Genomic DNA, 57,671 nt, shown 5'->3' with positions numbered 1-57,671 from the left:
AAATCAGCAGTTGTGGAAAACCCATCCACATAAGTACTTCACCAATTTCCATCGCGTTGTATTGTTGTATCTGGGTGAGATACAAAGGCAGTACGTAGATGGATCCTAAGAGCGCCATACCCAAAATTAGATAGGCGATACAAGATAGCGCGAATTGACTATCCTTGAGCAAGCGTAAGTTGACTAATGGCTTCTTATGTTGCAATTCGTTGATGATGAAATAGACCAAACTGACTGCAGATATAATGGCGAGCGTGACGATAAAGCTTGAGCTGAACCACTCTTCGCGATTGCCTTCCTCTAGCACGACTTCTAAGCAGCCAAGTCCCAGTGCCATGGTCGCAATACCAAACCAATCCGCCTTTTTCAGAGAGGCTAAATCAAGCTTTTCATCATCAAGTCCATAACGAATCATGGTGATCACCAGCAGTGCTGGCGGGATGTTGATGTAGAAAATGTAGTGCCAAGACAGGTTTTCCGTTAACCAGCCGCCAAATGTAGGGCCAATCGACGGTGCGAATGTTGCGGTCACCCCAAACAGCGCCATACCAACTGCTCGTTTGTTGAGAGGTAGCAGCTGGATAACCAATGAGAATGCGAGTGGGATTAACGCGCCTCCACTGAAGCCTTGCATCGCGCGGAATACGATCATTGAGGTCATATTCCATGAGAATGAGCAGAGCAACGATGAAAGCGTAAAAATAGCGGTTGTCCAAGTGAGGTAACGGCGTTTACCGAGCGCTTTAGATAACCAACCACTTAATGGTATCGCAATCATCTCTGCAACTAAATATGAGGTAGAGATCCATGAACTCTCATCGAGTGTGGCTGAGAGTGCACCTTGAATGTCTTTGAGTGAAGAGTTGGTGATCTGGATATCTAAGATCGCCATAAACGCACCGATTAGCCCTCCAAAGAGTGCGATCCAGTGACGAGTTGGTACCTCACTATTCGTTTGTTCAGAGAGTGCCGAGTTATTAATAACTTCACTCATCGATTTAGCCTCGAGTATCGATTGTCGCGACAACAGACAATCCAGGTAACAGGCGACCTTTAAGTTCTTTCTGATCGGGTATGGTGATCTTCACAGGAACGCGTTGAACAATCTTTGTGAAGTTACCAGTCGCATTTTCAGGTGGGAGTAGCGCAAATTTCGCCCCGGTCGCCGGTGAAAAACTATCCACAGTGCCTTCCAATGGGTGGCCGGGGAACGCATCGAGTTCAATTTCAACGCTCTGTCCTTGGTGAATGCCATTGAGTTGAGTCTCTTTGAAGTTCGCTTCAATCCAGATGTCTCCGTTTGGTACTAAGCTCATCAACGGAGTCCCAGCTTGCACTAATAGACCTTCACGAACGCTTCGTTTACCAATCACACCTGAAGTAGGTGCGTATACTTTGGTGTAATCAAGGTTGAGCTGTGCTTGATCACGTTGAGCGATCGCTTCTGTCACCGAAGCTTTTGCTTGTTCAATCTCACTGTCTATAACAGTTAACTGGTCATGGCTTGCTACAAGGTTCGCCTTCGCTTCTTCAAGCGCAGCTAGAGCCACTTTTTGTTGAGCCAACATACTGTCGACTTCATCTTGAGAGGCATAGTTGCGAGTGAGCAAACTGCGTGAGCGTTGCGTCTGTTGCAGTGAACGCTCGTATTCTGCTTTGGCCGAGTCAACGCGACTTGCGGCCTGTAGAATTTGACTGTTTTGCAGTTCTTTTTGAGCCAATAGGTTGGATACACTTGTTTCAACAACCGCTAAGTGAGCATTGGCTTGAGATAGCGCGGTTTGATAGTCTCGATCGTCAATTTCAACCAATAGGTCACCCTTATTGACGACTTGGTTATCATGCACATATGAGGTGGTAATGTAGCCCGATACTTTTGGACTAATGTTAGTAATGTCACCCTGCAAATAGGCATTATCTGTTGATTCAAAATATTGGCCATAGCCGTACCAGTAACCACCTCCACTGAGGCCGAGCGCTAACATAATTGCAGTTGCAATCAGTGGTGCCTTGTTGCGTTTCTTGTTTTTAGTTTGAGCTGTTGGCTTTGAATCGGTCATTTTTGTTTGATCTCGTTCTTATAGATGTAACGAATTGTAAATGAAATCGATTGGTTGATAATATAGGAAAAATAAGAAGTACTGTTGCACAAATATTACTAATCAAAGCACAGAGGGTAACTATGGATCTCAATGCTGTGTCCGTTTTCGTACAAGTGGTGGAGTGTGGAAGTTTCACTCATGCAGCCGAAGTTTTGGATATGACAAAATCCACGGTCAGTCGTAAGTTGGCCGAGTTAGAGCTGCATTTAGGCGTGAGACTGGTCACGCGCTCTACGCGAAGTTTGGTATTAACTCCAGAAGGTGAGCGGTTTTATACATCGAGCCTGCAAATGCTTGAAATCATGAGCCAAGCAGAGTTGGAAGTGACAGCTAATCAAGATTTGATACGTGGACCACTGCGTGTTGTGTTTCCTGTTGAGCTAGGCCAACAAGTATTGGCCCCTTACATTCATCAATTCCTACATGAGTACCCAAATGTGACGATGAATTTAGAGTTAACTAACCGTGAAGTTGACATTGTAGGTGAGGGGATCGATGTGTACGCGCAGATCGGGGATCTTGTTGATTCGAGTTTGATATCGCGATATTTGGCAACTTCGGCCAGAGTCATTGTCGCCAGCCCGCAGTATTTAAAGAACTTTGGGAGCATTGATTCACATAAAGATCTCGTCTCCCCACACAAGATGATTCAAGTATCGAACAAAGCCGTGAGGGTACCAAAACTGACCATAACTCCAACTGATGGAGAGCCGATTCCAATTGAACTGCCTTCTCAACTAAGAGTCAATACAGTGACTGCATGTCTGAGTGCATGTATTGACGGGCTAGGTATCGCGGTCTTACCAGAGTTCATCTGTCGTGAGCACTTTGAGCCGGGTAAATTGGTTCAATTACTGCCTGACTATAAGATGCCTGATGTCACAGTGAGTTTAGTGTATGCCGAGAGGCAATTGATGCCTAAACGAAAGAAAGCGTTTATCGACTATCTTTTAAATTCCGTGAATAAGGGAGAAAGTCGTACGAAATGAATCTCTATTTTTAACTCCGATTCAACTGCATATTATTTTAAAAAAGAGCACTTAAGATAACTATTACTTATTTATTGGATTTCTTTTATAAGTAAGTAATATGCTATGTTTGAAAATACACTTCCTCAATGGGTAAATGGATTCAATATCACATCTCCTCTATTTTTTTGTTTGAGCGTATATGGTTGATCTTCATAACTTTTGTTGTCTTTTGATACAAAGGTACACAATGTTGATTTGTGTTTAAGTTATTGATTTAATTTTGTTATTGTCCGTTCTTGTTGAGTTAAAGTTTGTTTCATATGTAAATTTGTGACTTTAATTCCTTTCAAAACAAATTTGTCTTTAATTGTTGTTTTTAATAACTATTATTTTCTTGGTTTTCGTAATGAAAATAGTTCAACGTGATTAAAGCAGTGGTGCTTTTTAAATCAGTGGTGCTTTTTAAATTATCACGTAATTGAAATGTAAAATAATAAATGTAGAGAGTTAAAAGTGACTGCAAATAAAAGTATGTTAAAGCTAGCGGTAAGTATGGCCTTGTTATCAGGCATGTCTACCACTGCTCACGCTCACGGTTGGTCTGAGTTTCCAAGTGCTCGTCAAAACATCTGTTATGAACAAGGTGGTATTTGGTCAGGTAATCCGCCTAATGCAGCTTGTGCGAACGCTAAAGATATCTCTGGTACTTACCCTTTTGTTCAACGCAACGAATACGCAAAAAACATTACTGACTTCAACAACATCAATGCTGTCCGAACTGCTATCCCTGATGGCACACTTTGTTATGCAAATGACCCGCAGAAACAAGGTATGGGCGCACCTCATACAGGTTGGACTCGTACTGAAGTGAAAGCCGGCACATTTGAGTTTGTATTTAACGCGACGGCACCACACAATCCATCATTCTGGGAGTTTTACCTAACCAAGCCCAACGCTGATTTAAGTAAGGCACTGGCTTGGGGTGATTTAGACCTCATTCAGACTGAAGGTAATGTGCCAGTTAATGGCGGTAAGTACCGCATGGATGTAACTATTCCGTCTGATCGCTCTGGTGACGCTATCTTATTCGTACGATGGCAACGTAATGATGCAGCAGGAGAGGGTTTCTACAACTGTTCTGATATCACAATTGTTAATGGCGAAACGCCTCCACCAGAGCCAGGACCAGAACCTGATCTTATCCGTGGCGATCTTTACATTCCAACCGATTTCGAGGCACCTGAAACAGGCGATACTGTTCAGTACGACATTATCAATAAGTATGGTGACGTAGCACGTAGTTTCGACATTAAGATCGATTTATCAAACATTAATGACTGGGAACGACTGCTTGCATCAGAAATTAATGGTTGGCATGAAAAGTTCAAAGATGGCGCTATTTTCATTGGTGATTGGCACGCGGAAATGGAACACTACATGTACTTCCAAAACGATCCTTCACGCAATTTCTTTAATTCTCGAGATAGTCGTGCTTCAGGTGAACTAAAGCTGATTAAAGATGACGATGGAAACGTAGAGCCGCTACCGGGCGACATCTATGAACTTGTGAAGAGTGATAAAGTGGTTAATGCGGGTGATAAAGTTGTAATTGCGACGGAAGAGCCAGCGAACTTCACTCAAACCTCTGGCACATCTGTAACGATTGAGAACAATGGTACGGCTTCGGTGCTGATTGATACGACGCCTGTTACGCAAAATGAAACACTGACATTCTCTGCGAATGCGATCAACAGTGAGCGTGAACAGACCTTTAGTTTTGAAGTGATTGCTGATGATGAAGTCACACCACCACCGACGCCAGAGCCTGATGCTTGGAGCGCAACTAAAACTTACCTTGGCGGTGAGATTGTGAGCTACGCTGATCAAAAGTGGAAAGCACAATGGTGGATTCAAGGTGGTGATAACCCACAAGTAACGTACGAAAAAGACCAATGGGGTGTATGGCGTCCAGCTAATTAATCGCGTTGACGATTGACCAACAAGTGGTTTTTAACCAATAACCGAAGCAGAGCCCTTAATAATGGCTCTGCTTTTTTTGATCTAACCAGTAGCTTTGTGTAGCACGCCTTGTTCACCACATTTCTTTTGCATATCATCAACTTCCATAAAAACAATATAAAGGTAGATGCGAATATGAAGTTTCTCTGGTTAAAAATCTTGATTACAGTTTTGGTGTTCGCGGGCTTGTTTGGCTTGGTGTATTACAAGGTAATGAGTGGAATCTCATAACGTTCAAGACGCACTCAACTCACGTGAATAATATATGCGTCTTCACTGTGGAACATAAAGATAAGGAAAAACGATGCAGAAAGTAGTAATTGTCACTGGCGGAGGGCGCGGTATTGGTGCATCAACGGCCATTTTGCTAGCGAGTAAAGGCTACCGTGTTTGTGTTAACTACCGCAAAGATCACAGAGCAGCCGAATTGGTGGTTGCTGAGATTGTTGCAAAGGGTGGCAGCGCGATGGCTTTTCAAGCGGATGTGTCTATCGAATCCGAAGTGGAGGCTCTGTTTTCTGCCGTAAACCAAGAGTTTGGGCAGGTAACGCATCTGGTGAACAATGCTGGTGTTCTTTTTACTCAATCTCGTTTGGCGGACATTGACTATGCACGTTTTAACAAAGTAATGGCAGTGAACATCGGAAGTTGTTTTCTGTGTTGTAAGGCATTCATTAATCAAATCGATGGACCCGGTTCTATCGTCAATGTCTCGTCGGCTGCCTCTCGAATCGGTGCACCATTTGAATATATAGATTACGCTGCTTCCAAAGGGGCAATGGACTCATTAACCAAAGGTCTTTCATTAGAACTAGCGGAGCAAGGTATTCGAGTTAATGGGGTTAGACCGGGCTTTATTCACACAGAAATGCATGCTGACGGGGGTGAGCCTAATCGCGTTGAACGCTTAGCGCCTAACATCCCACTTAAGCGAGGAGGGACACCGTTAGAGGTCGCTGAATCTATAGTATGGTTGCTGTCTGACGAAGCTTCTTATGTGACGGGTACTTTTATTGATATTGCTGGTGGACGTTGATGACTCCGCTAAATTGGAAATGATGAGTTGAAGTTGAAGTTGAAGTTGAAGTTGAAAGGCTCATCTACCATTTAGACTTAAATCTCGGTGCGTCTAGCTCCAAAAAACAGTGACCGTTATAGCGAGCCTCTAAAAACGGCTTGGAGTATGTGATTACCCAAGCCTTGAAGTTTAGAGTTAGCGTTTCTCTAACACCAATGAAAAGTTCACTGGTACATTGGGTGAAAGTGCAATATCACCGACGGTATTTGACACACTGTCTAGGCTCTCTTTTGGTATACCAAAGTCAAAGCCTGAAATAACCGTTGGCTTAGCAGTAGATACCATCAAATGACCTCCCGATTTGACGATGTTTACTGTAAAGATTAGCTCTTTTGACTGACCATAGAGCTCAACAGTCGCCGGGAGCATTTTCTGAATGGCGAGGTCTTCATCACTCATTAATTGCTCAGGCACGGTTGCCGTAACTTTAACCGATGGAAATTTCTTCTCATCAAAGAACATCGCTCTCAATCTTTCGTTACGTATAGATACGCCCGTGTCTAGCGTATTGAGTGGGACAGTGATCTCTAGGCGTCCTTTCTCGTCGATTTTACCACTTACGCCTGATATGACCGCAGGTTCAACGATATATTGCTTTTTGATCGAAGCGAAGTTAACCGTTGATAGATGTTCGTTTACCTGAAAATGTCCCGATGCCAGTAATGGAAAACTGCAAGCTATTAATCCTAGTGTGAGCAATCTATTCATGTTTGTTTCCTATGAGTGAGATTATGCATGTATCTAAATAGTATTGTTCAAAAAACAATCTTTGCATTCCATAGGTAAATCAAAGTTGTAGATTTGATTTATATCTAGAATGTCTGGTGGATATTTAATGCTTAATAATTTCCCAATTTCAGTGGTTGTTGTTTATTTTTGTTTTAATTACAGGTTATTAATTCACTATAAGTGAAAAATTAGGTTGAAGTTACTGGCGCTTTTATTGATAATTCATGCATCTTTTTTGAATAATAATTTTCTATGTCTCAAGCATCTTCTATCTCTTCTCTAGAGAAATCTAAATCATGGCAATTGCCAGATACTTTGATCCTGATTTTCATAATCGGTATTTTCGCTGCAGCAGCGACTTATTTCATTCCTGCTGGTACTTTTGAAAGCCAAGACGTCTCTTTCATTGTTGATGGTGCAGAAAAAACGCGCACCGTGATCGACCCTGCTTCTTTTAGTTACGCAACCGATGAAAACGGTGAGCTTGTCTACAACACGGTTGGCTTTTTTGCGTCTGGTGGCGGTATTGGCCTAATGAACTTCCCATTCGAAGGTCTGGTATCAGGCTCGAAGTGGGGCAGCGCAATTGGCGTAATCATGTTCATGTTGATCATTGGTGGTTCATTTGGCGTGGTTATTCGCACCGGTACTATTGATAACGGTATCCTACACCTGATCAACAAAACCAAAGGCAGCGAAGCGCTGTTTATCCCAGTACTATTTCTACTGTTTTCTTTGGGTGGTGCAGTCTTCGGTATGGGTGAAGAAGCAGTCGCATTTGCGATTATCATTGCTCCACTGATGGTTCGACTTGGCTACGACAGTATTACTACCGTGATGGTCACTTACGTTGCGACTCAAATTGGATTTGCAACGTCTTGGATGAACCCATTCTCAGTAGCAATCGCGCAAGGTATCGCTGGTATTCCTGTGCTGTCTGGCATGACTTTCCGTATGGTGATGTGGGCGTGCTTTACCGTTGTGGGTATTGGTTTCACCATGTTGTATGCATCACGCATTAAAGCGAACCCAGAATCATCATTTACCTTTGCAACTGACAAACATTTCCGTAAGCAAGAACAAGATGACCAACCTGTAGCGAGATGGTCTTTCGCAGATACACTCGTCATGCTAACTGTTGTGGGTACTACTGGTTGGGTAATTTATGGCGTAGTCGTTCATGCTTGGTACATCCCAGAAATTGCTTCTCAGTTCTTCACTATGGGCTTTATTGTGGCAATCATCGGCGCTATTTTCCGTTTGAACGGCATGTCTCTTAATGATGCAGCAGATGCGTTTAAAGAGGGGGCGGGAATGATGTTAGCGCCCGCGCTTCTGGTCGGTTGTGCGAAAGGTGTCCTTCTAATTTTAGGTGGTGGTTCTGGTAGCGAAGCGAGCGTACTAAACTCGATTCTAAACAGCGCAGGCGCTTTCATTAGTGGTCTTCCAGACGTGATGGCAGCTTGGCTGATGTTTGTCTTCCAATCTGTATTTAACTTCTTCGTGACGTCAGGTTCTGGTCAAGCAGCACTAACCATGCCTCTTCTTTCTCCGTTGGCAGATATCGCGGGCGTAACACGTCAAGTTGCAGTACTGGCTTTCCAACTGGGTGATGGCTTTACGAACATCATCGTACCGACGTCTGCTTCTCTAATGGCGACTCTGGGCGTGTGTCGTATCGATTGGGGAGTATGGGTTAAATTCTGTGGTCGCTTTATCGGTCTGCTGTTTGCACTAGCGAGTGTGGTCGTTATTGCAGCACACCTTATGGGTTTTGCTTAATCGTTGAAAACTAACTCGCGATCCCGAATTCATTGACGGGCTTATATTACACTACGACCAAAGGCGAGCTGAGACTCGCCTTTGTTGTTTATTAAATCTATTGGGAATCGATATGTCAGAAATGACGACACATAGTCAAACACAAGTTCTTGAATACCTTCACTCGTTAAATGTGGATGATCTCTCGCCGGGTGATCATACCTTGAGCTTTGCTGTCGCAACCAATGCTATCGGGCAATGGCAGCAGTTACCTGTTCGAGTGTTTAAAGGTCGTGATCAGGGCAAGAAAGTTGTGATTACTGCTGGTGTTCATGGTGATGAACAGAACGGTATCATGACAGCAATGAAAGTTGCACAACGTCTTGTTGATCAAAATATCGCGGGTTGCGTCACTATTGTCCCAACGATTAACTTGAGCGGTATATTAAATCACAGTCGCAATTTCTTCCCGGTCGATCCTGATACATCGCCGTCAAACCTCAACCGTTTCTTCCCTGGTAATGTTGAAGGCAATGAAGTTGAGCGGTATCTAGGAACGTTATGGAACAACCTATTGTTGCCAAATGCCGATATCGCGATTGACCTGCACACGCAAACTTCGGGCACATGCTATCCGCTGTATGTTTTCGCAGACTATAGAGTCGAAAAAGCAAAACAGATGGCAACTCTGATGAACGCGGATGTGGTATTGAACGATCCGGGTGAGAAAGGAGTGTTGGAAACGGCGTGGAATACACACGGTGTGCCGAGTATTACAGTGGAAGTGGGAGCAGGTCGTTACTTTGAACGTGAACTGGTTGAACGCGCGACTCAAGGGGTGATCAACATCCTCACAGCGGAAGGTGTGATTGAAGGAGAGGTCTCTGAGCTGAACTCCCCATTAGAAGGTGACAAGATCATCAGTATCAAAGCAAAACAGGGCGGTTTTGTAGAACCACAGGTTTCGTTGATGCAGAAAGTCGAGCAGGGCGATCTACTGGCAATCCAGTTCGATTCACTTGGCAAGGAGTTGCTGAGATATACTGCGCCTGAATCTGGAACAGTTATCAGCTATAACCTTGAAACACTTCGCGCTCCAGGCTCATTGGTAGTTCGTCTAATCAAATAAAGCAAAGTGAATCATATGGGCAAAGAGGATCTTTGCCCAACGCAACAGGTTCCGAGAGCTTCTCATTTCAAAGACTACGGTCAAATTGCGATTGACGACAGATGTCTTTCTCAGCACTGACAGTGTATATTTTTAGAATATTCATTCAGGTTTTTATTGAATTTGTTGTTATTGGTGAGAGCGTTATGAAGAAAAATGGATTTACTCTCATAGAGTTGATTGTCGTTGTGATTATACTCGGCATCCTCGCTGTCACAGCGGCACCTCGGTTTTTGGGAATCCAAGAGTCAGCGCGAGAAGCTGTGTTAGAAGGCGTTGCTAGTGCAATGGACAGTGTGAACGCTCAAGTTGTATCGAAAGCCATTATTGAAGGGCTTGACCCTAGCGCAAAGAACCCAGATGATCAAAGTAACTACGTGATTGATTTTGGTATCGGTAGTGTTGAAGTCGACTGGGGTACCTTATGTCCAGAAAGTCGAGGTGAGTCGGGCGATAAGCTCAACATGCTCGATTTTTTAACTTTGTCTGACGACGCGAGCTTAACATCTGAATTTGGTAATCGACACACAGTCATCGGTTATAACTATTCGTTTAGTTCTGCCGACCTTGAAAAAACAATATTACTGACGAAAACCTTCCTTCTGGCTGTTATGTTATTTATGACTCGTTTGGTCGAGTCGATAATGGTGTGTGTCCAGCAGAGGGCTGTGAATGTACAGTTCGTGTTGTCAATGATGAATGCTAGGTAGAATTTCTTTTTGAATGATGCGAACTAGAATCCTTGAGCTGTACAATCAGTGATTGATTATCTGTGTCAATGAGTGGGTCGATGTTTAATCTTTACTCAATAGTAAACTCCGTGTTAGCTTCAAAGCTCTTCTAGCGTATATCTAAGGAAGGAGTAGAGGATGTCATTTGAAAGCGCAGTTACATTTTTTATAGCCATGTTTGTGTTCGGTATTACACCAGGGCCGGGCGTGTTTGCAATATTGGCGCGCGGTATGGTTCACGGTTGGAAAAAATGCATCACACTTTCGTTAGGAATGACATGCAGTGACATGATTTATCTCGTGCTTGCCTGTTTTGGTTTAGCAACGGTTGCAGAAAATTGGTCATTCGCCTTCGAAGTGATTCGTTACGTTGGTGCTGCTTACTTGATTTACCTTGGGTACAAGATGTTCAGAAGCCTACCTGAAGTGCAGGGTTCGGCAGAGCAAGTTGCCAAGCAAAGCCAAAAGTCAGCACTGGCAAGTTTTGCGCAAGGCTTTTTAATTTCTGCGTCAAACCCGAAAGTGATTCTGTTTTACATTTCGTTCTTGCCAACGTTCATCGATCTTACTGTGCTTCGTTCACAAGATATCGTACTCGTTGCGGTGTTAGCGTTTGTCGCTTTAATGACTGGCTTGTTGCTGATTGCGATGGGGGCGGGTCGAATGGTGACTTTGTTGAAAACACCTCGTGCGCACAAAAGGTTAAACCAGAGCGCGGGTGGCATCATGATCGCCGCAGGTTCCTACTTAGCGATCAACCGTTAACTAACTTCACTCATAGAATAGGCGGTCTTTGGCTCGCCTATTTTGCTATCTGTTTTTTATGATCTGATGTTCTTGTCGATTTGGCTAAGGGAAAGCATTAATGAAAGTACTGATATCAGGTTCTAACGGTTATGTCGGTCGACATGTGACGAGTTTGTTCAAGGAAAGTGGAGCTAAGGTGTATCTCTATGGTAGAGAGCGAAGCGCAATAATCTGTCCTGAAGGCATTTATGAGGAATGTTCGAAATTTGAAGGTGACTTTGATGTAGTAATCAATTGCGCGAGACCTCATTGGTCAGAATATTCGCCAGCTGAAATTGCCAATATTGAGTCCAAATTACTATTAAAGTTAGATAGCTTCGCAAAAGCAGGGGCGACAAAAATCCACACATCAGGCGTTTGGCTCTTTGGGAAAGCAAACTACGATGAGTTAAGAGGGTTTAAACTCAAACCACTTTCTGTTGTTGAGCCGGATGTAACAACGATTGAGCGAGCGCTAAGGCGTAAATGGCATGTCGTTTATTGTCCGAGTTTGGTTTATGGTGGTGATAATTGTCAGTTGAGGAGGATTGTTGAAACGTTAAATGGGTCTCTATCAGTGGCGACGCCAACACAAGGGCATAATCAATATATCCATGTTGAAGATATCGCTCGCTTTTATCTATGTTTAGTACAAAACCAAACGGATACCAAACAACACTTTATTGCAGAGAAAGAAGGCTTCACCCCTGAAAATTTTGCCCGTTTACTTTTGAATGTTGGATGGATTAAAAAGATCAAAAATATGAACTGGGAGGAATTTGAAGCCCAGTTTGGTTCGTCTGCGACAGAGATTGAGAGATTAAACCTCGATCTACCCGTGAGCTCATTGTTTAAACCAACCTCAACTCTACGCCACTACATTCAACCCTCCCTTTCTAATCAGCCGTAGCGAGCATTACGATAGAACTTTTCACATTGGCAAACACTTTGTCATTTAAGCGGATGAATTTTAAAAATGCTCCATCATCTAGTGACTAAATGAAAATTATTGTCATCTAATTTACTTTTAAGTTACTCTGTGTGAAATTTTACTACATATTTATATGTGTGTGATTGCACTTCTAGATTGCATTTAACCATAGATAAAGTCAGGTTATACGTTTGCTTTGGTCCATTCGCAATCGATTATACCTCTTTTGTTCTACCCCTTTCGGGTAGTTCATTTTCGTAATTGATTTACATCATATTTTCATTTTCTTTCATAATTCATTATTCGCTCAGTTAAGAAAATTATAACCTTTCAGGAATTCTTATGAGCAAGATGAAGCTAGTCGTAATCGGTAACGGGATGGTAGGCCATCGCTATATCGAAGATTTAGTCGAGAAGACAGACGTAGCCAACATGGACATTACGGTGTTCTGTGAAGAGCCGCGTGTTGCGTATGACCGCGTACACCTTTCTTCTTACTTTTCACACCACACAGCAGACGAACTTTCTTTAGTTAAAGAGGGCTTCTACGAGAAACATGGTATCAACATGTTGATCGGCGAACGCGCTATCACAGTAAACCGTGAGAAGAAGATTGTTTACTCAAGCTCTGGTCGTGAAATCCAATACGACAAGCTGATCATGGCGACAGGCTCTTTCCCATTCGTTCCACCTATTAAAGGCCGCGAGAGCAAAGACTGTTTTGTGTACCGTACTATCGAAGATCTTAAAGCGATCGAAGCGTGTGCGAAAAAGAGCAAAGTCGGTGTTGTCATCGGTGGTGGTCTTTTAGGACTTGAAGCAGCTGGTGCTCTAAAAGCACTGGGTGTAGAGACTCATGTAGTTGAGTTTGCGCCTAAGCTAATGGCTGAGCAGCTGGACCAAGCGGGTGGTAACCAACTTCGTCAAAAAATCGAAAGTATGGGTGTGAAAGTTCACACTAGCAAAAACACGCTTGAAATTGCTCCTGAAGGTAAAGAAGCACGTAACGTTATGCGCTTTGCAGACGGTACAGAGCTCGAAACTGACTTCATCGTATTCTCTGCGGGTATTCGCCCTCAAGATAAACTTGCTCGTGACATGAAGCTAGACGTTGCTCCACGCGGCGGTATCGCTATCAATGATTTCTGTCAGACTTCTGATGACAGCATCTACGCTATCGGTGAATGTGCGTCTTGGAACGAAACTTTCTACGGTCTAGTTGCGCCAGGTTACAAGATGGCGACGGTAGCGGTTGACCATATCGTTGGTAACGACAGCAAGTTTGAAGGTGCTGACATGTCTGCGAAGCTTAAGCTTTTAGGCGTGAAAGTAGGTTCAATTGGTGACGCTAACGGCCGTACTCCTAGCTGTAAGAGCTACGTTTACCAAAACGAAGAGCAAGAAGTTTACAAACGTCTAATCGTTTCTGAAGACAACAAGAAACTGCTTGGTGCAGTAATGGTGGGTGATACGTCTGACTACGGCGATCTTCTACAACTTATGTTGAACGAAATCGACCTACCAGAGCACCCAGATGCGCTAATCCTACCTGCTCACGCTGGTGCAGAAAAGCCAACGCTAGGCGCTGACGCACTACCTGAGTCTGCCGTTATCTGTTCTTGTTTTGATGTTACAAAAGGCAAGATTGCAGAAGCGGTTGCTCAAGGTCACCACACTATTGGTGATATTAAAGCAGTAACTGGTGCAGGTACGGGTTGTGGTGGTTGTATACCTCTAGTAACTTCTGTTCTAAATGCTGAGCTTGAAAAAGCAGGTGTTGAAGTGAAAGACGACGTATGTGAGCACTTCGCTTACTCTCGTCAGGAGCTATTCCACTTAGTACGCATCGGTGAAATCAAGTCGTTTGAAGAGCTACTTGAGAAGCACGGTACGGGTTACGGTTGTGAAGTATGTAAGCCACTTGCTGGTTCTATCCTTGCTTCAAACTGGGGTGACCACATCCTTAAGCCGTCTCTAGTTAAGCTGCACGATACCAACGATAACTTCCTAGGTAACATCCAAAAAGATGGTACTTACTCTGTTATCCCACGTATGGCGGGTGGTGAAGTAACGCCAGCAGCTCTAGCAGCATTGGCTAACGTAGCAGCAGAGTACAACCTATACACGAAAGTGACAGGTGCTCAACGTATCGGTCTGTTCGGCGCTCAAAAAGATGATCTTCCAACAATCTGGAAGAAACTAATCGAAGCGGGTTACGAGACTGGTCAAGCTTACGGTAAGTCGCTGCGTATGGCTAAGACATGTGTCGGTTCAACTTGGTGTCGTTACGGTGTTCAAGATTCTGTTGGTCTTGGTGTAATGATTGAGAACCGTTACAAAGGCATCCGTACTCCTCATAAGATGAAGTTCGGTGTGTCTGGCTGTACTCGTGAGTGTGCGGAAGCGCAAGGTAAAGACCTTGGTATTATCGCGACAGATGCAGGTTGGAACATGTACGTGTGTGGTAACGGCGGTATGAAACCTCGCCACGCAACACTACTAGCAGGCGACCTAGACCAAGAGACACTGATCAAGTACATCGACCGTTTCATGATGTTCTACATCCGCACTGCTGCACCACTACAACGCACTTCAGTATGGTTTGAGAACCTAGAGGGTGGCATCGACTACCTTCGTGAAGTCATCATGGAAGACAAACTAGGCATCAATGATCAATTAGAAGCTGACATCGCTAGCCTAGTAGAGAACTTCAGCTGTGAGTGGACTGACACTATCAACGACGAGACACAATTGAAGCGTTTCTCTCATTTCATCAACTCTGATGAGCGAGATGACAATGTAGTGTTTGTCACTGATGGTCGTGAGCAACACCGTCCAGCGACATTTACTGAAAAACACCCAGAAGCGAAGGGCGACATCCTTCACGTAGCGGCAGAGTAATAGGGGAACGACATCATGGCATTTACAAAAGTTTGTAAAATTGAAGACATCATCCCAGGTACTGGTGTTGTTGCACTATTGAACGGCGAGCAGGTAGCAATCTTCCGCCCACGTGCAACAGAAGAAGTGTTCGCAATTAATAATATGGACCCATTTTTCCAATCAAACGTGCTTTCTCGCGGCCTTATCTGTGAGCACAAAGACGAATTATGGGTAGCAAGCCCACTTAAGAAGCAGCGCTTCAATCTAGCGACTGGTCTATGTATGGAAGATGAGCGTATGAGCGTGAAATCTTACAAAGCGCGTGTTGTGAAAGGCGCGGTAGAAGTCGCAGCGTAATCGTCAAGATTTGATAGTTCAAGGGCTCTAGTGAGTGATGATTGTCATGATGACAACTAGAGCCTTTTCCTATCCAATTTTTATTTTTTAAATTTAACTTTTTAAGGACAATTTATGTCTTCTGATTTTAAACCTGTAGAATTTGTTCAAACTATGATCGATGTGGGTGAAGCGAAAACGAAAACAAGTACTCGCGATCTCCTAATTCGCAGCACAATGGCAGGGGTGATTCTTTCTCTTGCGGTTGTTGTAGCGATTACAGCAATGGTTCAAACGGGCATCGGTCTTGTTGGCGCACTTGTTTTCCCAGTGGGTTTTGTCATCTTAAGTGTGATGGGTTATGACCTAGTGACAGGTGTATTCGGTCTAGCTCCATTGGCAAAGTTTGACAACCGCCCGGGTGTGACTTGGGGTCGTATCCTGCGTTGTTGGGGGCTTGTCGGCCTAGGTAACCTTATTGGTTCTCTGCTTGTCGCATTCTTAGTTGCAGTGTCTCTAACTGGTAACTTCTCTCTAGATCCAAACGCAGTTGCTCAAAAATTTATTGCGGTATCAACTGCGCGTAGCTTAGGTTTTGAAAACATGGGTATGGACGGATGGATCACATGTTTCGTTCGCGGTATCTTCTGTAACCTTATGGTATGTCTCGGTGTTATTGGTAACATGACAGCTCGTTCAGTGTCTGGCCGTGTAGCGATGATGTGGTTCCCAATCTTCATCTTCTTCGCACTTGTGTTTGAACACACAGTAGTAAACATGTTCCTATTCCCACTAGGTATGATTCTTGGTGCTGACTTCGGTATCGCGACTTGGTTGAACTTCAACCTTATCCCAACAATCCTAGGTAACATCATTGGTGGTCTAGTAATGACATGTATCCCACTTTACCTGACTCACGCTAAAACAGCGCCAGCGATTAAATAATCCTGACCTGAGCGATTAAACGGATGAGTTAACGGAAAGGCCCTGCAGTGTACTGTGGGGCCTTTTTTGGCTTCTTTGGTGTGAACATCAATATTCACTATGCTTTTAATAGAATGATAAACAGTGATACAGAATTGCAACGAGAATAACCCCAAACGTTAATTCAATTAGTTATGAAATATGCAAAAACTGTGATCGACGAGTTGTTTTCTTGTTGATACAGTGAATTACAGCAAAATAATTAAAATAGGCGTAAGCAATGAGTGAGCAGCAAGCAGTAAAACAAGGTTTCGTTTCTTTGGTGGGTGCCGGTCCGGGTGATCCTGATTTATTAACCGTTAAAGCCGCACGAGTGATTCAACAGGCTGACGTTGTGGTTTATGACCGTCTTGTATCTAAGGCAATCTTAGCGATGGCTAATCTAGATGCAGAGATGCTTTATGTCGGTAAAAAGCTTGATCATCACTGCGTACCACAAGATCAAATCAATCAACTACTTGTGACTAAAGCTCAAGAAAATAAACGCGTTGTACGTTTAAAAGGTGGTGATTCGTTCATTTTCGGGCGCGGTGGGGAAGAGTGTGAAACCCTTGCTGAGAATAGTGTCGCTTTTGAGGTGGTTCCAGGGATTACCGCCGCAGCTGGCGCGACAGCTTATGCAGGCATCCCTCTGACGCATCGCGATCACGCTCAAAGCGTACAGTTCATCACTGGTCACCTCAAGAAAGATGGTGAAGACATTGACTGGAAATCACTCGCTCAACATAACCACACCATTGTTTTCTACATGGGATTGAAAGAGAGTCCAAACATCCAGAAAAACCTGACTGATAACGGTATGCGTCAAGATATGCCTGTGGCTATCATCGAAAATGGCACGCGTCAGGAACAGAAAGTCTTCAGAGGTGGTTTAAGCGATTTGGCTGAGCTCGCCGGGCAAGCTAAAAGCCCAGCTCTGATTGTTGTTGGTAGCGTCGCTCAACTTCATGAAAAGTTAGCTTGGTTTAATCAGTAGTATACCGCTCCATTTGCGCCCTTAGATGCTGCAGCGGCTCGATTGTCGCTGCATCTCTTGTTGACGCATCGGCATTTGGTCGATGAAGTTAGCCAAGAACGCCCAATCTGTTGTGCCACTCCATCGATGTTTCTCTTTACCATCCTTGCCAATCAAAATCCCTGTGTGCTCACCCTTGGGGATCTCATAGATCTTCTTAACTGCCTCTAAATTGAACTCTTCTTTTAACCAGCCGGGCATAGTGTAACCGTTCTCGGCGATTACCATGACCACAATGTCGCGTTCGTCAATCTGACAGTTATTGATTAAAACACTGTTCATAAACTCTTCCACCTTGGTGTCTTGATCAGGTGCGAACAAGATGACACTGCGATGAGGCAAGTTGTGTGATTGTTCATAGGCCGGATAAGCGAGAGCAGTGTGAGAGCAAGCAATGATGCCTGCAATAGAGAGTATTCTTCCTAGCATCCTATGACTCCTTTCAACCAATGCGTGTGTTTCTATCAGTAAACCGCTTTAATGACTATTTTTGAAAGCGTGAGCAGTCAACTCTGCACAATAATCAAGCGATGAATAAATGCTGATACGTAAAGCATAGTAGATAGGTTCAAATCAACGATAAGCGACTCGCATTTACCTAGCAGATCGAATAGGGTAAAGGCTCATTTTTTAGCTATAAATAACGGCATAGAGCCGCAGGCACCATACATGGAAAATATTGCAATTCTGGTTGATGTTCAAAACGTGTATTACACAACCAGAGATAAATATCGAAGTAATTTTGACTACAACCAATTTTGGTATGTGGCAACCACCGGTAGAAACGTTGTATCAGCTCATGCTTACGCTATTTCTAGTCAAGATCCCAAACAGCGTCAGTTCCACCACATCCTCCGTGGAGTGGGCTTTGACGTAAAGCTAAAACCTTTTATTCAACGGCGAGATGGTAGTGCTAAAGGTGATTGGGATGTCGGTATCGCGTTAGATGCAATCGAGTTGGCGGAGGCTGTCGATACCATTATTCTTGTTTCTGGTGATGGTGACTTCGAGATCTTAGTTGAACGTATAAAATCGCGCTTCAATACCAACGTGGAAGTTTACGGCGTGCCGGGACTAACCGCTCAAAACCTCATCGACTCTGCAACAAAATTTGTTCCAATCGAGAAAGATCTCTTAATGTAGCCAAATAGTGCAATTTTATAATTGAAATCAATTTTATGATAATTAAAATGTAAACCATTATTATTTAATTGGTGGTGGTGATGTCTCGCATTCTAGTTGTTGACGATGATATTCAGTTATGTGAATTGCTCTGTGAAGTGTTAGAAACAGAGGGTTATCATGTTGATAAGGTCCATTGTGGTGAGAGCGCTTTGGAATTTATTCAACAGAATCCGGTAGATTTGGTTCTACTGGATGTGATGCTGCCAAACCTCAACGGGTTACAGGTCGCAAGACGCATTTGTCAGCGCTTTGCCACTCCGATTCTTATGTTAACAGCGCTCAATGATGACGCATCCATGTTAGATGGCTATCAAGCGGGGGCTGACCAGTATATTGCTAAGCCATTTAATGTGCCTGAGCTTTTGACTCGCATTAAAGTGATTCTCCGTCGCGTCGGATTTGAGCGTCAGCGCCAGTCTGTTGCGAGCACGAACGAGGGCTTGTGTGAACAGTTGGCTCGTATTCCTCTGACTGGGACAGAAAAAGACCTGCTTGATTATTTGATTAAGCATAACGGTATTGTTGTTTCGAAATCTGACCTTCAAGTCCATGTGCTCAAGAGGGAGCTGTGTCCGTTTGATCGTAATCTAGATATGCATATCAGCAATATTCGTCGCAAGTTAGTACAAGCGGGTATTTCTAAGCAACACATTAAAACGGTTCGCGGCAAAGGTTACAGCTACTTAGAGTCCGTAAGTGCATGAGTCTAAAATATTTTCGCTGTCCTTCTTTCATTGAGAAACGTAAGGACGGTTTGACGTTTCAGCTGTTTGCCTACCTAACGATCATTATTGTCAGCATTTTCATCTTTCAGGGTATTGCGGAAAAGGCATTGATGAGAGCTTTGCTCAAGGTTCCGGAGTCTGTGAAGTCAGATATGTTAGATCTGGCTTATCAAGCCGATATCCTAATTGAAGAGGGGGATATGGATGAATTGGCAGATTGGGCGAATGCACAAGATTATTATCTGTTTGTACTCGATAAAGATAAACATCCAATCACCCATCGCCATATGCACCCGCACTTTGAGTTTAAGCTGAGGTTTTTAAGGGATTTAGATCATCAGCTTGATGCGCAAGTGAATCAACCCATTCTTGGTATTCCTTTAAAACACGGCAAACTATTAGTGGTTCAGTTTCCAAGATACTTTCACCCAGCCCATACCTTTTCGACGTACTCTTCATTAATGAAGGTGTTTATTGCTTTTGTCATTTTGCTTTTGTTCTCTCAGATCCTTTCAAGGCGTCTCCAGCAGCCGCTTGACCGGTTACGAGAAGCGAGCCGTCGATTGGCGCAAGGTGATTTCTCGGTCGAGGTTGTCTCAGAGCTGAAATCGAACACTAGAGAGTTCAATGAATTGGCGAACGACTTTGACCACATGACGCAAGAGATTAAGTCATTGGGCGAGAAGCAGCGCCGTCTAATTCGCGATGTTTCTCATGAGCTAAGAACGCCACTAGCGAGACAGAATCTAGTGCTGCATCTGCTGCGCAATAGTGTTGAAGACAAATCGGCGCGCCTGATTGATAGACTTGAGAATGAAACCAAGGAGATGAATGACCTCGTTGGTGAAATACTTGAATACAGCCGTGTAGAGAATGCACGCTATGATGCTAACGTGACATTGATGAATGTCGAACATTACTGCTCTATGCTTGTTTCTGAAATGCAACACGACCTTAGAGGCGAGCAAACGCTGGTGGCTCACTTGTCGAACCAGACACCAAGTGTCGCTCTTGATGAAAGGCTTATTCTTCGTGTGGTGAGAAATATTGTGGGGAATGCCATAAAATACGCGGGCTCGAAAGCAGACATTGTATTGACCACGTATTACTGCGAAGAGACTTCAGTTAAGCGTTACACTGTCATTTCTATAGAAGACAATGGACCTGGTATTCCTGATGAACAACTTTCGAGTGTGTTTAGCCCGTTTACACGCCTAGAATCAGCGCGTGATAAAAAGTCTGGCGGGTATGGTTTGGGGCTAGCTATCGTTAAAGAGTCGATGGCGGTGATGAATGGCCATGTAAAAGCCGAGAACAAATTAGAAGGCGGATTGAGGATAAGCCTTATGTTCCCAATTCAACCTGAAACTCAGTTGTAAAACAAAAACGCCGCTTTATAAGGAAGCGGCGTTGAGTTATGTTGTGAAAAAGAGACTATGCTTGGCGAGCTAAGCTTACTTGCTCTTCTTTTTCACCCGCTGCAGGGTCGTTGAAGCGTGTTTCATCGAACGCACCTTCAGACTTAGCAACAATAATCGAGACTGCGCTATCACCTGTAATGTTAACCGCGGTACGGATCATATCCAGCAGGCGGTCAACACCCATGATAAGTGCAATACCTTCTAGCGGTAGACCAACTTGGTTAAGAACCATTGCTAACATAACTAGGCCCACACCAGGAACACCTGCCGTGCCCACAGAAGCCAATGTCGCCGTCATGATCACCATTAGGTAGTCGGTCATAGACAGGTCGATGTTGTACGCTTGCGCAATGAACGCCGTTGCCACACCTTGCATGATCGCAGTACCGTCCATGTTTACTGTCGCACCCAAAGGAACAGTAAACGAAGCTACTTTGTTATCAACACCCATGCGGTTCTTCGCTGTTTCCATAGTTACTGGAATTGTCGCGTTTGAAGAAGCCGTAGAGAATGCGAACATGATAGCGTCCTCCATCTTACGTAGGAACGTAATTGGATTTAGGCCAGTAAAGCCTTTTAACATCAAGCTGTATGTCACTAGACCGTGAAGTATCAGAGTACCCGCAAGAACTAGGAAGTATTCAGCAAGATTCCAAATCGCACCCAAGCCGAGACCTGAGAACAGTTTCGCCATCAAGAAGAACACACCATAAGGTGCTAGGTTCATGAGTAGGGCAACAAGCTTCATGATCACTTCGTTCAGATCTTGGAATATTGCCGCAATACGCTCACCCGGTTTACCCGCGGCACTGATTGCAATGCCGAATAATACTGCAAATACGATCACTTGAAGTGTTTTACCTTCAGCCATCGCTTGGATAGGGTTGGTTGGGAACATGTCGATGATGACTTGGCCTAGAGAAGGCGCATCAGCCGATTTGAATGAGCTCGCTGCGGTTAGGTCAGCACCAGCACCCGGTTGGAAGAAATTACCGATGGTTAGAGCAAGAGTAATTGCAACCGCTGTGGTACCAATGTAAAGAGCCAGTGTTTTACCGCCCATACGACCCAGCGTGGATAGGTCTTTCAATGAACTAGTACCGCATACTAGAGAGACAAAGACCAAAGGAACAACAAGCATTTTTAAGCTAGCGACAAAGATTTTACCGCCAACTTCAAATAGTCCGTTAACAATGTATGTATTAACAAAGCCACTTTCTGCAAACAGGGATTGAATGGCAAATCCCACTAAGATACCTGCGACCATACCGAGAATAACGCGGCCAGTCAGAGACATAGGTTTCTTGGTATTCATTTAGAACACTCCTTTTAATTATAACTTTGAGACCTTTCAAAGTGAGCGGCAGATTAGCAGTCGCGAGAATAAATAAAAAAATAAAAATGTTGGGCAAAATTATAGATGTGATCAAAGTCACCTGATTATTGTCGAGAAATACAAAACAAAAACAAAGTTAGATCATTTAAATTAACATTTGTTACTGATTTTTAATGACTTCCTCTTTAATCAGTGAAGCGGATCGAGTTACATATGAAAGGGTAATTTGATGTCTACATAACGGGTTTTCAACGAATGATTGAGACACAAATCACGCTGACCGGGCAACCAATCAAACATCACAAGAAGTCAGAATCGGTAACTGAACCGATAAAATAACTAAGCTGGTATCTTCTGTAACGCCTTTACATAACTTTACAAATGCAAAGAATGTAAATTTAATGCAAATGGTAATGGTTATCACTTATATTCGTCTCCGAAATATTCAGTGGTACCGGAAACGGTAGATCAAACAAAGCACCGAAAGGGCAGTTGTTTGAATAATAAAAAAGTCGGAGAAAAGGACATGTTTTCAAAAAGCCCATTGGCTTTGGTGATTGGCGCAGTATTGGCGTCACCAGCTGTATTAGCAGAAACAGCAAAAACAGATGAGCATATGGTTGTTGAAGGTCGTGACTACGGTTACAAGGCAGACACCAACACAACAGCAATGCGCATGGAGGCAACTCAACTAGAGACTCCAGGACAAGTTTCAATCATTGATGAGCAAATCATCGATGAGCAACGTGCAAGTACTTTAGGTGAAGTTCTGAAAAACGACGCTTCTATTTCTGCTGGTTCAAAATCCACTAACCGTGAACGTTTTAATCTACGTGGTTTCGCGCTAGACAGTGGCAATGGTTATTTGCGTGATGGGGTACAGCACTGGTCTCACTACCGCCAACCTGTTGAACTATTGGAGCGTGTAGAGGTATTAAAAGGTCCTGCTGGTCTTCTTTATGGTGAGTCTGCACCGGGCGGTCTTGTCAATATGGTTGCTAAAAAGCCTACTTACGAGACTCAAGTGAACGTGAGTCAAGATATCGGCTCTGACAATTACACTCGCACTGTTGCTGACGTGAGTGGTTCTCTTAACGATGATCAAACACTTCGCGCTCGCGTTATTGTTTCTCAAGAAAACCAAGACTCATACCGCACTCGCTTTGATGGCACTGACGTAGAAACAGAACGTTTTGTTGGTGGTCTATTTGTTGATTACGACATTAATGAAGACGTAATGCTGTCTCTACACTATGACCGTACTCAAGAGCTAGGTGATTTAGACAATGGTTCTAAGATCGACACAACTACAGGCAAAGTCATTAACCCTGATATCGTAAACGACCAACGCTTTGCTCAGACAGACAACGACGTAGCAAACTACGGCGTGACTGTTGCTGCGAATATCAATGAAACTTGGTCTGTAAAGACAGGTATCTCTCGTCAGTTTTATGAACGTCGTCGTACAGAATCAGATAACGTGTTAGATGGCACGGGTTACAAAGTTTCTGATCGTCACGATGAATGGACGTTTGACACTGCGTATGTTGATTTTACCGGTGACTTTGATGCGTTTGGCGTAAACCATCGTCTGCTAATTGGTGCGAATGGGTTGCACTATGATTACAAACAGCTGTACTACGCAGGACTAGCTTGTCAATCCAATCCAACGGCATGTGAGAATGGCTTTGATATGCCTGCTGACATTCATTACAACATGGATACATCGGGCTTATCGCATTCAGAAAGTCAGCATTATGGCGTCTACGTTCAAGATTTAGTGACACTTAATGAACAGTGGCAAGTACTTGCAGGTGCTCGCCTTGCATATGATAAAACTAAGAGCAGCAAAGGGGTCGAGAAAAGTTACAACAATGTCCTTCCTAAAGCTGGCCTGATCTATTCGCCTGCAGAGAACGGCTCTATTTACGCTGTTTACTCTGAGAGCTTTGAACCCGTAGCCGACATTTCTAACGAAAAAGATGTTAACTTTGGAAAAGAGCAAGACGCGAAGAAAGGTACGCTTTACGAAGTAGGTACGAAGTGGGAACTGTTTGATGAACGCTTGTTTGTTTCTGGTGCACTGTTCCAGATCACTCAGTCAAACATGCAAGTGACAGAAGATCTGGCTACACCAATCGGCACGGTTGACCAGATTACCACTCAAGTTGGTGAACAGGTTCACACCGGTGCAGAGCTTGCAGCAACAGGTTATCTAACAGAAGCATTCTCTCTAAGCGCTTCTACAATGTTCCTAGATGCGGAATATAAGAATGATCCTAAACTAGAGGGCAAAACACCAGCGGACGTGCCTGAGTTCACGGCAAGTATTTGGTCTACATATGCATTCAAGAACGGTACAGACGTAAATCTGGGTGTTTACCACGTAGGTGACCGATACACTGAAAGTGCTAATACCTTTAAGAAAGATGCTTATACTCGCGTAGACATGGGTGTTGCACACACGTTCAAGTATGACGAGAATCTAGATTTTGTCGCTCGTATCAACGTAGAAAACCTATTTGATACAGACTACCTAGAGGGTGGTAGCACGCGAGGTGTAGTGGTTGGCGAAGGCCGTAACTACATGGCAACACTACAAGTTAAGTACTAATTTGTTACTAAACAGTAAGTGTTGAGTTAATGAATAGGGGGGAGGCTTCGGCTTTCCCCTTAGTTCGTTGTTTTTTTCAAATATCCCTAGCCAAGCGAGTGACTTTTAATGATAATGAGAGTGTTTATCAATAAAGTTCATTTGAATTTCTTCTAAAATAATTAACGGCAACTATGAATCTTCTAAAAACCAGTCTTGCCCTAGCAATCAGCATGATGGCAACGTCTTCAATAGCAAGTAGCTTAGATCAAGCTCAAGCTATCCAAAATAAGACCAATAACGCTTCGGCTGCAAGCCAAAAAGTTATTGATAAAAGCTCTGAAACAAGTTTAGCCCTCAAAGCGGAAATTGAGCGCTTACAGGAAGAAGTGAAAAATTTAGAAATTTATCACGATCACCTAGCAGCCTTAGTTGAAAGCCAGAATAAAGAAGCTGACAGCATTAATGCCCAAATTGATGAAATCAAATATACGCGTCAGGGGGTTGTACCGCTGATGTATCAAATGATTGATGGTCTTCAAGCCTTGGTGGAAAAAGATGTTCCAATCAAGAAAGAACAGCGCCTTCAACGAGTTGAGAAACTAAAAGCAATGATGACACGCGCAGACGTCAGCGATGCTGAAAAGTACCGCCGTATTCTTGAAGCGTATCAAATTGAAATGGATTACGGCATTAAGTTGGGTGTTTACCAAGGCCGAATCGCGTTGAGTGAAAATAAAGTGATTGAAGCAGACGTACTTCATTTAGGTCGCGCTTCTCTAGTAGCTCGTAACCTCAATGGTACTCAGTACTGGTCTTGGAACCAAGTGGCAAATCAATGGCAAGTTCAAGATCCTTCAATGAAATCTGAGCTAGACAAGGCTTTTGATATCGCAAGCCAGCAGGCGGCACCGAGCCTGATCACTCTTCCAGTATCTCTTAATGTTGCGGAGGCTAAATAATGAAACTTAAACCTTTAGCAACCTTACTTTGTCTTTCTACGCTCACTTTTTCTGGTTTCTCAAATGCAAATACCAATGAACTTGTTGGTAAAGCAGCGATGGAAAACAAAGCGCAAGCAGCACATAACGTTGCCCGTGAATCTGGTTTCAAACAGACAGAAAAAGAGCTGAAAGCGTTGCGTGCGCAGCTCGAAGCGAAACGCAAACAAATTCAAGAACAGACAGATATTCTTACCAAAACGTTTAGCGACAATGAAGATACTCTGGCGCGCCTAGAAGAGAAACTACGTCTAGAGACGGGCAGCCTTGGGGAACTGTTTGGTGTGGTTCGCCAAAATGCCAAAGAGCTTGAAGTTGAGCTTCACAACACGGTAAACAGTGTTGACCGCGCAGAATACACTTCAACCGTTGACGAAATCATCGACGCGAAATCTCTTCCTTCTATGCCTCAACTTACTGCACTTTGGCTAAGCATGTCAGAGCAGATTCAAGCGAGTAGCGAACTAACGAAGAACAAGATCTCATTCATCGACGGCGAAGGTGCTACGAAACAAGTAGACGCATACCGAATTGGTTCAATAGGTTTAGTGACAGAGCAAGGCTACGTTAACTGGAACACACAGCGTAACGACGCTATCGCTTACTTTAAGCAACCGGATAACGGCCCAACGTTGACTTCACTGAGCACGCTTGCATCGGGTACTCCGTCGAACATCATTGTTGACCCTTCTCGCGGTTTCATGCTAGAGCAGCTAGCTCTGACACCAACACTACAAGATCGTTTAGAAGCGGGTGGTGTTGTGGGCAAAGTGATCCTCGGCCTACTTGCAATCGGTTTAGTGATTGCTCTGGTTCGCGGTATCGCACTCGCTGTTGCTCGCCAGAAAATCCGTTCTCAGCTTAAGAAGCCAGAACAACCAGGTAACAACCCTCTAGGTCGTATTTTATCGGTATACAATAAAGAGCAAAAGCAAACTGTAGAAGCGTTAGAACTGCGTCTGCTTGAAGCGGTAGTCGATGAGCAAACGCATTTAGAGAAAGGCTTGTCGATGCTTAAGCTGCTTGCAGCACTGGCTCCAATGCTTGGTCTATTGGGTACTGTGACAGGTATGATCGAGACCTTCCAAGTGATTACTCAATTTGGTAACGGCGATCCTAAAGTAATGGCTGGTGGTATCTCAATGGCACTAGTAACGACAGTACTTGGTCTTGTTGCTGCAATGCCGTTGCTACTGGCTCATAACCTATTGAGCACTCAAGCGGAGAACATTCGTAACATCCTTGAGAAGCAGGGCATTGGTTTGGTAGCGGAGCAAGCCGAAAAAGCGACGCAACCAGAAGCGGATGTTGAGCCAATGGGGACAGCGGCATAATGGATATCTTGTTGTCTAGTTCACTATTTTCCAGTGACTGGCTGCTATCCTTGTCTGATTTCATGGATCAGGGCGGTTTCGTTCTGTGGTGGTTGGCTGCTGTTGTACTCGTCTATTGGGTACTGGTGGTCGAGCGCGTTCTATACTTGGCGTTTTATTTTCCAAAACAGCGTAAAGCCTGGGTTGAACAATGGAATGAGAGACATGACCAGTCTTCGTGGCACGCGAAAGCGATCCGAGAAGGTTGGTTGGGTCAAGCAAGCCTATTACTAAATCAGAACCTAAACTTAATCAAACTCTTAGTTGCGATTTGTCCTATGCTGGGTCTGCTTGGCACGGTAACGGGAATGATCTCGGTGTTTGATGTAATGGCGACACAAGGCAGTAGTGATCCTAAGTTAATGGCTTCGGGGATCTCTCTTGCCACGTTACCAACAATGGCGGGTATGGTCGCTGCGTTGGCGGGCATGTTTGTTCATGCACGTTTGGCGAAGGTGTGCAGTCGTTTAGAAATAAAATTAGAAAAATCATTAAGGAGTCAACGATGAGACTCGGAAGACGTCATTCCAAAAACGAAGAGGCTCAAATCGACCTGACTTCGATGCTTGATATTGTATTTATCATGCTTATTTTCTTTATCGTGACGAGCTCGTTTGTACGCGAATCAGGTGTGGAAGTGAATCGCCCTCAAGCATCTAACGTCGTCAGCCAAAAAGATGCAGGCATTTTCGTGGCGATTACATCTGCGAACGACATATACATCGATAAACGTTTGATTGATGTCGAGCGTGTACAAGCGACACTCGAACATCTATTGCTTGAGCAACCCGAAGCATCACTTGTAATTCAAGCAGATGAACATGCTTACAACGGCACCGTTGTTAAGGTGATGGATGCTGCGAAAGGTGCCGGCGTTAAAAACATAGCGCTTGCCGCTGAACAGCGATAGTGTAAGGGAGTTTGCCGATGATTCGCTTATTTCTCGCTCTCCCTATTGCCGGTGCTTTGGGCTTGGTTCTATTCTCTTTTATGGCTTGGATGGTGGACAATGGTCACCAACGAGCACCAGAGAAGAGTGAGAGCTTAACCTTCAACATGGTAATGATGGAGCAGGAGCAAGAAGTTCAGAGAAGGCAACGTGCTGTCCCAGAGCAGCCGGAGATGCCAGAGCCACCACCAGAAGCTCAGGCGTCAACCTCTCAGGCCAGCGTGACGCCTTTAAATACTATGTCTTCGCTACCAGCCTTGGACTTAAATACATCGATTGATGGTCTTGCGATTAACGCTCCGACATTTTCGGATTTTGGTACTAATCAACAAGCTATGCCTCTGTATCGTGTTGAGCCTCGCTACCCTGCAAAGGCTCTGAAACGTGGTGCTGAAGGTTATGTTGTAATGAGTTTCACTATTGATGAAACAGGGCGACCGATCGATATCCAAGTGACCGAAGCTAACCCTCGCCGCATGTTTGAGCGTGAAGCGATGCGCGCTCTTAAAAAGTGGAAGTATCAACCTAAGGTGATTGATGGCAAAGCGATAGCCCAAATAGGGCAAACCGTGAGGCTTGAATTCAAATTGGCTAAATGATGAAAAAAGTATGGATATTAGTTGGGCTAATATTAATGCCCTTCATGTTGCAAGCGAAAGAGCTTAGTCAGTACACAGCTATACGTGTACAGAAAGCACACCAACTCTCACAAGAAGAGAAGGTAAAAGAGGCGATTGAAACACTGGCATCGATAGAGTCTTCGCGAGCTTACGACAAAGCCTATGTTGCACGTATGCTCGGTATGTTTTACTGGCAAGATGGTAAGCCTTCAGCAGCAATAAAACAGTTAGCTTATGCCGTGGATACTGGCCTTCTGTTAGATGAACAAGCTTGGATCACGCAGCGAATGTTGGCCGATCTTCTGTTGAATGAACAAGAGTTTAAAAAAGCTTTACCTCATTACTACGAGTTGGTTAAAACAGCCCCAGAAGCAGAAAAGAAAGATCAGCTTTGGTTGCGTATAGCTCAAGCCGAGTATCAACTACAGAACTGGAAAAAAGTCTTGCCAGCAATTGCTCAGTACGACAAGTTTAACAAAACACCAGACTTAGCCCCTTTGTCACTGAAGCTTGGTGCACAATTGCAGCTCAAACAGTGGAAGCAGTCTATTCCAACGCTTGAAAGCTTAATTGAATTGCAACCTGATAAAACCAACTGGTGGCGTCAATTGGTTGGTATTCAAATGAGGCTAGATCGTAACCGTGCAGCATTGAATACACTCGCATTGGCTGAATTACAAGGTGTCGAGATCAGCGACTCTGATCGTCGTTTAATGGCACAACTGTATGCTAAACGTGGTATTCCAGAACGCGCCGCAAAAGAGATCAGTAAGCTGAGTAATGCATCAAGCGACGCTCAGCTACTGGCAGAGCAAGCAACGTACTGGCAATTGGCGCGTGAATGGGATCAAGCTATTGAAATCTGGACTCTTGCAGCGAAGCAGAAACCCAAATATCACTGGAACGTTGCTCAACTGATGGTGCAGCAGGGTTACTACAGCAAAGCACTGGTTGAACTAGATAAGGTTAAAGAGAAGGATAAGCAAGCGGATGTGGCGCTGGCGAAAGTTCGCTCTTGGTATAAATTAAAGGACCTCGACAAAGCGCTGATTCACGCAAAGAAAGCAGAGAACTTAGAGTCCTCTAAAACAGCTCAGGGTTGGATCAAATACCTATCTCAGCTCAGAAGAGTGAGCAGTAACGATGCTGCCTAGCGGCTAAAGTTACAGGAGCTGATCCTAACGCCTATAGAAAAGCGCCATTGACTCAAGTCGATGGCGTTTTTTTGTAAATCTCACCCCAAAATTCAATCAATTACCTCTCAAAAATCCTATACCAATCGTAGTAAATAATTGCTCACCCTAGCTTGTTAAAACGCTCGATAACTGCGTTAAAATTTTTGATTGTAGAATAACTACTATTCAAAAAATTCTGCCTTGTTCTCAAGCCTTTTTCCTGCGCTATTTTTGATCACTTACTTACTGTGATTGGTATTACAAACGTAAACAATGTAAATTGAATGCCAATAAGAATGATTATCAACTAAATTGTCGCCCATAAATATTATAGGTACGTTTGGTATGTGGTTAAAAAGTAGGGCGGTTCAAATGTGGGCTCGCCGCCTTCATGTGTATATCTCAATGGCACTTCTGTTCGTGGTGCTGTTCTTTTCAGTGACGGGTGTCACTCTAAATAGGCCAGAGCTGTTCGAGGCTTCAAAGCCAACCATTCAAAGTCAAACATTGGCCTTACCTAGCGATCTATTCGTTGTTCAAAATGAACGTTTAAAACCTAATGCGAATGCTTTTCAGCGCTTTTTAGTTGAACAAGCGAACGTATCTGGTACGCCTTCAGGACTGGATATTTACACAGAAATCGAAGATGGCGAGTTATTGATTGGCGAAGTATCTATGGACTTTAAAGGCCCAGGTTACAACGCGTCAGTATTTGCAGATGTGGTGATGCAGACCGTTGAGGTTGAGACGACAGATTACGGCGTCATTGCCTTGCTTAATGACTTACATAAGGGGCGAAACAGCGGTGAAGTCTGGAAGTGGTTCATCGACATCACGGCGCTTCTGATGCTCTTCTTTGTGATCACTGGTGTGTGTTTATTACTTCCCAAAAAGAAAACGCTTAATACATCGATTAAGTGGACGCTGTTTGGATCTGCCCTGTCTTGGTTTATCTATTTTGTCGCTGTTCCGTAGTACTAATGAGTAGTTGCACAAACAAGTGAAACGGACTTTTTAAGGTTAAATAATGAAAAAAATCACCTGGAGTAAAGCTCTGATTGCGCTTTCCCTTCTTCCGACGTTCAGTATGGCTGAATCGCTACCTGAATCGGCAAAGTTAGACGTTCAGTTCGAGTTGCCAAAAATTGATACCACGATGTACGCAAGACCTTATGTTGCGGTATGGGTGGAAGATAGTTCACGTAAATCGGTTAAGACCATCGAACTGTGGGTGGGCAAAGATGAATGGCTGAAAGATTTGCGTAGTTGGTGGCGAAAAGTAGGCCGTTACGATCGCGAATTGGTTGATGCGGTAACGTCTGCAACGCGTCCTGCAGGCCAATACCGTTTCGTATGGGATGGCAAAAATGATAGCGGTGAAAAGTTAGAACAAGGGGAATACACGATTCATATCGAAGTGGTTCGCGAGCACGGTGGTCGTAACTACTTGCGCCAAAAAGTGACATTGGGTAGCGAAAACGTCAGCTATCAATTAAAGCCTACCGAAGAGACCGGTGAAATTACTCTAGATTACCTAGTTAATTAATCGCCCAACTAAATGCAAAGCACATAAGCAGCTTTAAAACTCTAATAATCGATTTATACAGAAAGAATGGACTTATTCATGATGAAACAAACAAAGATGAAAGCGTTAGCTCTAGCTGGCGTTATGGCATTCGGTCTTGCAGCGACCACAACGGCTCAAGCACACCCACGCTGGATTCTTCCTTCTCATTTTACAGTTTCTAAAGAAGGTGGCGATTGGCTGACTTTTGATGTGACTGCATCTCACGGAACATTTGTTTTTGATAAACCTGCTGGTAGCGAGAGCGCACAAATCATCATGCCAGATGGCCGCAAAGAGCGCCCTAATTTTGTTATTCGTGGTAAACGCCGTTCAAGCTTTGACTTCTATTTTGAAGAAGAAGGCACGCACAAGGTAGCGGTAAATAACGTTCCGTCATACTACACGCAGTATAAAGCGGGCCGTCGTGACACCGTAAAATGGATGCGAGCGAATAAAGCTGAGCGTGATGCGTTACTTCCTGAAAAGGCACGTGATGTTGTAACTCAAATCAGTTACACCCGAGCGGAAAGCTACATCACTGTGGGTAAGCCGACTGAGAAAGCGTTTGAGATTGAAGGCAAGTTGCTGGAGATGAAACCTATTACTCACCCTGCAGATATCATTGAAGGTGAACCGGTTACTTTCCAATTCTTCTACAACGGTGAGGTTCAGAAAGGGGTAACTGCTGAAATTACTCGTGAAGGTACGCTTTATCGCAACCACCAAGAGCAAATCGATGTGGTGAGTGACGAAAATGGCCAAATCACATTCACTCCAGATGTCGCGGGTCGTTACGTAATGAAGGCGAACTACAAAGGTGAATTGAAGGACAACCCACTAGCGGACAAAGCAAGTTCAAATGTTCACCTAACATTTGAAGCGCTTCTTCAATAATCGCGTCTAAAGAGACGGTTTTATATCTGGGGCTCATTTGAGCCCTTTGTTGCTCAGTCAAGACACTGAGTTTCCCCTTTGCTAGGTAAAGAATTATGAAAATAAAAACAAAATTAATCGGTTTAGTTAAACCATGTTTGGCTTTGGGTCTTGGAGCGATCGCATTACCAGCACAAGCACACTTCCCATTAATGAACTGCTGGTTTGAGAGCGAAATTGTTGCTTGTGAAGCGGGTTACTCTGATGGCAGTAAGGCAATTGACTACTCAGTTGAAATGTTTGATTACGAAGACAATTTAATTGCCAAAGTGATGACGGATAAACGCTCGATAGCCGAATTTAAAAGACCAGACGCAGATTTTTACATCGTGTTTGATTCTGGACATGAGTTTCCTGTTGAAGTCGATGTCATTGAGATCAGTGAGAAATGATCATTCAGTCTGTTAGAGCCGATACTGGCGGCAGAGAGGGCAAATGGGTAGCACTGATCATCGCTTCTATCTTAGGCTTTGCAACGCTCTCGATTCCATACCACCAAGCAGAAATTCATGTCACAACAGCATTTGAGCATCAAATTCTTGTGACCGACGTTGAACAAGAAAATCTCGCTATGCTTGCAGATTTACGATTGGCTCACGAAGAGATCAGAGATCTTTATTTCGACAATGACGAGCAATGGCCAAATATAGAGCTCCTACAGGAAGAGTGGGTTGCTCCATTTACTCATGATCAGAGTTGGAAAAGAAAAGGTGAACACGACTGGATACAGGTTGGTTCAGGCTATTACTTTGCTTCACCGCAGCTAACAGGTTTCGCCGACTCTTTTCTGATGAACGCAAACTCTATCACTCCTGAAATATGGATTAACCTCCAACGTCAGGTCAAAGCACCGATGAAATTCGATATTGAAACGTTATCAAATGCTGGTTGGAAGCAGGTGGTGACAGAATCAGAAGCGATAGAAAACCAACATCACGAAGATGATGAACATTAAAAAAATGAGAGAGCGTATGCGAATTACTACACTATTTTTCTTATTTTGGGCGTCTTTAAGCTCTATGTTTGCTCACGCTGCAGACTACAAAATTGATGAAAACAAACTCACTGTCGGCATCACACTTCAGCCTTACTATAGCTACGTTAAAGCGGTAGTCGGTGACAAAGTTAATATCCTTCCTTTGGTTGATGCAGGCTTTAACCCACATAACTACTTGCCACAACCAAACGACTTAAAACGCCTCAGCCAGATGGATGCGATTGTTGTGAATGGTATTGGTCACGATGATTTCGCACTTAAAGTCATTGCAGCGTCACAACGTAACGACTTAGTGGTGATTGAAGCGAATAAAGAAGTGCCATTACTACCCGCACTGGGGCAATCCGTAGGCCAAGGTGCGGTGAATCCTCATACTTTCGTTGGGCTTTCTACGACTATCCAAAAGGTTTACACCATCGCTAGCGAACTATCTAAGCTTGACCCTGAAAATGCGAAGTTTTACCGCAAGAATGCGCGCAAGTATGCGAAAAAGTTCCGCTACATGAAGCGTGACGCGATGCTTTCCTTAGGTGAGTTAGACACATCTGGGATGAAAGTGGCTACAACTCATAATGCGTATGGTTACATCCTACAAGATTTTGGTGTTGATGTTGTGGCAGTGATTGAACCAGCACACGGTGTAGAGCCAAGCGCAAGCCAACTTCAAGAAACCATCGAGAAGATCCGCCAATCGGGTATTGATGTGCTCTTTTACGAACTGAATATGCCCAACCGTTTTGTTGACACTATCGAAGCTGAAACCGGCGTTCAGCTATATCGCTTCTCACACATGACGCATGGTGAATATGAAGACGACAAAGTTGAAGTGGAAATGAAACAGAATTTAGAGACTTTGATTGAAGCAATGAAGTTTGCGGCTAAGAATCAATCAGAAAAAGGGAAGGCGTAATGCAAGGCCCTTCAATTTCTATTCATCGCCTTGGTCTCCAATACGACAATAATGTCATTCTTGAGGACATTTCACTTGAGCTAGGCTCTGGCGAGTGCCATGTGATCATGGGACCAAACGGTGGCGGTAAAACATCTCTGCTTCGCTCTGTTCTTGGTTTGACGCCTTTTAGTGGTGATATCGACATCCATTGGCCAGAGAAACAAAGTATTGGTTACGTACCACAGAAAGCAACTTTTGAGGCGAGTTTACCGTTAACCGTCATGGATTTCGTGCTGCTCAATCAGAGCCGTACTCCTTTGTTTTGGCGTCGTAAGTCTAAACAATTACAAATGGCTTTAGCCCAACTAGATCGCGTCGGCATGGCCACACGTAGCGACCGCCGTATGGGACAGCTATCGGGGGGTGAACAACAACGTGTTTTGTTTGCTCAAGCACTACTGGATAACCCAAGCCTTTTGGTGCTCGATGAGCCAACCACAGGCATGGATGAACAAGGTGTTAGATACCTAGAGTCGCTCATTCGTGAGTGTGTGGATGAGGGTAGAACAATCCTAGCTGTACATCACGACGTTACAGCCGTAAGACGACTTGAAGCGAATGTTCATGTTGTCAATCGCGGCTTGGTTGACAGTGGCGCGCATCAAGAAGTGTTGCACCCAAGCAAGATTGAAAGCTTATTCCAACACTATAGCAGTGGCGCCAATTACACCAAACAGTCGGAGGTTGCGTAATGGATTGGTTGCGTGAATTGGCGGTTTCTGGTGTTGAGGCTGGAATACTGTCTGAAAGTTTTATGTACGCCTTTATGGTAAACGCACTGGTGGCAGCTCTATTGTTAGGCCCACTACTTGGCGGCTTAGGGACTTTGGTTATTGCTAAGCGTTTGGCATTTTTCTCTGAGGCCGTTGGTCACGCTGCACTGACGGGTATCGCTATCGGAGTGTTACTTGGCGAGCCACCAGAGAACCCGTTTATTGGACTTTTTAGCTTCTGCATGATCTTCGCATTGTTATTGCATTTCGTCAGAAACAGAACCAACGTTCCTTACGACACTTTGGTGGGTGTATTTCTAGCATTGGCATTAGCGGTGGGCGCGGCGCTCCTTATGTACGTTGCGCGTAAGATCAATATCCACATGCTAGAGAACGTGCTGTTTGGATCGATACTAACAGTGACGGACCGCGACTTAGCGATTTTAGCAGGAACCTGCGCCTTGATTATCTTGCTGCTGATTCCAACGTTTAACCGTATTCTACTGACCTGTATTAGCCCTGATATTGCGAAAGTGCGTGGTTACAACACCAGTTTCTACGACTATCTGTTCGTAATGATGATCACCTTGGTCACCATCGCTGCGGTTAAGATTGTTGGAGCTGTGTTGGTGGGCGCACTGTTGCTTATCCCAGGCGCTACAGCTCGTTTGTTAACAAAGCGCATGGGCAGTTTTGTGCTGTTATCTGCATTGCTGGCAACCATTGCATGTCTAGTTGGAACCATATTGCCGATGGAGCTGAAACTTCCTGTCCCTTCAGGAGCCTCTATCATTATTGTGTCTGCAAGCTTTTTCCTTCTGGCGACACTATATCGAATCGTGAGAAAAGCGTAATGATTAATCGAAAGTTAAAGAAAGTAGGGTTAGCGTCCAGTTTAGCCGCTTTGAGTATCTTCTCTGCATCAAGTCATGCTGAAGATATTTTGGTCAGCACGCCTGTGACTTATGCATTGGCGACTGAACTAACAAAAGGCACAGAGCTAACAACGGAATACCTACCCCCGAAGCGATACGGTATTGAACGTTTACCGAATTGGTTTTCAACGAAAGGACAAGCGAAAGTCATGGCGTCGGGTGCGGAAGCAACGGTTGCGTTGACTCTGGGTTCAGTATGGGCTGAAGATCCAACGTTTGTACATGCGAGACAAGCCAATATTCGTTTGGTCGAGGTAGATGCCGCGCAAGCTATCACACCGAGAGCACAGGGTGTGGCAGCGTTGACGTTGTCGAATGGTCAAGTATCAAAATATGCGTGGTTGAATCCGACGAATTTAACTCGCATGGCAGCAATTGTTGCAGACGATTTTAAAAAGCTTTGGCCTACGAAAGCTGAGCAGATTGATGGTAACCTACAACGTATCATGCTGGACGTGCGCGAGTTGATTAATCAACAACAAGCTGTGCTTTTCGATAATGAAGTCGATTCAGTGGTGCTGCTTAATGAAAACCTTGAAGATTTTGCGTCAGGCAGTCAGTTGTTCGTTGAAGAGAGATTGTTCACGGCGGAATTAGAGTGGTCAGAACAAGACAAAGCAAACCTTAAAGCGTTGTTTGAAGATGATGAATCGTTGTGGCTAGTCACGTCACGAAAGCCAACTAAGCTACTTACCTCTCTAGTGCCTGAAAGTCGTATTTTGGTGGTCGACTCGTTAGATCGTTGGGGGCGTGCGGGGATTGATTCGCAGGCACCGTTAAAGCGCTGGGAGCTAAAACCACTTAAGAGCTAACTTTGACCACATCCATAACGAAAAAGCAGCCACGAAGGCTGCTTTTTGTATTTGTAATTCGAGACGGTTGATCTGTTTTATTCAGCGCTATCGCTGCTCGATTCAGAAGAAAGGTCACTTTGCTCGGTAGCGGCTTGTTGTGCTTTTTCTTCTTCTTCCATCTTTGCGCGCTCTGCTTTTGAGATGTAGCGAGGTTTGTTGCTCTTATGCAGCTTGGCGTTCGCCTTTTTCTGTTTCTTTTTTAAAATATCGTTGATCTTTTTCTTGCGATTCATGGCTGCATAACCTTGTAATTTATTAAGGCGTTGGAGGATAATCATTTTAGATAAATAACTCAATGCTTGAGTGGCGATTTAACGCAATCACATAGGGACACGGTAGGTAGGCGAATACGATTCGTCTTATACACAAAGGAGTGTGGTTTTGTCGCTCAATGGTTGGTAAGTGAGAGTTCATGTACCAAAGCAAAGATATATTAATGGGTGGGTTAGCAACGGAGTTTAAAACGGTTGTTGCTATGGTTGAGATCTATTGTAAAGACCATCATAACACCAACGGCCTGTGTCAGGAGTGTACCGCTCTGCTTGAGTATGCAGAGACGCGTTTGGACCGATGCCCATATGGTGAGGCAAAACCAACTTGTAATAAGTGTCCAATACACTGTTATAAACCTGACCCTAAAGAACAGATGCGCTTGGTCATGCGCTACTCAGGGCCGAGGATGCTACTTAAACATCCAATATTGGCGATTCGTCACCTGTTACACGAAAGGCGTGTTGTTCCAATTAAGCCTGAAGCGAACGCTTCAAATCGTCATGTAAGAATGAGTAAGAACAAATGAATGAGGGCCTGTTAGTCAGGCCCTTATCTTTGGTGTTGTCTTTGTTTTCAGCGGAGGTGTTTAGAAAAGCGTTAAGCAGCTTGCGGCTCTTCGGTACTGATCGTCAGGTTATTAATCCAGCGACGGCTCATATAGCGATGTGAACAGATCGCTAACTTCACCACTTCTTCTACTAACATCAGACCGTAGATGTATTTGAACTCCCATCCTGCAATAAAAGCGCCGTAGAAACAGACAGGAATACCCACCATCCACATCGCGATAAAGTCCATTCTTAGGCAGAAAGGGTTGTCGCCACCCGCGCGAATAATGCCGTTGATGATCACCATGTTTAGCATACGAATGACTACCGCAAAGCTCATGATAGTGATTGCTGGGGATGCAAGTGGGTAGAGTGCAGTCTCATCGAGGTTTAGCCAAGTAAGAACATGTTCTTTACCCATGAATAGAGCAGCACCCACTAGTACGCCAAAACCCACTACCGCTTTAATAAACGTCAGCCCCATACGCATCGCTTGGTCAAATTCGTCACGACCAAGTGAATGACCAAGCAACACTGAGCACGCGACGGATATACCGAAGAACACGGAATAACAAAGCGACTCAAAAGGCGCCAACATAGAGAACACAGCAAGCTCAGTGGTTCCCATGTGACCAAAGATCATTTGATAAGCCATAGTTCCGACAGCCCAAAGAACAGCGTTAAGCGTCAATGGCAATGCTAAGCGACGGTAAGACAGCCATAACGAAGGGCGATGCATAGAGCTCTCCGTTGTTAGCAACCAGTGCTTTTTCACTCTCATGTACCCGTACATCATGCCCACTTGAATTAAGCGCGCTAATGTTGTCGCTAAAGCTGCACCCGCTACGCCCATCGCTGGTAAACCAAATGCACCTTGAATCAGCACAAAGTTCAATGCAATGTTCAGAGCGATGGTTATGGCACCAAGGATCAAAGGTGTCACTGTATCACCCGAAGAGCGCATACTTGCTTCGGTTACGATCACAATGTGTGTTAACAACAGTACTGGGAAGCCGTACCAAAGATAAGCGGCACCCAGATCAATAACAGACTGATCGCTGGTTTGTAGCATCATTAACAGTTTTGCACCCAAGGTAATCACCAAGGTAACAGGCACGAGTACTTTCAGACCAAACGTCATTGCAATGGACGTTACTGTACGCGCGCTCTTTCGGTCGTTTTTTCCCCAATATTGGGCAACCAGAGTACCGTTTGCTGATGCTAGTCCTGCCATAATCATAATAGCGACGAAATGCCATTTTGATGCAATTCCCACAGCGGCAGCAGCTTCCATTCCAAAATCACTGACCATAAGCACATCGGCTAAGGCAAGTATCGCAACCAAGGCGCTCTGTAAAGCGACAGGCAAACCAAGCTTTACAATGCGAGATAAAAGGTGCTCTGGCTTGTGGTTGGCATTTGAGTTAGGGTTAATGTTCGTGGTCATAAGCTCTCCAATTGATGGCAGAACTATAGTGATTTGGAAGAGATAAAAACATGTTCAAAAAACAACAAAACCTGTGCAAATCCGTCATTGATCAAATGAAGCCAAAAAACGTGTGGCAAGATGAGGTGTTTCTTGCTGAAACGTGTAAAGAACGATTTTTAACCGTTGAAGATATTCCAGAAATGAAACGTAGTGGCGTATTCATGGGAGGAATGGCGAAGCTGTATGATCAGTATTGGGTCGAGCGAGAGCGTGTGAATGTCCATACTTTGATCTTCACTCAAGAAGGAGGAGGAATCTTAACCACGCCAGATTATGTTCAAGAGATCTCTCCCTACACTTTGGTTGTCCTTCCAGCGGGCAGCGCATTTCGCTTTGAATTAGACCCACAACACAACTTTTGGAAGATGGCATGGATGTTATTGCCTGATACTGATCAGTGGAAGCATATTGCTGACTTAGGTCAATCGATCGTTCCGTTTAGTGAGTGTGAGCAGGTTTGGTCACTAATGAACCTGATCTACTTTGAGATTGGAGGTAGGGCGAGCTACCGTAAACTATTGGTCAGTGAAATCGTAAGAATGCTCACCGGATTTGAACCTAAATCCACCAGCACAACAGCACGAATTCAAGCACTCTACAATGAAATCGAAAGCAGTTTACACTTAGCGTGGACGGTTGCGGGTATGGCGGAACAGGTGTTTGTAAGTGAAGAACAGCTCAACAGAGTCACTAAGTCTCTGTTCCAAATGTCACCAAGGAGTAAGCTGATTCAGTTAAGAATGGAAAAAGCCGCGAGCTTACTCAAGTATCGAGAATGGTCGATTTCGATGATCTCACATCGCTTGGGTTACAAGGACCCATACAACTTCTCACACCGATTTAAAAAACACTTTGGACTGTCTCCAAGTCAATATCGCAAACGCTTGATTGATCGTATTAAATGATCATTTTTGATCTCAGTAGCTTTGAAAGCACAGTAAGGATTAAGGTTAAAGTAGAAGTGTGTTATTGGATGAGAGAGTGTGGTGTAAGCAGTGTTTGTGATGGCTTTACCCAAGAAATTTGACGCAGAAGTTAGTGTGTGGAGTGTACTAAAGCTTCAGCGTCAAAGGTTTGATTTATTTGGTGTTCCTATATGTCTATGTTACTCGCCTGCAATTTGTAGCTGAGAGCGTTTTAGACTCGCAATCAACATGTAGATGGTGGTAGCAAGCAAAGACGCAAACAAGTAGGTAAACAAGCCTGCTTGAGAGTCCATAAAGCTGTCTGCGACGACAGGTCCAGCAACAGAGCCGATGCTGTAGCAAAGTAGCATCACTTGCGTCACGGACACTAAGTAGCTTGGGTCTAAGTTGCGGCAACCAAGGTTAATCGCAATTGGGTAAAGTGCAAATGTCGCCATTCCCAAAACAAGGAGGCTCATACCTAGTACGTAAAGGCCAGAGTCAAGCGATAGTACCGCGATGCTCGCAACACCCATCAAGCTAAATAGCGCCATTAGCAGAACTTGACCAACATATTTAGACAGCCAAGTCACAACTGGTTGGATCGCCATGCCCCCAATGATCACCAGTGCCATTAGGCCACCGATGTCTTCATGAGCAATATTACGTTGCTCAAGTTCAACTGGCATTAGTCCATAAATTGCACCGAGTGTCAGGCCAGACACAATGCAGCCAATCAGTGCGCTGTGGTTTAGCTTACTGATCTGCTTAAGTGACAATGTTTGTGCGTCGTGCATCTGTGGCACGGTTGCTTGACCATAAAGCAATACAATGATCGCGCCAAACAATAGTGTGAACATTGCAATGAACGGCACGCCACCAGTAATCCCTAGGTATCCGATACCAAGTTGACCAATGGCGGTACCACCGTACAGTGAGCACATGTAAATGGCTAAACGTTTTGCACGCTGAGACTCTTCGCCGCTCATCAACCAAGACTCTACGACAACAAAAATGCCAGCGACCGAAATACCAGCGATGAAGCGGGCCGCCAACCAGACAGCGGCATCTGGTAGTAGTGGCAATGCTAAGATCGTCGCAATGAACACACTTAGGCACAGTACAAATGCACGTTGGTGACCGACTTTTGCAATCGCACGCTCAATCATCAATGTGCCTACGAGTAGACCTGCGTAGAAGGCGCTCGCTAACCAACTTGATAATGAGCTCTCTAAACCGTATTCAGATAACATTAATGGCAAAGAGCTCATCATGTAACCGGATGCAATAGCGTAGAAAGACAGCGCAATAACTGGAACCGTTATGCGCGTGTTGGTTTGGATGTTGTCCAATGCGGGAGCCTCTATATCGTTGTAGAACAGTGAAATATTTGTAGAACAGTGAATTTTCCGCGACTATGGAGCACAAAGAGCATCAGGTAAAACGAATAAAAATGACCGTCAAGATAAATAATTTTTATCGAGAAAAACCGACAAATAGCCCCATAAAATTGACGATAAAGATTTTCGATATGTGTGTATGCGCACAGTTCTGCCAATAACAGTGACAGGTAAGGTTCTACAATGAGAATTAGGTCCAACTCAAAGGAAGGAGTTCACAATTGATGCAGTATGATTTCATTATTGTCGGGGGCGGCTCTGCAGGATGCGTGTTGGCGTCACGGCTCTCAGAAGACCCTAGTATCGAAGTGTGCTTATTAGAGGCGGGTGGTAAAGACAATAGTCCTTTGATTCATACGCCTGTCGGTGTTGCTGCTATTATGCCGACGAAAATTCACAACTGGGGATTTGAGACTGTCCCCCAATCGGGGTTGAACGGACGCAAAGGTTACCAACCACGCGGTAAGACCTTAGGTGGGTCGAGTTCTATCAATGCCATGATGTACGCCCGCGGCCACAAGTATGACTACGATTTGTGGCAACAGCTAGGCAACGCAGGATGGAGCTACCAAGACTGTTTGCCTTATTTTAAGAAAGCTGAAAATAACGAACAACACTGCGATGACTATCATGGACAAGGTGGTCCGTTGAACGTGGCTAACCTCCGTAGTCCGAGTCAAATGATTGAACGTTATTTGGATGCATGTGAATCGATCGGGGTGCCACGAAATCCCGATGTGAATGGTGCAGAGCAATTCGGCGCGATGGCAACTCAAGTGACTCAGTTAAATGGTGAGCGGTGCAGTGCCGCCAAAGCATACCTAACCCCAAACCTAGATAGGAAAAATCTAACGGTTGTCACCAATGCAACCGTGCATAAGGTACTTTTTGAGGGCAAAACGGCAGTCGGCATTGAGTACGGCACAAAAGAGCAATCATTTCAGATCGGTGCGCGCAAAGAAGTCATCTTATCGGCAGGCGCTTTTGGTTCACCGCAAATACTGATGTTGTCCGGCGTCGGGCCAACGAATGAGCTTGAACAGCACGGATTGCCAATCGTCCACTCTTTAGAAGGCGTCGGGCAAAATCTTCAAGATCACATCGACCTGATTCACAGCTATAAGTGCAGCGATAAACATGAGACGTTTGGTATATCGCTACAAATGAGCGCTGATATGACCAAAGCGTTACCTTTATGGCTTAAAGAACGAACCGGCAGAATGACCAGTAACTTTGCGGAAGGTATTGGCTTTTTGTATTCCGAACAGGGTTTGACGATACCAGATCTAGAGTTTGTATTTGTTGTCGCCGTTGTCGATGACCATGCACGGAAAATTCATATGAGTCATGGGTTTAGTTCTCACGTCACTCTATTGAGACCAAAAAGCCGTGGAGCGGTCACGCTTCAAAGCAGTAATCCATACGATCCTCCAAAGATCGATCCGGCATTCTTCAGTGATCCTGATGATATGGAGGTGATGATAAAAGGTTGGAAGAAACAATATCAAATGATGGAAAGTGCGCCGTTTGATGATGTACGCGGAGCTAATTTTTACCCAGTTGACGCTTCAGATGACCAAGCCATTGAACAAGATATTCGAAATCGTGCAGATACTCAGTATCACCCGGTAGGTACTTGTAAAATGGGTACAGTATCAGACAACTCTGCGGTGGTAGATGAAAACCTTAAGGTTTATGGATTACAAGGAATCCGAGTGGTTGATGCGTCAATTATGCCAACCTTAGTTGGGGCGAATACCAATGCACCGACGATCATGATTGCTGAGAAGATTTCTGATCAGATCAAAAAGGAGCACGGCTTGTGTGACTTTCGAAAGTCAGAAGAAGGTGAGACGTCAAAAGCGCGCGAACTAACGATTTAAATGCCAGATAAGGCTTGGTGTTGTCTTCTCTAATCGATCTTTACGGTTTGAATAAGCCCACAACAAAAAAGTCAGAACAGTATAGGCTATTCTGACTTGATGTATTTATTTGGTTAGGGCTTGATTAAGCCATTGATCAAATTGGCCTTTTGGTAAAGCGCCATTAATGGTGTCTACCACTTTACCTTGTTTAAACACCATAACGGTTGGAATACTACGAATCGCAAACTGAGCGGCGAGCTGTTGTTGCTCTTCGGTATTGATCTTCACAAAACGCACATTGCCGTTTCGTTTAGCGGCAATATCACTAAATACCGGTGCAAAGCCCACACATGGGTTACACCATGTTGCCCAGAAGTCGACCACAACTGGTTGGTCGCTGTTAAGCAACGTTGAAAAGTTAACACTGGTTCCTTCCACTGGCGCGCCGTCTAAAAGTGGCGCTTTACATTTACCACATGTCGGGCTCTCTGAAACACGCTCAGAGGGAACACGGTTGACACCCTGACAAGCAGGGCAACGAGTATTGAATGTAGACATAACTTTCTCTTTTTATTGCTTCACATTGGTTAACGCGATTTACGAATTAGCCCCTGTGTGCTTATACTGTTTGAAACAACACTACGATACTCAAATAAAAACAAACAATAAATAGGTAAATGATGACAAAGTTTTACGCTGAAATTACCGGGTGGGGAAAGTGTCTACCGCCAGCGACGCTCTCCAATGACGACCTAAGTACTTTTATCGATACGTCTGACGAGTGGATTCGTACAAGAACAGGGATTGAAAATAGAAGAATTAGCCACGTTAATACATCCGATTTAGCGACAGTTGCAGCTCGGCATGCGATGGCTTGTGCTGGTTTAACTGCTGATGATATTGATATTGTCATTGTTGCGACTTGCTCTCCTGACTCTCTCATTCCAAACACTGCTTCAAAAGTACAGCAAAACCTTGGTATTAAAGGCGCAGCAGCATTTGATTTGAATGCAGCGTGTACTGGCTTCCTTTATGGTCTCGAAACGGCGACGCGCTTAATTCAAGCGGGTAACTACCGCAACGCTATCGTAATTGGTGCTGAAAGACTGTCATTCTTCATTGACTGGACCAAGCGTGATACTGCAGTTCTATTTGGTGATGGAGCCGGTGCTGCTGTGCTGTCTCGTACTGAAAAGCAAGTTGGCCTGCAACAAGCTCAAATTGGTTGTGATGCGGAAGGTCGCGATATTCTAGCGGTGCCTAAGTTCGGTACTTCAATGGATCGCTTTGCAGCGGATAATGGTTACTGGGATTTTGACTTTGTTGGTAAAGAGATCTTCAAGCGTGCAGTGAAAGGGATGGGCGCAGCCGCTCATACCGTACTGAGTCGAACTGGTATTTCAACAGACAACATTGATGTGGTTATTCCACACCAAGCGAACATTCGTATTATTCATACCTTGTGTGACATGGCGGGTATTGAGAAAGAGAAAGCCTTCGTTAACATTCAAAACTACGGTAACACCTCCGCCGCAACTGTGCCTATTGCTATGTGTGAAGCGCTTGAACAGGGTGCTGTTAAGCCAGGTGCGAATATTCTTGTAGCTGCGTTTGGTGCAGGTCTTACATGGGGTGCTGGACACATTACGTGGGGTGAACGTGTTGAGCCGCTGGGTACTTCAAATGCAGCACTTCCTGATAGTGATAAATCAGCGTTGGAGCTGTTAGAAAAAGCCATTTTACACTGTAAAACGCGCCCTAATTCAGAGATGTAATCCGATGAGCGTAAGGTTAATGCAAGCTGAAGACCTTGATGGTGCAGCGAGAGTGCATCAACAAGCGTTTCTACGCCAAACCAAATCCAAAGAATGGTTACAGTGTAACTTAAACGCGTCGCCACGCTTCATTAATTTTGTGTTAGAGCTTGATGGCGAGATTCATGGTTATATCATTTGGGTTCAAAAAAGCGGTTTTCGTCCAGAAGCTGTTTTAGAGCTAGAACAATTGGCGGTTTCTACCGAACAACAAGGTAAAGGCTTAGGCCGTAAACTGATACTTGATTCGTTAAAAATAGTCAAAGAAGTGCTAGCGGAACAAGGCTCAACGCTCAAACATGTTTTGGTGACGACTAGGGCAGATAACTTTGCACAGCAGCTGTATAAATCAACACTGGGTGCTGAGGTTGAAACCACGATTTCAAACCTATACTCGGCTGATGAAGTACTCATGATCGCAAGAAACGTAGGTCAACGAATTTAGTTTGCCGTGTTTCTTAAAACGCCCGCAGTGATTTGTCTCTCTGCGGGCGTTTTTGTTGTGCGCCGAGCATGGTGTCAACCTAGGAGGTGAAAGTCCTCTACGCGCCTTGTCGAGCAGGAAGCGTTAGCCTATGCAAGGGTGTCCATCGTGAGGTGGAATCTGAAGGAAGCAAATGGCAAAACATAGCTTTGACGAACAGAAATCTGATAGTAGGCATAATCAACTTGGGTAACCTAGCAACAGATAGAATAGCCCAAAGTCTCGAACAGAAGTGTGATTATGTAAATCAGGCAGAGCTATGGGAAAGGGTGACATCTTACCTCGGGAGGTCTTATCAATTGTCCGCGAGACTAGGCTAGCAGTGATGCTAGACGAAGATTGATAAGAAGTCAGCAGAGGGCATAGTACCTACAATGTGGGGAAGGCCTGAACCAAGGTTTTAAGGCTACAGTTAACAGATTCTCAGTGTGTATGGAGTCTCAGTCAAAAGTAGAACCCCTACAACTCCGCTAATAATGATGGTGAAGTCGGAAACGGATCTGTTGCTAGCGAAGAGAGACAAGCCACATTGGCGTTAAAGTTAAATAGTGGACTTAAGCTAACGTAAGTTAGTCTACCTTGGAACCGCCGTATGCGATACACGCTTGTACGGTGGTGTGAGAGGACGGAGGCCGTGAGGCCTCCTCCTACTCGATTATCTTTTTAGCGCTCATTTCACTAGGGCGTGTTGATCTTTCGAGCTGATTTTTGCAGCGAGTTGCTGGGTATTTATACAAGGCAGAGGCTTTGATGTGTAGCTAGCCTACATGAGAAGCCGATAACGCAGTAGAAATGACCAGCAAACGCTGCCCGAAGGGTTCGGCTAAAAGCGTTTTACTCTTTGTTGAGGGAGATTTGCTTAGAATAACTAGGCTACTTCTCCCTCGCCGCGATTAAAACGCTTTTATCTCGAACAAAATTTAACCACGAAAGGTCAAAACGCCCTAATATATCTTAATTATAATAGTGGCCTAACGTTCTATCTGCGTTGCTACAGGGCAGTGATCACTAAGAAAGTAATCAAGGACATCTTGAGAAGGGAACACGTACTGTTTTGTCGATGATGTACTCAAATCGTTACTGACTATAATGTGGTCGATCAGAGAGCGGAATTGATGAGTACGGTTTTTGTTGCGATTGGAGCGTACCTTGCAATCCGCCGACGTCGAACGGGTTGCCAATTGCGCTTGGTTGTTTTCACTCAGTGCAGACCAAAGCCAGTCACCACGATAGGAAAGGTTATGATTGAAATCACCCAGTACCGCATAACTCTGTTGTTTCTTTTCCCGTTCTACTATCCAATCATTTAACACCTTCGCTTGCTGCTTGAGTCGCTCACAGTTGTTATTGCGTTTGTAAGCGCCGCTACAACCCGCTTTTAAGTGTACAGAGAGCAAATGTACCGGTTTATCATGAAGCTCCGCTACAATGTAGCTTGCAAACCTAAGCTTACTGCCAGATCGTGTTTCAAGCTTTAAGTCGGGCTTGTTAACGACATCAATATTCTGTCTAACAGCGAAGCCTGTGTATTGGTTTACATCTGAGAACTGGTTCGCTTTGTAGCGGTTAGATGCTCGGTCAGACATCACGATACGATAATCAGAACCAACGACACGCTTTATCGCTTCAATATTATCGACCTCTTGAAATGCCAACACATCGCTATTGAGTTGCTTAAAGTGGTAAGAGAGTTGGGTGAAATCTCTCTCTTTACGAAGCTCACTCATTTTATTCACAGCCTCATTAGTTGATAACCATTCAATATTCCAACTGGATATGCTTAAAGGTGCACTTAAAACGGTACTACTAAACAGGCAGGTGGTGATAACCCACTTTTGAAGTCTATTCACGGCGTTTTTCTCTGAATTTTGTGTTGATTTTCCCTGAGCCGTTATCCTACAATACTTGGCAAAAATTCAAGGCTTTTTAGCCAATTTTTTATTGTTACATTGTTTCTTTTCGACTTGAGAGACAACGTCATAAGATTGAATTGATCTTAGTCAGCACTCCTCTTTTATTGATCCAAATCAATACTCGCGTTTGGTGGTTCTCGTTAAATACGCCACAATATCTAGTGTTAGTTAAACGATAAATCGCTCTATATAGTGTGTTTGTGGATAAGTCTGTGAATACCTAGAGAGTAAGGAGAAGTGGTGAAATCAATCGTAATCAAGCGTGATGGCTCAAGAGCTCCATTCAGCAGAGATCGCATTCAAGCTGCAGTGGAAGCGGCATCAGAAAAGTCAGATAAGGAAATCGCCATTTATGCTTTGAATGTGGCATTGGCTGTAGAATTAAAGCTCGAAGAGTACGATGAAGTTCATATCTCTGAAATTCAAACCATGGTTGAGAATGAGCTTATGCAGGGGCCTTATAAATCTCTTGCTCGCGCGTACATTGAATACCGCCACGACCGCGATATTGCGCGTGAGAAGCAAAGTGCTTTGACACGCGAAATCGAAGGCCTGATTGAAGAGAGCAACGTTGACCTAATCAACGAAAATGCCAACAAAGACGGTAAAGTGATTCCAACACAGCGTGATCTTCTTGCTGGTATCGTGGCTAAACACTATGCGAAAACACACATTTTGCCACGTGATATCGTTCAAGCGCACGAAAGCGGCGACATTCACTATCACGATCTAGATTACGCACCATTCTTCCCGATGTTTAACTGCATGCTGATCGACTTAAAAGGCATGTTAACTCATGGTTTTAAGATGGGTAACGCCGAGATTGATACACCAAAATCAATCTCAACTGCCACAGCGGTAACCGCGCAAATCATTGCACAAGTGGCTAGCCACATTTACGGCGGTACGACGATCAACCGTATTGACGAAGTACTAGAACCTTATGTAATGGCGAGCTACGAGAAGCACCTTCAACTTGCGAAAGAGTGGGATATCCATAACCCTGAAGCCTTTGCTGTCGCACGCACAGAGAAAGAGTGTTATGACGCATTCCAATCGCTAGAGTATGAAGTAAACACGCTACACACGGCGAATGGCCAAACACCATTTGTGACCTTTGGTTTTGGTCTAGGCGAAAGCTGGGGATCGAAATTGATCCAGCAATCGATCTTGAAAAACCGCATTGCTGGTCTTGGTAAGAACCGTAAAACAGCGGTATTCCCAAAACTGGTTTTTGCAATCAAAGATGGCCTAAACCACAAGTCAGATGATCCGAATTACGATATCAAACAGCTAGCGCTTGAGTGTGCGTCTAAGCGCATGTACCCAGATATCCTTAACTACGACAAAGTCGTAGAAGTGACAGGTTCATTCAAAACACCGATGGGTTGTCGCAGCTTCTTAAATACTTACGAAGAGAACGGTGAGCTTATCCATGAAGGTCGTAACAACTTAGGTGTTGTGAGCCTTAACCTGCCACGTATTGCTATCAATGCGAAAGGCGACATGACTAAGTTCTACGCATTGCTAGACGAAAAGTTAAAACTGGCTCGTCGTGCACTAGAGACACGTATCAGCCGTCTTGAAAACGTGAAAGCACGTGTTGCGCCGATTCTTTATATGGAAGGTGCGTGTGGCGTTCGTCTGAAAGCTGACGATTCGATTGCAGATATCTTTAAGAACGGCCGTGCTTCGGTGTCTCTTGGCTATATCGGTATGCATGAAGCGATGACTGCGTTGTTTGGTACAGAAACGCACCTTTATGATGACACTGAGATGCGTAACAAGGCACTTGAGCTTGTTCAATACATGAAACGCGAAGTAGAAACTTGGACCAAAGAGACAGGGTATGCGTTTAGCCTATACGGCACGCCAAGTGAAAACCTATGTAGTCGCTTCTGCAGCATCGATACTAAAGAGTTTGGTGTGATTGAAGGCGTAACGGATCGTGGTTACTACACCAACAGCTTCCACCTAGATGTTCAGAAGAAGGTAAACCCTTACGATAAGATCGATTTTGAGATGCCTTATCCAGAAATCTCAAGTGGTGGTTTTATCTGTTACGGCGAATTCCCTAACATGCAGAAGAACATCGAAGCGCTTGAAAATGTTTGGGATTATAGCTACACGCGTGTGCCTTACTACGGTACAAATACACCGATTGATGAATGTTACGAGTGTGGTTATAACGGAGAATTTGATTGTACGAGTAAAGGTTTTACCTGTCCTAAATGTGGTAACCATGACTCAACCAAAGTGTCAGTAACACGCCGCGTGTGTGGTTACCTAGGCAGTCCAGATGCTCGACCATTTAACTTTGGTAAGCAAGAAGAAGTGAAGCGTCGCGTGAAGCATCTGTAACTCGACACGACTTCTCATCTGTTAGCGAAGACTCCCTCTTATGTTAGAGGGAGTTTAGTTGTTTGAATCAAGCGCTCTAACCCTAAGTATCGGCAACTCTATGAATTATCATCAATATCATCCAATCGACGTCGTAAATGGTCCTGGTACACGCTGTACACTGTTTGTGTCTGGTTGCGTACATCAGTGTCGTGGCTGTTACAACCAGTCAACACAGCGTTTAGACTCTGGGCATCTGTTCACTCAGGAGCTTGAGGATCACATTATTGCCGATCTTAATGATGACCGAATCAAACGTCGTGGGCTTTCTCTTTCTGGAGGGGATCCCTTGCATCCAGCGAACGTGGCTGATGTCTTGAAACTGGTTAAACGCGTTAAGAGTGAATGCCAAAACAAAGATATATGGATGTGGACAGGGTATGAGTTAGATGAACTCGACGAGAAGCAAAAAGAGGTGTTGAGCTATATTGATACCTTGATTGATGGCCGTTTTGAGCAAGATAAAGCCGATCCGATGTTGGATTGGCGTGGGAGCTCTAACCAAATCATTCATCGTTTCACTGACATTTAATCTTTTCTGGCTTAATCGAAGAAATAAGGGCTTATCCGCAGCTTAAACTGCAAATGAAGCCCTTGGGTGTGAGTTCTTTAGTTATTACCAACAATGTGGTTGTGCTTTGCTCAATAAATCGACGGTTATCAGATTACTCATGCTTACTAAGCGCTTCTAATAAAAAATGTTTCTGATTTGACTATGATAATGTTAACGTAAAACTCATTACTTGAATTTCAAAGGGTTGTGACTTTCATGTTTTCACATCTACCAAAACCAACTTTAGATCCAATTCTCTCTCTTTCTGTGGCTTACCGTGGCGATGAACGTCCAAACAAAGTCGACCTAGGCATTGGGGTTTACCGCAACAACCAAGGTGAAACGCCAATCATGAAGGCCGTTTCAATGGCACAAGATATTGTCGTTGAAAACCAAAAAACCAAAGCTTACGTTGGCCTAGCGGGTTGCGAAGAGTTTAACCAAAGTATGGTCGACCTGTTGTTGAAAGGAACTTCAGCAATGGATCGTGTTGCCGCTATTCAAACGCCAGGGGCGAGTGGTGCTCTGCGTATGCTGGGCGACCTGATGAAAGTGGCACAGCCAGATACAACGGTTTGGATCTCTAATCCAAGCTACGTCAATCACCGACCAGTGATGGAAGCGGCAGGACTAAAAGTTAAGCACTACTCTTACTTTAGTCCTGAAACAAAACAGGTTGATACAGCAAGAATGCTTGAAGAGCTATCACAAGCAGGTCCTACTGATGTTGTTCTTCTGCATGGATGTTGTCATAACCCAACGGGTGCGGACATCGACTTTGCTGCATGGCAGGAAATCACCGCGCTCTCACAGAAGAATGGCTTCCTTCCGTTTATTGATATTGCTTATCAAGGTTTTGGTGATGGTCTTGAAGAAGATGCAAAAGGTCTTCAGTTCATGGCTGATAATGTCGAAGAGATGCTAATTACAACTTCTTGCTCGAAAAACTTCGGTTTGTACCGTGAGAGAACAGGCGCGGCAATTGTGGTTGGTAAAAATAGCCAAGAAGTGGGTAATGCGAAAGGTAAGCTTCTTACCCTTGCTCGTTCTACTTACACTATGCCGCCAGATCACGGTGCGGCGCTAGTGAAAACAATTCTTCAAAATCAAGAGCTAACGCGAATTTGGAAGCAAGAATTGAGTGAGATGCAGGGGCGTTTGTTAAATCTTCGCCAAACATTATGTAATGAATTGCGAAATACCCATAACACGTCACACTTTGACTTCATTGAGAGCCATAAAGGTATGTTTACTGTACTAGGCTTTAAAGAAGCTCAAATGAATCAATTACGTGAAGAGTATGGTATTTACGGTGTGGGTGATGGTCGCATCAATATCGCAGGTCTCTCAGAATCTCATATTCCTTACGTAGCCAACGCAATCGCTAATGTATCAAAATAAATGGTGACTGAATGTACAATTGGAAAGCAATTATAACCCTGATGTTGAGTGGTGGTCTTGTTGCTTGTTCGACGACGAGTCAAGTTCCTGTCGAACCCGAGCAGAAACCACAAATCGAACAACCTGTTGTTGACGATTCAAGTCAAGCGGAACAAAAAGGCGAGGACTCTTCTAAAGATCCCGTATCTGAAAAAGAGCCAGAAAAAGTTGAGAAACCCGCTGAGCCAGAAAAGAAACCCGAGCCACCTAAAAAACCAGAGAAAGTAACGAAAACCTCTGACGGTAAGTTAATTCTTGGTGAAGAAGAGTGGGTTTATGTTCCCGGTCTAGAGGAGTCGTTTAAAGCACGCGTTGATACAGGTGCAACGACATCTTCAATCAGCGCCATTGATGTCGTTCCGTTCGAGAGAGATGGCAAAGATTGGGTTAAGTTCAAAATTGAACACGATGGCATTAAGAGCCAGGAAGTGAGTTTACCGGTTGAGCGTTGGGTTAAGATCAAGCAATCTAGTGCCGAAGGTACACAGCGCCGAGCCGTGATCGTTGCTAGTATCCAGATCGGTGATCTTAAAGACAAAACTGAATTTACATTGGCTGATCGTACCCACTTGAAATATCCACTGCTCTTGGGTCGTAGCTTCTTTAGAGACGTAGCGGTCGTAGACGTGAGTAAGAAATACGTTCAAGACAAAATCAAAAAATAATCAGTAATATTAATAATTGATACAGACAAAAATCCCGACAGGCGCAAACCAATCGGGATTTTTTAATTCTAATAATTTTTAAATGAATTAATGAACGATGATATGGCGACAAAAGAGGCTTTAGAAGCCAAAACGTGCTGACATCAGTACTTGGTGGCCATAAGTACCGTTGTTACGCATATCAACACCGACAGACAGTTGTTCTGTTGAATGGAAACGGGCACCGAAACCAACGATAGAGTTAGTACCATCATTATCGATAAGCTGACCTAAGCGTGCATTAACTTCGATGTTGGCCATCAACCATGCTTTGACACCGACGTTGACTTCAGTTTTAAAGTTGTTGTCGTCATTGCGTTCAATATTGTGTAACAGCATTTGACCATAGATATCAGCAAATTGACCAATTGGGCCGTTGAATCCAATACCTGCTGCCGCATCCCAGTCTTGTTCAAAACCAGAATCTATACGGCCAATAAAGTGTGCGTTTTGGGTAAATAGTGTCGTGAACTCACCACCAAATGTACTTGGGCTCGCCCCCATTCGGATCTCGAAAGTGTTGTAGTTGAAATTGTTCGCTGACGCGGCAAATGAACACAGCGTAGTTAATCCGATTAGTAACGTTTTTTTTGCGTAACCCTGCATGGTGACTCCAATTTTTTGTATTTAGGGCAGTATATATAAAAAAGCCTGCAATATGCAGGCCATTTTTATTAGAGTCGATCGAGATTAGAGGATTTGGATATGGTCAACTTCGATCTCTGGTGTTTTTCCACCTTCATACTCGCCAAAAATACGTACTTGTGTCTCCGCCGTCAGTGGCTGAGTTAGCTTGATATCATCGTCTAACTCAATTTGGATTTCGCTTTGACCATCAGAGAAGATGAACTTGTCATGACGTACTTGTCGCACAATTTTACCGTCTACGATTGCTTCTTGTTCAGAAAATATACTTGTGTTTTCAAACAGTGTCGCAATCGTTGTTGATTCTACAGGGCCTGTGTAAGAGATACCGCTGTTGTTGTTTTGATGACCATCGGCTAGCGCGATAGCTGGAGTGAGGATAACGGATGCTGCGATTGCTAGGATTGCTTTTTTCATAATAACGACCTCATTGGTTATGTTTAGTTGAAACGCTCTGTTTCGATGAGGCTATTAAACAACACAAGGTTTGAATTCAGCGTGAGTAAGGTATTCATTTTCCATTCATTTTCTTGAGCATCTTATTATCAATAACGCTACTATAGAGACAAAAGCGCGCTTGTATGCGTCTAAAAATGAAGGAAATCAGTTTTCATGTTAACACCACTTAAAGCTCTTATGGTTCAGGGCACGACATCGGATGCCGGGAAAAGTGTATTGGTGGCAGGTTTATGCCGCGTATTGGCTCGACGTGGCGTTAAGGTCGCCCCCTTCAAGCCACAAAATATGGCACTGAATAGTGCTGTGACTGAAGACGGTGGTGAAATTGGCAGAGCGCAAGCTGTTCAGGCTCAAGCTTGTAATATTAAGCCGACAGTTCACATGAATCCAGTACTCCTCAAACCTAATTCAGATACAGGCGCACAAGTTATTCTACAAGGACGTGCGCTAACCAACATGGAAGCAACTGGCTATCATGACTACAAGAAAGTCGCTATGAATACCGTGATAGATTCATTCGATCGTCTTCAGTCTGACTATGAGAGCGTGATGATTGAGGGGGCGGGCAGCCCAGCTGAGATCAACCTTCGTGAAAATGATATCGCCAATATGGGGTTTGCCGAAGAAGCAGACGTGCCGGTTATCATTATTGCAGACATCGATAGAGGTGGGGTTTTTGCCCATTTATACGGTACTTTGGCATTGTTGTCAGAATCAGAACAGGCGCGGGTTGTTGGCTTTGTGATCAACCGCTTTCGTGGTGACATTAAGTTGCTTGAGTCAGGCTTAGATTGGTTAGAAGAGAAAACAGGTAAGCCTGTGATTGGTGTTTTACCATATTTACATGGATTCAATCTAGAAGCAGAAGATGCGATCACTACAGCGCAAGAGTCCAAGGGCAACGCTAAACTAAAGGTTGTAGTACCGGTATTTACGCGTATTAGCAATCACACAGACTTTGATACTTTGCGCCTAAACCCTGACATTGATCTGCGTTATGTAGGAAAAGGTGAGCGTTTAGATGGAGCAGACCTTATTATTTTGCCTGGCACTAAGTCCGTCAGGGCAGATCTTGATTACATGCGTGAGCAAGGCTGGGACAGAGATCTTAAACGTCATCTTCGTCTAGGCGGTAAGGTTGTCGGGATCTGCGGTGGTTATCAAATGCTAGGAATGTCAATTGATGATCCGGACGGTGTGGAAGGGCAGCCAGGATCTTCTATTGGTTTGGGTTTGTTAGAAACAACGACTGTTTTGACACAACAGAAAACTCTGACCAATGTGAGCGGACGGCTAACCTTGAGTGGCTGTGTATCTGAAGTAAAAGGGTATGAGATTCATGTAGGCAAGACTCAAATCAAAGAAAAAGATGCGCCGATCCAGTTAGACTCTGGAGCCATTGATGGAGCAGTAAATAGCGAAAACAGTATATTCGGAACTTATCTTCATGGCCTGTTTGATAATAGCGATGCACTCGCTTCGATTTGTCAGTGGGCTGGTGCAAGCTCTGTGGCGACGATTGACCATCACGCACTAAAAGAAGAAGGCATAAATCGAATTGCCGACGCAATCGAAGAATATATGAAACTTGACCTATTGTGGCCAGAACTGGCTTCCATTGAAAAATAGATTTAACGAACAATCACGTGAAAGAGAGTGTGATGCAGAAACGATTGCTGACCGCAGCGCTTGCTATTATGGCTTTTCAGGTATCCGCGCAAGACACTATTAAAGTCTATGCCGCGTCTTCAATGACTAACGTTGTTGATGAATTGATCGATGAATTTGAAAAGAGTAACGATATTGATGTCACACCAGTGTATGCGAGTACATCGTCATTGGTTCGTCAAATAGAGCGAGGAGCACCCGCAGACGTGTTCATCGCCGCGAATGAAAAATGGATGACACATCTAGTCGATAGAGGGTATGTTTCAAGTGACAATGTCACCACTTGGGTTGGCAATGAACTGGTTTTGATTTCATCGAAATCAGACAACACGGACTACTCTCAGTTTCGCCTTGGCGATGCTACGGCATGGCAGGCCACGCTTGAAGGTGAGCGGTTGGCTGTGGGTAATACTATGTCAGTGCCTGCCGGTATTTATGCGAAAGAATCTTTGGAGGCATTAAAAGTGTGGGACAGTGTTCGTACTCGTCTAGCTCCGAGTAATAATGTACGCATGGCACTGGCATTGGTTGAAAGACAAGAAGCGATACTGGGTATCGTATATAAAACTGACGCTATGCTTTCCAAAGACGTTTCGATAGTGGATACGTTTCCGGAGTCCTCACATACTCCGATACGTTACCCTGTAGCAAAATTGAATACTAACGAATCAACACAAGCTTTTTATACCTTTATGCAGGGCGAGTTTTCTAAGTCAGTCCTCGAGCGCTACGGTTTTAATACGCACTAATGTTTTATTTATCGGATTACGAATATCAAGCTCTGCTGCTAAGTATTAAGGTCGCAGGCTTTGCCATATTGTGGTTGATACCAATCGGTATTGGTCTTGCCTGGCTACTTGCGAAAAAGCAGTTTATCGGAAAAGGCTTGGTGGAAAGTCTTGTTCATCTCCCTTTGGTGCTTCCTCCGGTTGTAATCGGCTATTTGTTACTGGTTTTGATGGGCAGGCAGGGCATTATTGGCTCGTGGCTCAATGAAGTTTTTGGATTGGTGTTTAGCTTCAGTTGGAAGGGAGCTTCTCTGGCGTGTATCGTTGTTGCTCTGCCACTGATGGTGCGTTCTATCCGTTTAAGTTTAGAAACCGTCGACAGTAAACTGGAAGAAGCCGCTGCCACATTAGGCGCATCGCCAATTAAGGTTTTCTTTACGATCACTCTGCCGTTGATGATCCCGGGTATTATCACTGGCACTATGTTGTCATTCGCTCGTAGCTTAGGTGAGTTTGGCGCAACCATCAGTTTTGTATCTAATATCCCAGGTGAAACGCAGACGATTCCTTTAGCTATGTATACGTTTATTGAGACTCCCGGCGCAGAGATGGAAGCTGCGCGACTTTGTGCAATCTCTATAGCAATTGCTCTCGGCTCTCTTATGTTATCTGAGTGGCTGAATCGCAAAACGGTGATTAAACTAGGGGGGAGTCAGTGAGCCAATTGATCCTAAAATATCAGCAAAAGCTTGGTGAGACTGAATTTGATGTTGACCTGACCCTACCTAGCCAAGGCATCACAGCGATCTTTGGTCGTTCCGGTGCAGGAAAAACCTCTTTAATTAATGCCATTAGCGGCCTTAAGAATCCTGACAATGGTAAGATTGAGGTCTCCGATAAAATCCTATTCGATAGCACTCAAGGAATTGATCTGCCTGTCCATCAGCGTCAAGTAGGTTACGTGTTTCAAGAGTCTCGACTTTTCCCGCATATGAAAGTGTCGAGTAACTTAAAATATGGTGTTAAAACGACGGATCAGCAGCATTTCGATCAAGTTGTGGATCTTTTGTCGTTGGGCTCGTTACTTGATCGTTATCCCGCTAAGTTGTCTGGTGGAGAGAAACAAAGAGTCGCCATTGGTCGAGCACTGTTGTCCAAACCAAGTATTTTGTTAATGGACGAACCGTTAGCGTCGTTAGATTTGCCGCGTAAACGGGAAGTGATGCCGTTTTTAGAAAACCTTTCCGAAAACGTAAAAATCCCGATTGTTTATGTGACTCACAGTCTGAATGAGATCCTTAGACTCTCGAATTACTTGGTCATCTTAGATCAAGGTAAAGTGATATCTGCAGGAAAAACGGAACAGGTGTGGGCTTCTCGTGCGATGAGACCGTGGCAATCATTTTCTGAGCAAAGTTCTCTGTTTGAGGCGAAAATTGTTCAACATAACAGTGACTACGCGCTCTCTAAGCTCGCTCTGGGAGAAAAGACCTCTCTTTGGGTTCAGCAAGTTGATAACCCAATTGATGCGTCAGTTAGGCTGCAGATCCGCGCTAACGA

The 57,671-nt window shown here is 44.2% G+C and carries 55 protein-coding genes and 1 pseudogene (2 of these 56 cut by a window edge); 44 read left to right on the top strand and 12 right to left on the bottom strand.

The genetic code is table 11. The annotated features are described in order from the left end of the window. Together AC6I7V_RS14655 and AC6I7V_RS14650 are read right to left on the bottom strand one after the other, a co-directional pair. Positions 1–994 carry the 5' portion of a DHA2 family efflux MFS transporter permease subunit gene (locus AC6I7V_RS14655; protein WP_498012085.1) on the bottom strand. It extends 563 nt beyond the left edge of the window, so the window shows 994 of its 1,557 coding nt (coding positions 1–994); it begins with the start codon at positions 992–994; the stop codon falls past the left edge of the window. A gap of 4 nt (positions 995–998) precedes the next feature. Further along, entirely contained in the window at positions 999–2,060 is a 1,062-nt protein-coding gene (locus tag AC6I7V_RS14650; RefSeq protein ID WP_255232705.1) for an HlyD family secretion protein, read from the bottom strand. A 122-nt stretch (positions 2,061–2,182) separates the two neighbouring features. On the opposite strand from AC6I7V_RS14650, the gene AC6I7V_RS14645 reads away from it, so the two are divergent. From AC6I7V_RS14645 to AC6I7V_RS14635, 3 genes are all read left to right on the top strand, one after another. Continuing rightward, a complete protein-coding gene (locus AC6I7V_RS14645; protein WP_498012084.1) occupies positions 2,183–3,091 on the top strand; it encodes a LysR family transcriptional regulator in 909 nt (302 codons plus the stop codon). A 495-nt stretch (positions 3,092–3,586) separates the two neighbouring features. Further along, the gene (locus AC6I7V_RS14640) at positions 3,587–5,053 is read left to right on the top strand and encodes a lytic polysaccharide monooxygenase (protein WP_498012083.1); all 1,467 of its coding nucleotides are present in this window, start codon (positions 3,587–3,589) and stop codon (positions 5,051–5,053) included. Positions 5,054–5,396: 343 nt separating this feature from the next. Beyond that, positions 5,397–6,128, top strand: a complete 732-nt coding sequence (locus tag AC6I7V_RS14635) for an SDR family oxidoreductase (RefSeq protein ID WP_498012082.1) — start codon at positions 5,397–5,399, stop codon at positions 6,126–6,128. A 177-nt stretch (positions 6,129–6,305) separates the two neighbouring features. Here AC6I7V_RS14635 and AC6I7V_RS14630 read toward each other — a convergent pair whose 3' ends face one another. Further along, a complete protein-coding gene (locus AC6I7V_RS14630; RefSeq protein WP_498012081.1) occupies positions 6,306–6,878 on the bottom strand; it encodes a YceI family protein in 573 nt (190 codons plus the stop codon). Between the two features lie 273 nt (positions 6,879–7,151). Between AC6I7V_RS14630 and yfcC the strand changes: the two genes are divergently transcribed. The 9 genes and pseudogenes from yfcC to cobA all read left to right on the top strand — a co-directional run bounded on the left by yfcC (position 7,152) and on the right by cobA (position 17,455). Further along, entirely contained in the window at positions 7,152–8,681 is a 1,530-nt protein-coding gene (gene yfcC, locus AC6I7V_RS14625) for a putative basic amino acid antiporter YfcC (RefSeq protein WP_255232709.1), read from the top strand. 121 nt (positions 8,682–8,802) lie between these two features. Then, positions 8,803–9,789, top strand: a complete 987-nt coding sequence (locus AC6I7V_RS14620; RefSeq protein ID WP_498012388.1) for a succinylglutamate desuccinylase/aspartoacylase family protein — start codon at positions 8,803–8,805, stop codon at positions 9,787–9,789. Between the two features lie 209 nt (positions 9,790–9,998). Further along, positions 9,999–10,534: pseudogene (locus tag AC6I7V_RS14615) on the top strand (type II secretion system protein). A gap of 163 nt (positions 10,535–10,697) precedes the next feature. Further along, entirely contained in the window at positions 10,698–11,324 is a 627-nt protein-coding gene (locus AC6I7V_RS14610; RefSeq protein WP_150869521.1) for a LysE family translocator, read from the top strand. Between the two features lie 100 nt (positions 11,325–11,424). Then, on the top strand, positions 11,425–12,255 hold the full coding sequence (locus AC6I7V_RS14605; RefSeq protein ID WP_498012080.1) for an NAD-dependent epimerase/dehydratase family protein: 831 nt from the start codon (positions 11,425–11,427) through the stop codon (positions 12,253–12,255). A 363-nt stretch (positions 12,256–12,618) separates the two neighbouring features. After that, on the top strand, positions 12,619–15,177 hold the full coding sequence (gene nirB, locus AC6I7V_RS14600) for a nitrite reductase large subunit NirB (protein ID WP_498012079.1): 2,559 nt from the start codon (positions 12,619–12,621) through the stop codon (positions 15,175–15,177). Positions 15,178–15,192: 15 nt separating this feature from the next. After that, a complete protein-coding gene (gene nirD, locus AC6I7V_RS14595; RefSeq protein WP_255232713.1) occupies positions 15,193–15,516 on the top strand; it encodes a nitrite reductase small subunit NirD in 324 nt (107 codons plus the stop codon). A 114-nt stretch (positions 15,517–15,630) separates the two neighbouring features. Next, positions 15,631–16,440, top strand: a complete 810-nt coding sequence (locus AC6I7V_RS14590) for a formate/nitrite transporter family protein (protein ID WP_498012078.1) — start codon at positions 15,631–15,633, stop codon at positions 16,438–16,440. A gap of 259 nt (positions 16,441–16,699) precedes the next feature. Continuing rightward, complete coding sequence (gene cobA / locus AC6I7V_RS14585; RefSeq protein WP_498012077.1) at positions 16,700–17,455, top strand: uroporphyrinogen-III C-methyltransferase; 756 nt, start codon at positions 16,700–16,702, stop codon at positions 17,453–17,455. A 21-nt stretch (positions 17,456–17,476) separates the two neighbouring features. Here the strand turns inward: cobA and AC6I7V_RS14580 are convergent, their stop codons facing one another. After that, a complete protein-coding gene (locus AC6I7V_RS14580; RefSeq protein WP_498012076.1) occupies positions 17,477–17,923 on the bottom strand; it encodes a DUF4174 domain-containing protein in 447 nt (148 codons plus the stop codon). A gap of 240 nt (positions 17,924–18,163) precedes the next feature. On the opposite strand from AC6I7V_RS14580, the gene AC6I7V_RS14575 reads away from it, so the two are divergent. The 3 genes from AC6I7V_RS14575 (at position 18,164) to AC6I7V_RS14565 (ending at position 20,783) form a co-directional block, all read left to right on the top strand. Then, positions 18,164–18,637, top strand: coding sequence for a LabA-like NYN domain-containing protein (locus AC6I7V_RS14575; RefSeq protein ID WP_498012075.1), 474 nt, complete (start codon positions 18,164–18,166; stop codon positions 18,635–18,637). Between the two features lie 80 nt (positions 18,638–18,717). Continuing rightward, positions 18,718–19,383: a response regulator transcription factor gene (locus tag AC6I7V_RS14570; RefSeq protein WP_255232718.1), complete on the top strand. Its 666-nt coding sequence runs from the start codon at positions 18,718–18,720 to the stop codon at positions 19,381–19,383. After that, the gene (locus AC6I7V_RS14565; protein ID WP_498012074.1) at positions 19,380–20,783 is read left to right on the top strand and encodes a histidine kinase sensor domain-containing protein; all 1,404 of its coding nucleotides are present in this window, start codon (positions 19,380–19,382) and stop codon (positions 20,781–20,783) included. Before AC6I7V_RS14570 ends, AC6I7V_RS14565 begins: the two co-directional genes overlap by 4 nt. A 55-nt stretch (positions 20,784–20,838) precedes the next feature. Here AC6I7V_RS14565 and AC6I7V_RS14560 read toward each other — a convergent pair whose 3' ends face one another. Continuing rightward, positions 20,839–22,140, bottom strand: coding sequence for a dicarboxylate/amino acid:cation symporter (locus AC6I7V_RS14560; RefSeq protein WP_498012073.1), 1,302 nt, complete (start codon positions 22,138–22,140; stop codon positions 20,839–20,841). A 547-nt stretch (positions 22,141–22,687) separates the two neighbouring features. On the opposite strand from AC6I7V_RS14560, the gene AC6I7V_RS14555 reads away from it, so the two are divergent. The 16 genes from AC6I7V_RS14555 (at position 22,688) to AC6I7V_RS14480 (ending at position 36,781) form a co-directional block, all read left to right on the top strand. Then, complete coding sequence (locus AC6I7V_RS14555; protein ID WP_498012072.1) at positions 22,688–24,775, top strand: TonB-dependent siderophore receptor; 2,088 nt, start codon at positions 22,688–22,690, stop codon at positions 24,773–24,775. 173 nt (positions 24,776–24,948) lie between these two features. After that, positions 24,949–25,716, top strand: a complete 768-nt coding sequence (locus AC6I7V_RS14550; protein WP_498012071.1) for a DUF3450 domain-containing protein — start codon at positions 24,949–24,951, stop codon at positions 25,714–25,716. Next, the gene (locus AC6I7V_RS14545; protein ID WP_498012070.1) at positions 25,716–27,089 is read left to right on the top strand and encodes a MotA/TolQ/ExbB proton channel family protein; all 1,374 of its coding nucleotides are present in this window, start codon (positions 25,716–25,718) and stop codon (positions 27,087–27,089) included. The genes AC6I7V_RS14550 and AC6I7V_RS14545 overlap by 1 nt, the downstream gene beginning before the upstream one ends. Further along, positions 27,089–27,637 (top strand): MotA/TolQ/ExbB proton channel family protein, encoded by a 549-nt coding sequence (locus AC6I7V_RS14540; protein WP_498012069.1) that lies wholly within the window; start codon positions 27,089–27,091, stop codon positions 27,635–27,637. The genes AC6I7V_RS14545 and AC6I7V_RS14540 overlap by 1 nt, the downstream gene beginning before the upstream one ends. Beyond that, positions 27,634–28,038 carry an ExbD/TolR family protein gene (locus AC6I7V_RS14535; protein ID WP_032552484.1) on the top strand — a complete coding sequence of 135 codons (405 nt, stop codon included), beginning with the start codon at positions 27,634–27,636 and terminating at the stop codon, positions 28,036–28,038. The genes AC6I7V_RS14540 and AC6I7V_RS14535 overlap by 4 nt, the downstream gene beginning before the upstream one ends. Before the next feature lie 17 nt (positions 28,039–28,055). Beyond that, positions 28,056–28,676, top strand: a complete 621-nt coding sequence (locus AC6I7V_RS14530) for an energy transducer TonB (RefSeq protein WP_255232725.1) — start codon at positions 28,056–28,058, stop codon at positions 28,674–28,676. After that, positions 28,673–29,851 (top strand): tetratricopeptide repeat protein, encoded by a 1,179-nt coding sequence (locus AC6I7V_RS14525; protein WP_498012068.1) that lies wholly within the window; start codon positions 28,673–28,675, stop codon positions 29,849–29,851. The genes AC6I7V_RS14530 and AC6I7V_RS14525 overlap by 4 nt, the downstream gene beginning before the upstream one ends. 366 nt (positions 29,852–30,217) lie before the next feature. Next, positions 30,218–30,847 (top strand): PepSY-associated TM helix domain-containing protein, encoded by a 630-nt coding sequence (locus tag AC6I7V_RS14520; RefSeq protein ID WP_498012067.1) that lies wholly within the window; start codon positions 30,218–30,220, stop codon positions 30,845–30,847. A 52-nt stretch (positions 30,848–30,899) separates the two neighbouring features. Beyond that, positions 30,900–31,418: a DUF2271 domain-containing protein gene (locus AC6I7V_RS14515; RefSeq protein ID WP_498012066.1), complete on the top strand. Its 519-nt coding sequence runs from the start codon at positions 30,900–30,902 to the stop codon at positions 31,416–31,418. 78 nt (positions 31,419–31,496) lie between these two features. Beyond that, positions 31,497–32,333, top strand: coding sequence for a DUF4198 domain-containing protein (locus tag AC6I7V_RS14510; protein WP_255232729.1), 837 nt, complete (start codon positions 31,497–31,499; stop codon positions 32,331–32,333). Positions 32,334–32,428: 95 nt separating this feature from the next. After that, positions 32,429–32,764, top strand: a complete 336-nt coding sequence (locus AC6I7V_RS14505; RefSeq protein ID WP_498012065.1) for a hypothetical protein — start codon at positions 32,429–32,431, stop codon at positions 32,762–32,764. Further along, a complete protein-coding gene (locus AC6I7V_RS14500; RefSeq protein WP_498012064.1) occupies positions 32,761–33,327 on the top strand; it encodes a DUF6162 family protein in 567 nt (188 codons plus the stop codon). The genes AC6I7V_RS14505 and AC6I7V_RS14500 overlap by 4 nt, the downstream gene beginning before the upstream one ends. 16 nt (positions 33,328–33,343) lie before the next feature. Continuing rightward, a complete protein-coding gene (locus tag AC6I7V_RS14495; RefSeq protein WP_498012063.1) occupies positions 33,344–34,279 on the top strand; it encodes a metal ABC transporter solute-binding protein, Zn/Mn family in 936 nt (311 codons plus the stop codon). After that, the gene (locus AC6I7V_RS14490; RefSeq protein WP_255232733.1) at positions 34,279–35,013 is read left to right on the top strand and encodes a metal ABC transporter ATP-binding protein; all 735 of its coding nucleotides are present in this window, start codon (positions 34,279–34,281) and stop codon (positions 35,011–35,013) included. The genes AC6I7V_RS14495 and AC6I7V_RS14490 overlap by 1 nt, the downstream gene beginning before the upstream one ends. Then, a complete protein-coding gene (locus AC6I7V_RS14485) occupies positions 35,013–35,888 on the top strand; it encodes a metal ABC transporter permease (RefSeq protein WP_498012062.1) in 876 nt (291 codons plus the stop codon). Before AC6I7V_RS14490 ends, AC6I7V_RS14485 begins: the two co-directional genes overlap by 1 nt. Beyond that, the gene (locus tag AC6I7V_RS14480; protein ID WP_498012061.1) at positions 35,888–36,781 is read left to right on the top strand and encodes a metal ABC transporter substrate-binding protein; all 894 of its coding nucleotides are present in this window, start codon (positions 35,888–35,890) and stop codon (positions 36,779–36,781) included. Before AC6I7V_RS14485 ends, AC6I7V_RS14480 begins: the two co-directional genes overlap by 1 nt. A 77-nt stretch (positions 36,782–36,858) precedes the next feature. Here the strand turns inward: AC6I7V_RS14480 and AC6I7V_RS14475 are convergent, their stop codons facing one another. Then, positions 36,859–37,056, bottom strand: coding sequence for a DUF2986 domain-containing protein (locus AC6I7V_RS14475; protein WP_498012060.1), 198 nt, complete (start codon positions 37,054–37,056; stop codon positions 36,859–36,861). A 179-nt stretch (positions 37,057–37,235) separates the two neighbouring features. On the opposite strand from AC6I7V_RS14475, the gene AC6I7V_RS14470 reads away from it, so the two are divergent. After that, positions 37,236–37,622 (top strand): nitrous oxide-stimulated promoter family protein, encoded by a 387-nt coding sequence (locus AC6I7V_RS14470; protein ID WP_498012059.1) that lies wholly within the window; start codon positions 37,236–37,238, stop codon positions 37,620–37,622. Positions 37,623–37,693: 71 nt separating this feature from the next. On the opposite strand, the gene AC6I7V_RS14465 is transcribed toward AC6I7V_RS14470, so the two are convergent. Then, positions 37,694–39,091, bottom strand: a complete 1,398-nt coding sequence (locus AC6I7V_RS14465) for an MATE family efflux transporter (RefSeq protein WP_498012058.1) — start codon at positions 39,089–39,091, stop codon at positions 37,694–37,696. 50 nt (positions 39,092–39,141) lie between these two features. Here AC6I7V_RS14465 and AC6I7V_RS14460 point away from each other — a divergent pair, with 50 nt between their 5' ends. Continuing rightward, positions 39,142–40,038, top strand: coding sequence for a helix-turn-helix transcriptional regulator (locus AC6I7V_RS14460; protein ID WP_498012057.1), 897 nt, complete (start codon positions 39,142–39,144; stop codon positions 40,036–40,038). A 200-nt stretch (positions 40,039–40,238) separates the two neighbouring features. Here the strand turns inward: AC6I7V_RS14460 and AC6I7V_RS14455 are convergent, their stop codons facing one another. Further along, positions 40,239–41,390, bottom strand: a complete 1,152-nt coding sequence (locus AC6I7V_RS14455; RefSeq protein WP_498012056.1) for an MFS transporter — start codon at positions 41,388–41,390, stop codon at positions 40,239–40,241. A gap of 269 nt (positions 41,391–41,659) precedes the next feature. Here AC6I7V_RS14455 and AC6I7V_RS14450 point away from each other — a divergent pair, with 269 nt between their 5' ends. Further along, positions 41,660–43,321: a GMC family oxidoreductase gene (locus AC6I7V_RS14450; RefSeq protein WP_498012055.1), complete on the top strand. Its 1,662-nt coding sequence runs from the start codon at positions 41,660–41,662 to the stop codon at positions 43,319–43,321. Between the two features lie 105 nt (positions 43,322–43,426). On the opposite strand, the gene trxC is transcribed toward AC6I7V_RS14450, so the two are convergent. Then, entirely contained in the window at positions 43,427–43,861 is a 435-nt protein-coding gene (gene trxC, locus AC6I7V_RS14445) for a thioredoxin TrxC (protein ID WP_498012054.1), read from the bottom strand. 122 nt (positions 43,862–43,983) lie between these two features. Here trxC and AC6I7V_RS14440 point away from each other — a divergent pair, with 122 nt between their 5' ends. Both AC6I7V_RS14440 and AC6I7V_RS14435 read left to right on the top strand, forming a co-directional pair. Further along, on the top strand, positions 43,984–45,078 hold the full coding sequence (locus AC6I7V_RS14440) for a ketoacyl-ACP synthase III (RefSeq protein ID WP_498012387.1): 1,095 nt from the start codon (positions 43,984–43,986) through the stop codon (positions 45,076–45,078). A gap of 19 nt (positions 45,079–45,097) precedes the next feature. Next, on the top strand, positions 45,098–45,562 hold the full coding sequence (locus tag AC6I7V_RS14435; protein WP_498012386.1) for a GNAT family N-acetyltransferase: 465 nt from the start codon (positions 45,098–45,100) through the stop codon (positions 45,560–45,562). A 1,010-nt stretch (positions 45,563–46,572) separates the two neighbouring features. Here the strand turns inward: AC6I7V_RS14435 and AC6I7V_RS14430 are convergent. Continuing rightward, entirely contained in the window at positions 46,573–47,451 is an 879-nt protein-coding gene (locus AC6I7V_RS14430) for an endonuclease/exonuclease/phosphatase family protein (RefSeq protein WP_255232742.1), read from the bottom strand. A 303-nt stretch (positions 47,452–47,754) separates the two neighbouring features. Between AC6I7V_RS14430 and nrdD the strand changes: the two genes are divergently transcribed. The 4 genes from nrdD to AC6I7V_RS14410 all read left to right on the top strand — a co-directional run bounded on the left by nrdD (position 47,755) and on the right by AC6I7V_RS14410 (position 52,572). Continuing rightward, complete coding sequence (gene nrdD, locus AC6I7V_RS14425) at positions 47,755–49,875, top strand: anaerobic ribonucleoside-triphosphate reductase (protein WP_498012053.1); 2,121 nt, start codon at positions 47,755–47,757, stop codon at positions 49,873–49,875. Between the two features lie 100 nt (positions 49,876–49,975). Continuing rightward, entirely contained in the window at positions 49,976–50,446 is a 471-nt protein-coding gene (nrdG, locus tag AC6I7V_RS14420; RefSeq protein WP_498012385.1) for an anaerobic ribonucleoside-triphosphate reductase-activating protein, read from the top strand. Positions 50,447–50,683: 237 nt separating this feature from the next. Then, positions 50,684–51,868, top strand: coding sequence for an amino acid aminotransferase (locus AC6I7V_RS14415; RefSeq protein WP_498012052.1), 1,185 nt, complete (start codon positions 50,684–50,686; stop codon positions 51,866–51,868). Between the two features lie 11 nt (positions 51,869–51,879). Beyond that, positions 51,880–52,572: an ATP-dependent zinc protease family protein gene (locus tag AC6I7V_RS14410; protein ID WP_498012051.1), complete on the top strand. Its 693-nt coding sequence runs from the start codon at positions 51,880–51,882 to the stop codon at positions 52,570–52,572. A 120-nt stretch (positions 52,573–52,692) separates the two neighbouring features. Here AC6I7V_RS14410 and AC6I7V_RS14405 read toward each other — a convergent pair whose 3' ends face one another. Both AC6I7V_RS14405 and AC6I7V_RS14400 read right to left on the bottom strand, forming a co-directional pair. Next, on the bottom strand, positions 52,693–53,217 hold the full coding sequence (locus tag AC6I7V_RS14405; RefSeq protein WP_498012050.1) for a hypothetical protein: 525 nt from the start codon (positions 53,215–53,217) through the stop codon (positions 52,693–52,695). Positions 53,218–53,301: 84 nt separating this feature from the next. After that, positions 53,302–53,673: a YgiW/YdeI family stress tolerance OB fold protein gene (locus AC6I7V_RS14400; protein WP_498012049.1), complete on the bottom strand. Its 372-nt coding sequence runs from the start codon at positions 53,671–53,673 to the stop codon at positions 53,302–53,304. Between the two features lie 195 nt (positions 53,674–53,868). Between AC6I7V_RS14400 and AC6I7V_RS14395 the strand changes: the two genes are divergently transcribed. The 4 genes in view from AC6I7V_RS14395 to modC are tightly spaced (at most 32 nt apart) and all read left to right on the top strand, a layout consistent with a single transcriptional unit that may run on beyond the window. Beyond that, positions 53,869–55,344 (top strand): cobyric acid synthase, encoded by a 1,476-nt coding sequence (locus AC6I7V_RS14395; protein WP_255232751.1) that lies wholly within the window; start codon positions 53,869–53,871, stop codon positions 55,342–55,344. A 32-nt stretch (positions 55,345–55,376) separates the two neighbouring features. Next, positions 55,377–56,132 carry a molybdate ABC transporter substrate-binding protein gene (gene modA, locus AC6I7V_RS14390; protein WP_255232752.1) on the top strand — a complete coding sequence of 252 codons (756 nt, stop codon included), beginning with the start codon at positions 55,377–55,379 and terminating at the stop codon, positions 56,130–56,132. Next, positions 56,132–56,830: a molybdate ABC transporter permease subunit gene (gene modB / locus AC6I7V_RS14385; RefSeq protein ID WP_255232753.1), complete on the top strand. Its 699-nt coding sequence runs from the start codon at positions 56,132–56,134 to the stop codon at positions 56,828–56,830. Before modA ends, modB begins: the two co-directional genes overlap by 1 nt. Further along, a protein-coding gene (modC, locus tag AC6I7V_RS14380) for a molybdenum ABC transporter ATP-binding protein ModC (RefSeq protein WP_498012048.1) crosses the window boundary here: on the top strand, positions 56,827–57,671 show its 5' portion. 262 nt of this gene lie beyond the right edge of the window; the window shows 845 of its 1,107 coding nt (coding positions 1–845); its start codon is at positions 56,827–56,829; the stop codon falls past the right edge of the window. The genes modB and modC overlap by 4 nt, the downstream gene beginning before the upstream one ends.

The sequence above is a fragment of the Vibrio sp. KUL70 genome (assembly GCF_059725515.1).
Note: the sequence above shows the minus strand (reverse complement) of the source record. Positions and strands in the feature narration are given on the sequence as shown.

Bases quoted from the DNA above. Each gene is read 5' to 3' on its own strand.
- AC6I7V_RS14650 (WP_255232705.1), bottom strand. From the start codon at position 2,060: ATGACCGATTCAAAGCCAACAGCTCAAACTAAAAACAAGAAACGCAAC.
- AC6I7V_RS14645 (WP_498012084.1), top strand. From the start codon at position 2,183: ATGGATCTCAATGCTGTGTCCGTTTTCGTACAAGTGGTGGAGTGTGGA.
- AC6I7V_RS14635 (WP_498012082.1), top strand. From the start codon at position 5,397: ATGCAGAAAGTAGTAATTGTCACTGGCGGAGGGCGCGGTATTGGTGCA.
- AC6I7V_RS14630 (WP_498012081.1), bottom strand. From the start codon at position 6,878: ATGAATAGATTGCTCACACTAGGATTAATAGCTTGCAGTTTTCCATTA.
- yfcC (WP_255232709.1), top strand. From the start codon at position 7,152: ATGTCTCAAGCATCTTCTATCTCTTCTCTAGAGAAATCTAAATCATGG.
- AC6I7V_RS14620 (WP_498012388.1), top strand. From the start codon at position 8,803: ATGACGACACATAGTCAAACACAAGTTCTTGAATACCTTCACTCGTTA.
- AC6I7V_RS14610 (WP_150869521.1), top strand. From the start codon at position 10,698: ATGTCATTTGAAAGCGCAGTTACATTTTTTATAGCCATGTTTGTGTTC.
- AC6I7V_RS14605 (WP_498012080.1), top strand. From the start codon at position 11,425: ATGAAAGTACTGATATCAGGTTCTAACGGTTATGTCGGTCGACATGTG.
- nirB (WP_498012079.1), top strand. From the start codon at position 12,619: ATGAGCAAGATGAAGCTAGTCGTAATCGGTAACGGGATGGTAGGCCAT.
- nirD (WP_255232713.1), top strand. From the start codon at position 15,193: ATGGCATTTACAAAAGTTTGTAAAATTGAAGACATCATCCCAGGTACT.
- AC6I7V_RS14590 (WP_498012078.1), top strand. From the start codon at position 15,631: ATGTCTTCTGATTTTAAACCTGTAGAATTTGTTCAAACTATGATCGAT.
- cobA (WP_498012077.1), top strand. From the start codon at position 16,700: ATGAGTGAGCAGCAAGCAGTAAAACAAGGTTTCGTTTCTTTGGTGGGT.
- AC6I7V_RS14580 (WP_498012076.1), bottom strand. From the start codon at position 17,923: ATGCTAGGAAGAATACTCTCTATTGCAGGCATCATTGCTTGCTCTCAC.
- AC6I7V_RS14575 (WP_498012075.1), top strand. From the start codon at position 18,164: ATGGAAAATATTGCAATTCTGGTTGATGTTCAAAACGTGTATTACACA.
- AC6I7V_RS14570 (WP_255232718.1), top strand. From the start codon at position 18,718: ATGTCTCGCATTCTAGTTGTTGACGATGATATTCAGTTATGTGAATTG.
- AC6I7V_RS14565 (WP_498012074.1), top strand. From the start codon at position 19,380: ATGAGTCTAAAATATTTTCGCTGTCCTTCTTTCATTGAGAAACGTAAG.
- AC6I7V_RS14560 (WP_498012073.1), bottom strand. From the start codon at position 22,140: ATGAATACCAAGAAACCTATGTCTCTGACTGGCCGCGTTATTCTCGGT.
- AC6I7V_RS14555 (WP_498012072.1), top strand. From the start codon at position 22,688: ATGTTTTCAAAAAGCCCATTGGCTTTGGTGATTGGCGCAGTATTGGCG.
- AC6I7V_RS14550 (WP_498012071.1), top strand. From the start codon at position 24,949: ATGAATCTTCTAAAAACCAGTCTTGCCCTAGCAATCAGCATGATGGCA.
- AC6I7V_RS14545 (WP_498012070.1), top strand. From the start codon at position 25,716: ATGAAACTTAAACCTTTAGCAACCTTACTTTGTCTTTCTACGCTCACT.
- AC6I7V_RS14540 (WP_498012069.1), top strand. From the start codon at position 27,089: ATGGATATCTTGTTGTCTAGTTCACTATTTTCCAGTGACTGGCTGCTA.
- AC6I7V_RS14535 (WP_032552484.1), top strand. From the start codon at position 27,634: ATGAGACTCGGAAGACGTCATTCCAAAAACGAAGAGGCTCAAATCGAC.
- AC6I7V_RS14530 (WP_255232725.1), top strand. From the start codon at position 28,056: ATGATTCGCTTATTTCTCGCTCTCCCTATTGCCGGTGCTTTGGGCTTG.
- AC6I7V_RS14525 (WP_498012068.1), top strand. From the start codon at position 28,673: ATGATGAAAAAAGTATGGATATTAGTTGGGCTAATATTAATGCCCTTC.
- AC6I7V_RS14520 (WP_498012067.1), top strand. From the start codon at position 30,218: ATGTGGTTAAAAAGTAGGGCGGTTCAAATGTGGGCTCGCCGCCTTCAT.
- AC6I7V_RS14515 (WP_498012066.1), top strand. From the start codon at position 30,900: ATGAAAAAAATCACCTGGAGTAAAGCTCTGATTGCGCTTTCCCTTCTT.
- AC6I7V_RS14510 (WP_255232729.1), top strand. From the start codon at position 31,497: ATGATGAAACAAACAAAGATGAAAGCGTTAGCTCTAGCTGGCGTTATG.
- AC6I7V_RS14505 (WP_498012065.1), top strand. From the start codon at position 32,429: ATGAAAATAAAAACAAAATTAATCGGTTTAGTTAAACCATGTTTGGCT.
- AC6I7V_RS14500 (WP_498012064.1), top strand. From the start codon at position 32,761: ATGATCATTCAGTCTGTTAGAGCCGATACTGGCGGCAGAGAGGGCAAA.
- AC6I7V_RS14495 (WP_498012063.1), top strand. From the start codon at position 33,344: ATGCGAATTACTACACTATTTTTCTTATTTTGGGCGTCTTTAAGCTCT.
- AC6I7V_RS14490 (WP_255232733.1), top strand. From the start codon at position 34,279: ATGCAAGGCCCTTCAATTTCTATTCATCGCCTTGGTCTCCAATACGAC.
- AC6I7V_RS14485 (WP_498012062.1), top strand. From the start codon at position 35,013: ATGGATTGGTTGCGTGAATTGGCGGTTTCTGGTGTTGAGGCTGGAATA.
- AC6I7V_RS14480 (WP_498012061.1), top strand. From the start codon at position 35,888: ATGATTAATCGAAAGTTAAAGAAAGTAGGGTTAGCGTCCAGTTTAGCC.
- AC6I7V_RS14475 (WP_498012060.1), bottom strand. From the start codon at position 37,056: ATGAATCGCAAGAAAAAGATCAACGATATTTTAAAAAAGAAACAGAAA.
- AC6I7V_RS14470 (WP_498012059.1), top strand. From the start codon at position 37,236: ATGTACCAAAGCAAAGATATATTAATGGGTGGGTTAGCAACGGAGTTT.
- AC6I7V_RS14465 (WP_498012058.1), bottom strand. From the start codon at position 39,091: ATGACCACGAACATTAACCCTAACTCAAATGCCAACCACAAGCCAGAG.
- AC6I7V_RS14460 (WP_498012057.1), top strand. From the start codon at position 39,142: ATGTTCAAAAAACAACAAAACCTGTGCAAATCCGTCATTGATCAAATG.
- trxC (WP_498012054.1), bottom strand. From the start codon at position 43,861: ATGTCTACATTCAATACTCGTTGCCCTGCTTGTCAGGGTGTCAACCGT.
- AC6I7V_RS14440 (WP_498012387.1), top strand. From the start codon at position 43,984: ATGACAAAGTTTTACGCTGAAATTACCGGGTGGGGAAAGTGTCTACCG.
- AC6I7V_RS14435 (WP_498012386.1), top strand. From the start codon at position 45,098: ATGCAAGCTGAAGACCTTGATGGTGCAGCGAGAGTGCATCAACAAGCG.
- nrdG (WP_498012385.1), top strand. From the start codon at position 49,976: ATGAATTATCATCAATATCATCCAATCGACGTCGTAAATGGTCCTGGT.
- AC6I7V_RS14415 (WP_498012052.1), top strand. From the start codon at position 50,684: ATGTTTTCACATCTACCAAAACCAACTTTAGATCCAATTCTCTCTCTT.
- AC6I7V_RS14410 (WP_498012051.1), top strand. From the start codon at position 51,880: ATGTACAATTGGAAAGCAATTATAACCCTGATGTTGAGTGGTGGTCTT.
- AC6I7V_RS14405 (WP_498012050.1), bottom strand. From the start codon at position 53,217: ATGCAGGGTTACGCAAAAAAAACGTTACTAATCGGATTAACTACGCTG.
- AC6I7V_RS14400 (WP_498012049.1), bottom strand. From the start codon at position 53,673: ATGAAAAAAGCAATCCTAGCAATCGCAGCATCCGTTATCCTCACTCCA.
- AC6I7V_RS14395 (WP_255232751.1), top strand. From the start codon at position 53,869: ATGTTAACACCACTTAAAGCTCTTATGGTTCAGGGCACGACATCGGAT.
- modA (WP_255232752.1), top strand. From the start codon at position 55,377: ATGCAGAAACGATTGCTGACCGCAGCGCTTGCTATTATGGCTTTTCAG.
- modB (WP_255232753.1), top strand. From the start codon at position 56,132: ATGTTTTATTTATCGGATTACGAATATCAAGCTCTGCTGCTAAGTATT.